Consider the following 56,677-nt stretch of genomic DNA (forward strand, 5'->3'; position numbering starts at 1 on the left):
GCCCTTGCAACGCTCGAGTGCCCAGCTGCCTGCCGAGGCGCAACCGCTGCACCTTGGCCAGTCCCGTGACATCCTGCTGGTGGAGGATAACGAGATCAACCGGTTGGTGGCGCACGGCATGCTGACCCGCCTCGGCCATCGCGTCACCCTGGCGGAGGATGGCCGCAGCGCGCTGGCGCTGGTGACCGAGCGCCCCTTCGAGTTGGCGCTGCTCGATATCAATCTGCCCGATATGGACGGCATGACCCTGCGCGAGGATCTGGCCGCCATCAGTGAAGAGATGCATGAGCGGCCGCTGCCCGCCATCGCCATCTCGGCCCAGATGTATCCGGAGGATATCCGCCATTGCCTTGCCGCCGGGTTTGTCGATTTTGTCGGCAAGCCGGTGCGGCTGGCGGTGCTGGCGAACGCCATCGATCAGCTGTTTCGGCAAGAGGGCGCCGCTATCGAGCCGCGGGTGCAATTGTCTGCAGCCGCGCCCCCAACTAGCCAGCCCGAGTGGGCCAATCCGGTGCTGGACGCCGATCTGCCCCTGCTCGGTATGGCGCGGATCCGCCAGCTGGTCGCGCTGTTTGAGTCGCAAGGGCGGGTGTTGGTGGATAAGTTGACTCAGGGGGAGGGAAGTGAGCAACGTCAGCTGGCGCACAAGCTCAAGGGGAGTGCGCTGGCGCTGGGGTTGACCGAATTTGCCAGCCATTGCGCGGCCCTTGAGGCGGGGGGCGGTGAGGCTGCGGCAATCGGGGCGCAATTTGACGCGGCGGTGAGCGGGTTGCAGCAGTGGCTGGCGGCCAACAGGGATGCGCCGTTCTGATCCCTGCTGGCGATGTACGGCGTTTAGGGAGGGTGGCCAGCCCCTGCGCCGTTATTCGCTCTCGCGAAACAGCACCTGCTTGCACTTGGCACAGACCCATTCCCGGCGAAAATCGGTCAGGTGCACCATGCCTACCTCCAGCAACTCGTGGTGGCCGCAGTGATAACAGAAGACGATGTCGCCATCGACTGATTCAGGGTGGGCCGCCAGATAGTCGGCTTTGGTGGGGAGTTGATCCCACGAGGTGGTGGGGACATGCTTGCGTTGGCTGGTGTAGTAGACCCAGTAGAACAGAAAAAAGACAGCCAGGATCACGAATGTCAGCAGATGGTCCATCTTGAACTCCTCCGGTTAGGTGCAGCCCCTCGGATGCATGGCTGCAATCAGCTCCATCACCATTAAATTTGTTTCGAATGAATATGTTACAGGATGGATAAAGAGGGCGTTGTGATCCCCTTCGGGTTTTGCCCGCCCGCAGCGGGATGAAAAATGTGCCGTTTGGCGGAGCGGCCAGGGTATTGAACGGGGAGGGAATCTTGCTTTTTACAACATAAATTCAACATTTTTTTAGGTGGTTGGACTGTCGCTTTGATCCAGCTCACGTTACAATGCCCGCGCCCACTTCACCTAACGCGCAAACGATTTTCAGGAGAGAAACGGATGTTGAAACGTGACATGACCATCGCCAATTATGATCCGCAATTGTGGCAGGCCATCACAGACGAAACCCGTCGTCAGGAAGAGCATATCGAGCTGATTGCGTCTGAGAACTACACCAGCCCCCGTGTCATGGAAGCCCAGGGCTCCCAGCTGACCAACAAGTACGCTGAAGGTTACCCCTCCAAGCGTTACTACGGTGGTTGCGAGTATGTGGATGTGGTCGAAACCCTGGCTATCGAGCGCGCCAAAGAGCTGTTCGGTGCAACTTACGCCAACGTGCAGCCGCACTCCGGCTCCCAGGCCAACAGCGCCGTTTACATGGCTCTGCTGCAGCCGGGCGACACCGTACTGGGCATGAACCTGGCACACGGCGGTCACCTGACCCACGGCTCTCCGGTCAACTTCTCCGGCAAGCTTTACAACATCGTGCCTTACGGTATCGATGAGTCCGGCAAGATCGACTACGACGACATGGAACGTCAGGCTGTCGAGCACAAGCCGAAGATGATGATCGGTGGCTTCTCCGCCTACTCCGGCATCGTTGACTGGGCCCGCATGCGCGAAATCGCCGACAAGGTCGGTGCCTACCTGTTCGTCGACATGGCCCACGTGGCGGGTCTGATTGCCGCTGGCGTCTACCCGAACCCGGTTCCCCACGCTCACGTGGTCACCTCCACCACTCACAAGACCCTGGCCGGTCCGCGCGGTGGTCTGATCCTCTCCGCCGCTGACGACGAGGAGCTCTACAAAAAGCTCAACTCTGCCGTCTTCCCGGGTGGTCAGGGTGGCCCGCTGATGCACGTTATCGCCGGTAAAGCCGTTGCCTTCAAAGAGGCGCTGGAGCCTGAGTTCAAGACCTATCAGGCTCAGGTCGTGAAAAACGCCAAGGCGATGGCCGCCACCTTTATCGAGCGTGGTTACAAGATCGTCTCCGGCGGTACCGACAACCACCTGATGCTGGTTGACCTGATCGGCCGCGAGCTGACCGGTAAGGATGCTGACGCTGCGCTGGGCAAAGCCAACATCACCGTCAACAAGAACTCCGTGCCGAACGATCCGCGCTCCCCGTTCGTCACATCCGGTGTGCGGATCGGTACCCCGGCCATCACCCGTCGCGGTTTCAAGGAAGCCGAGTCCATCGAGCTGACCCACTGGATCTGCGACGTACTGGACAACCACGACAACGATGCCGTGCTGGCCACCGTACGTGAGAAGGTGCTGGATATCTGCCGCCGCTTCCCGGTTTATGGCTGATAAACCAGACCATCCGGTTTGAGACCAATGCCACCTGCGGGTGGCATTGTTTTTTCTGGCTTTTACCGGTTTTGGATGGCCGTGCTACACTGGCCGACCTAGATCCTGGCCCGCCGGGCCGGTCCCTGTTCCATTAACGCCGGAGGTCCGATGCATTGCCCATTCTGTAGTGCGGTTGATACCAAGGTGATCGATTCCCGCTTGGTGGCAGAAGGCCATCAGGTGCGCCGCCGTCGTGAGTGTCTGCTCTGTCACGAGCGTTTTACCACCTTCGAGATGGCCGAGCTGGTGATGCCCCGCGTCATCAAGTCCAACGGCTCGCGCGAGCCGTTCAACGAAGACAAGCTGCGCGCCGGCATCCTGCGGGCGCTGGAGAAGCGGCCGGTGAGCATGGAGGCCATCGAAAAGGCGGTCAACCATATCAAATCCCGCCTGCGTGCCACCGGCGAGCGTGAAGTCGCCTCCGAGCTGGTAGGCAATCTGGTGATGGATGAGCTCAAGAGTCTGGACAAGGTGGCCTATATTCGCTTTGCCTCCGTCTATCGCAGCTTCGAAGATATTCGAGAGTTCGGCGAAGAGATCGCCAAGCTGGAGAAGTAAACCGCCATTCTCACCCATGTTGCCGCGTCCGATCACGCTGCGCTAATCGAACCTACGATACTGCGTAAAGTCGAGATGTGTTGTCAAAGGAGCCCGAATGTTTAGTCAAGATGATTACCAATGGATGAGTCGGGCCCTCGAACTGGCCCGCCGCGGCCGCTACACCACGGCCCCCAACCCCTGCGTCGGCGCCGTGCTGGTCAAAGATGGCGTGGTGGTTGGTGAAGGGTGGCATCAGAAGGCGGGCGAGCCCCATGCCGAGGTCTATGCCCTGCGCGCCGCCGGTGACAACGCCCGTGGCGCCACCGCCTATGTAACCCTCGAACCCTGCTCCCACCACGGTCGTACTCCCCCCTGCGCCGAGGCGCTGATCAACGCCGGCGTGGCCCGGGTGGTAGCAGCCATGGTCGATCCCAATCCCCAGGTGGGTGGGCGTGGCCTGCGGATGCTCTCCGAAGCGGGGATCAAGACAGATTTCGGCCTGCTGGCGAGCGAAGCCGAAGCGCTCAACCTGGGCTTTTTCAAGCGGATGCGTACCGCCTTCCCGCGGGTGACCGTCAAGCTGGGGGCCAGCCTCGATGGCCGCACCGCCATGGCGAGCGGCGAGAGCCAGTGGATCACCTCCCCGGATGCGCGCCGTGACGTGCAGCGGCTGCGGGCCCGCCACGATGCGGTGCTCTCCAGCGCTGAAACCGTGCTGGCTGACGGTGCCTCCTTGACCGTGCGCTGGGACGAGCTGCCCTCCTCGGTCAAGGCGAGCTATCCCAAAGAGACCCTGCGCCAGCCGCTGCGGGTCATCGTCGATTCGCAAAACCGCCTTACCCCAGATCTGCCGCTGTTCAAGAGCGAGAGTCCAGTGCTGCTGGCCCGTCACAAGGCGTCCGGCGAGTGGCCCGAGTGGGTGCAGCAGCTGGAGCTGCCGCTGCTGGATGGCAAGCTGGATCTGGTCAGCCTCTTCATGCTGCTGGCCAAACAGAACGTCAACTCGGTACTGGTCGAGGCGGGGCCACGGCTGTGCGGCGCCCTGCTGGAGAAGGGGCTGGTGGATGAGCTGGTGCTCTATCAGGCGCCCAAACTGATGGGGGATGAGGGGCGTGGCCTGTTCCATCTGCCGGGTCTGACCCGGCTGTTCCAGGCCCCCAAGCTCGCCATCAAGGATGTGCGCATGGTGGGGCCGGATATTCGCATTACCGCCAAAATAGCCTGATTTATCAATGTTCAAGGGGGCATAATCAGCCCCCGTCATCAGCAAGGTGATCTGCATGTTTACCGGAATTATCGAAGCGGTGGGAACCCTGGCCGAGCTGCGCCGTCAGGGCGATGACATGGCCCTCACCGTCCACGCACCAGGTCTGGATTTTAGCGACGTCAAACTGGGCGACTCCATCGCCACCAATGGTGTCTGCCTCACCGTGGTGGCGCTGGGCGACAAGAGCTATACCGCTGATGTGTCGCTGGAAACCCTCTCCCGTACCGGTTTTGCCGCCGCCAGAGTGGGCGATCGGGTCAACCTCGAGAAGGCGCTGATGCCCACCTCCCGCCTCGGCGGCCATCTGGTCTCCGGCCACGTGGATGGGGTAGGGGAGGTGAAAAGCGTCTCCAGCAGCGGCCGCGCCATCGAGTACTGGATCAAGGCGCCGGGGGAACTCTCCCGCTACATCGCCGAGAAAGGCTCCATTGCGGTGGATGGCATCAGCCTCACCGTCAACGCCGTGCAGGGCGATCTGTTCCGCCTGACGATCGTGCCCCACACCGCGCAGGAGACCACTATTGCCAGCTGGAAGCCGGGTCACAAGGTCAACCTCGAGGTGGATCAGATCGCCCGTTATCTGGAGCGGCTGATGATGGGCAAGAGTCAGGAGAGCAGCGCCTCTACCCTGACTCTGGACAAGCTGGCCAAGGCCGGTTTTCTCTGATGGTCGGGGTGTTGGCCCCGACCAAAACGATTTTCTGTGATCCCGCTCCGATTGAAATGGGGCCATGCGCCCCAATCTAGAGCAGCATATCTCGCATTCCCGTTGAGCCTGCGGGCTCAATCCCCAAATAGACAGATGGAGTAGCCCATGGCGCTGAGCACAACCCAGGAAATCATTGCCGACATCAAGGCTGGCAAGATGGTGATCCTGATGGATGACGAAGACAGGGAGAACGAAGGGGACCTCATCATGGCCGCCTCCTGTGTCCGTCCGGAGGATATCAACTTCATGGCCCGCTACGGCCGTGGCCTCATCTGCCTGACCCTGACCCGGGATCGCTGCAAGCAATTGGCGCTGCCGCTGATGGTAGATCGCAACAATGCCCAGTTCTCCACCGCCTTTACCGTCTCCATCGAGGCGGCAGAAGGGGTGACCACAGGTATCTCAGCTGCTGATCGTGCGGTGACCGTGCAGGCCGCTGTGGCGCCCAATGCCAAGGCAGCCGATCTGGTGCAGCCGGGCCACATCTTCCCGCTGATGGCGCAGGATGGCGGTGTGCTGACCCGTGCCGGTCACACCGAAGCGGGCTGCGATCTGGCCCGTCTGGCCGGTTTCGAGCCTGCCGCCGTCATCGTCGAGATCCTCAACGAAGATGGCACCATGGCGCGCCGTCCTGATCTGGAGCTGTTTGCCGAGGAGCACGGCATCAAGCTCGGCACCATTGCCGACCTTATCGAGTACCGCAACCAGCACGAGACCACGGTCGAGAAGGTGGCCGAGTGCAAGCTGCCGACCGAGTTTGGCGAGTTTGACCTCATCACCTTCCGCGACACCATCGACAATCAGGTTCACTTCGCCCTGAAAAAGGGTGAGGTGCAGGCCGACCAGCCGACGCTGGTTCGCGTCCATCTGCACGACGTGTTGAGCGATCTGCTGTTGACCGACCGCCATGCAGCCCGCAGCTGGCCGCTGCCCAAGTCCATGGCCCGCATCGCCGACGAGGGCGGTGTGCTGGTGATCCTGGGGGCGGAAGCCCACGGCGCCGAGCTGCTGGCCCGGGTCAAGGGTTTTGAAGCCGCCGACAAGGGGTTGGCGCCGGAAGGAGCCAAGTGGCAGGGTACTTCGCGTCGGGTGGGCGTTGGCTCCCAGATCCTCAAGGCCCTTGGCGTAAGCAAGATGCGCCTGTTGAGCTCGCCGAAGAAGTACCATGCCCTCGGCGGTTTCGGTCTGGAAGTGGTTGAATACATAGGCGAATAAACGCTACAGCTGCGGCTTGCAGAGGGCGTTATCCGTCCTCGGCAAGGCGTGGCGTATGCCGGCGCATGACCACGCCGGCTCGTTGAATTGGCGATCATGGCCGCTCGTTGCGGCCATGGTTTTTGTCGTGGGTCTGTTGTGCTAGAATGTGCGCACTTTTGACTCCGGCCCTTTTGCTTTCACAGATACAGGATTTCCAATGAAGGTTATCGAAGGAAACATTGCCGCTCCCGAGGCGCGCGTTGCCATTGTCGTTGCCCGTTTCAACAGCTTCATCAACGACAGCCTGGTGAGTGGTGCAGTAGACGTACTGAAGCGTCAAGGTCAAGTGCAGGACAGCAATCTGACTCTGGTGAAAGTACCGGGCGCAGTTGAAATGCCGCTGGTTATCAAGAAGCTGGCCAAGAGCGGCAAATATGACGCCATCGTGGCGGTCGGTACTGTCATCCGTGGCGGCACCTACCACTTCGATCTGGTGGCAAACGAGAACAGCAAAGGCATGGCCCAGGTGATGATGGAGTATGAAATCCCCGTCGCCTTCGGTGTGCTGACCACTGAAAACATTGAACAAGCCATCGAGCGTGCAGGTACCAAGGCGGGTAACAAGGGTGCAGAGGCTGCACTGGCAGCGCTCGAAATGATCAACGTCCTGAAAGAACTGGACGTGTAACGAGGAGAAATGCATTGAAACCGTCTGAGCGCCGTAAAGCCCGCCATTGCGCCACCCAGGCCATCTACCAGTGGCAGATGACCAAGGCTAACGTGGGTGACATCGAAGAGCAGTTCAAGATCGATCAGGACACCAAGGGTGTAGACCTGAACTATTTCCGCGATCTGCTGTTCGGGGTAGCCCTCCACTGCAGCGAGCTGGACAAGGTGTTTGCACCTTTCCTCTCCCGTCCGCTGGAAGAAGTGGACATGGTGGACAAGGCGATCCTGCGTCTGGCGACCTACGAGCTGACCCGTCGTGATGATGTGCCGCCGCGCGTGGTCATCAACGAAGCGATCGAGCTGGCCAAAGCTTTTGCTGCCGATGACAGCCACAAGTTTGTCAACGGTGTACTGGACAAGGTAATCAAGTCGCTGGACAAGCGCTGATAGCTGCGTTCATCAGCATCTAATAGAGGAGCCAGCTTATCGCTGGCTTTTTACTGTATGGGTGAATTCGAGCTGATTGATAAGTACTTCAAGGTCCCCCACGCCCGCAAGGACGTGGTGATGGGCCCTGGAGACGATTGCGCCCTGCTGACCCTGCCCCCCGACACCCAGCTGGCGGTGAGCACGGATACCCTGGTCAGCGGCGTGCACTTCTTCCCCGACATGGATCCGGTCGATCTCGGCTACAAGGCGCTGGCGGTCAATCTCTCCGATCTTGCCGCCATGGGGGCCGAGCCGCGCTGGGTCTCGCTGGCGCTGACGCTGCCGGCCATTAACGAGAGCTGGGTTGCCGGCTTTGCCGAAGGATTCCTGGAGCTCGCCGAGTACTACAACGTGGCGCTGGTGGGCGGGGACATGACCCGCGGGCCGCTCTCCATCACGGTGTCGGTCAAGGGATCGGTGCCTGCCGGTCGCGCCCTGATGCGCAGCGGTGCCAAAGCCGGTGACGGCATCTATGTGACCGGCACTCTGGGGGATGCCGCCCTGGCGCTCTCCCACCTGCTGGGCAAACGCACCCTCAACGAGAACCAGCTGGCGGCCGTGCTGCCGCGCCTCGACCACCCCCATCCCCGCATTCTGGCCGGACAGGCGCTGCGCGGACTGGCGGGCAGTGCGCTGGATCTCTCCGACGGTCTGGCATCAGATCTCGGCCACATCCTCAAGGCGTCCGGCGTGCGGGCCCAGATTGATCTCGATCTGCTGCCGCTCTCGCCGGTGCTGCAGGATGCGGTGAGCGAGCAGGATGCGTGGCAGCTGGCGCTGGCCGGTGGCGATGACTACGAGCTCTGCTTTACCGTACCGGAGGAGCACCGCGGCGCGCTCGATACGGCGCTGGCCCACAGCGGGGTCAAGTTCAGCCGCATCGGCCGCATCGTGGCGGGCGAGCCGGGCATCGACTACCTGCGTGGCGACCAAGCGGTCGAGTTGCAACTGAAAGGGTGGGATCACTTCGCATGAGTTTGTTCAGGATAAAGCCCGAGCTGACACGACTGGATCTGAAAAATCCGCTTCATTTTTTGGCGGTGGGGTTTGGTTCCGGTCTCAGCCCCAAAGCGCCGGGCACCATGGGCACCCTGGCGGCCATTCCGCTCTATCTGCTGGTGAGCGGGCTGCCGACCCACTGGTTTATCGCCTTGCTGGCGGTGGGGTTTGTTGTGGGGATCCGTATCTGCCAGAGCGCCACCGATGCCATCGGCATGCCGGATCACGGCGCCATCGTCTGGGACGAGGTGATCGGTTTTGGTGTCACCATGATCGCCGCGCCAGCCGGTTGGGAGTGGGTGGTGGCGGGCTTCGCGCTGTTCCGGTTGTTTGACGTGCTCAAGCCCTGGCCCATCTCCTGGTTTGATCGCCGGATCCACGGTGGCCTGGGCATCATGCTGGACGATCTGATCGCTGGCCTGTTCGCCCTGTTTTGTATGCAATTACTGGCATTCTGGCTCGGTTGAGTGCCCCCTTCCGGGGGATGACCGTTCTGGCATCCCCCGATTTATATCTGCTTAATTTTCATTCATCGGCATATGCTGCCGTTTATCATCCATTTCACATAAATATTCACTACTCATTCGGGGCTGGCGATTGTTTTGGAAATAGTGATAAATGCTGCTTGTTGCGTTGTTGTTGAAATTAAAGTAATGATACCAATAGATGTACGGACGCACCGGCCATTTGTGTGATGAAAATCATCATTTATCTCTGCCGAGTTGGTGGTTATCTGCACAAAACATTGCGGAATTGTATAACTCAATCATTTACACCCGTGGTCAAACCGTCTAAGTTACTCGCGGGTTATTCCAAAAAAATGCAAAAAACCCGCCCGGATCGCTGGTTTCGCTGCCTCATGGATTGAGCAAATATTGCCCAAGGTAACAACCGGCATCTGCGGCTGATTTACGGACGAATTATTTGGGACGGATGTCCCCCGCAGAGGTAAACATGTCCTTGCTCGAAGTAAAGAACTTGCGGATCGAGTACCCCTCCCGTTACGGGGTGCTGGCCGCGGTGAAGGATCTCTCTTTCTCTATCGAAAAGGGTGAGATTGTCGGGGTGGTCGGTGAATCCGGCGCCGGCAAGTCCACCATCGGCAACGCCGTTATCGATCTCCTGAGCCCGCCGGGTCGCATCGCCCGCGGTGATATCTATCTCAATGGCGAGCTCATCTCCGGCAAGAGCCAGAACGAGATGCGGGCCATCCGTGGCTCCCGTATCGGGTTCATATTCCAGGACCCCATGACCTCCCTCAACCCGCTGTTCACCGTTGAGCATCAGCTGGTGGAGACCATTCTGGCCAATACCGACCTCTCTCGCGAAGCCGCTTTTGCCAAGGCATTGGAGCTGATGGGGGCGGTGGGTATTCCGCAGCCGGAGCTGCGCATCAAGCAGTATCCACACCAATTTTCCGGTGGCATGCGTCAGCGGGTGGTTATCGCCATTGCGCTCTCCTGCGATCCGGAGCTGATCATCGCCGATGAGCCGACCACGGCGCTCGACGTCTCCATTCAGGATCAGATCCTCCAGCTTATCCGCGCCCTCTGCAAAGAGCGTCAGGTGGGCTGCATGCTGGTGACCCACGACATGGGCGTGGTCTCCAACGTTACCGACAAGGTGGCGGTGATGTATCGCGGCGATCTGGTGGAGTTCGGCCTGACCGAACAGGTGTTGGGCAACCCCAATCACCCCTATACCCGCAGCCTCATCTCGGCGGTCCCCCGTTCCGATGTGAAGCTGGTGCGCTTCCCGCTGGTCTCCTATATCGAGGATGCCAGTGCGCCGGATACCAATATTGACCTCAAGACCCACTGGCTCGGCCAGAGTCAGGACGAGCGTGCCTATGAAGGGGCGCTGCTGCGGGTGGAGAACGTCGATCTGAAGTTCGTCACCAAGGACTCCATCTTCCCGAGCCGTCGCCAGTATGTGCGCGCCTGCAACAACATCAGCTTCGAGATCTTCGAAGGGGAGACCTTCGGTCTGGTGGGGGAATCGGGCTCCGGCAAATCGACTATTGCCCGCGCCATCACCGGTCTCTATCCGCCTGATACCGGCAAAATCTTCTTTGAGGGGATCGATCTGACAGCTCTCAAGAGCGAGCGCGAGCGTCGCCCGCTGCGTCGCCAGATGCAGATGGTGTTCCAGAACCCCTATTCGTCGATGAACCCGCGGATGAAGGTACGCGACATCATTGCCGAGCCGATCCGCTTCCATCAGCTGGCGAGCAGCGAGAGCCAGATTGAGGGGATTGTCGGCGATCTGCTGGATCACGTGGGTCTCGGTCGTGGTGCCGGGGTCAAGTATCCCCACGAGTTCTCCGGCGGTCAGCGCCAGCGTATCTCCATTGCCCGCGCCCTGGCCACTCGCCCGCGCTTCCTTATCTGCGATGAGCCGACCTCGGCGCTGGATGTGTCGGTGCAGGCCCAGATCCTCAACCTGCTCAAGGATCTGCAGCAGGAGCTCAAGCTCACCATGCTGTTTATCAGCCACGATCTGCCGGTGATCCGCCAGATGTGCGACCGCATCGGGGTGATGCAGCACGGTCATCTGGTGGAAGTGGCCGAGACCGAGAAACTCTTTACCAATGCCGAGCATGAGTACAGCCGCAAGCTGATCTCCCTCATGCCGGAGTTCAAGGGAATGTCCCGCGAGGGGCTGGAAATCGCAAGCTAGGAGAGCGCCGGTGCGCCGGTCTGCTTGTCAAAAAAAGTGTCATAAGAAAGCCAAAAGCATGGAGAACAAGATGAAGAAAGGATTGTCCAAGATTGCCCTGGCGCTGTTTGCCGCCGGTTTCGCCTTCAGTGTCTCAGCCGCTGATATCAAGGTGGGTGTCGCTTCTGACGCCACTTCGCTGGATCCGCAGGAGCAGCTCTCCGGTCAGACCCTGGAGATGTCGCACCTGGTATTCGATCCCCTGATGCGTTACACCCAGGACCTGCAGTTCGAGCCCCGTCTGGCCGAGAAGTTCGAACGTGTCGATGACAAGACCGTCCGCTTCCATCTGCGCAAAGGGGTCAAGTTCCACTCCGGTAACGACTTCACCGCTGACGACGTGGTGTGGACCGTTAACCGCCTGAAATCCTCCGTCGACTTCAAGGCGATCTTCGATCCCATCAGCGAAGTGAAGAAGGTCGATGACTACACCGTCGATCTCGTCACCGCCAAGCCGTTCCCGCTGGTGCTGCAGACCGTCACCTACATCTTCCCGATGGACTCCAAGTTCTATACCGGCAAGACCGAAGCGGGCAAAGACAAGGCCGAGATCGTCAAAAACGGCGACTCCTATGCCTCTACCCACGTTTCCGGTACTGGCCCGTTCACCGTCAAGTTCCGCGAGCAGGGTGTGAAGCTGGATTATGCCCGCAACGCCAACTACTGGGACAAAGCCTCCAAGGGTAACGTCGAGAACCTGACCGTGGTGCCGATCAAGGAAGATGCGACCCGTGTTGCAGCCCTGCTGGGTGGCGACGTGGACATGATCTATCCGGTTGCGCCCAACGATCTGGAGCGCGTGAAGAATGGCAAGGACTCCCAGCTGGTCACCCTGTCCGGTACCCGCGCCATCATCATCGAGCTGAACCAGAACACCAACCCGGCACTGAAAGACAAGCGTGTACGTCAGGCGATCAACTACGCCATCAACCAGGTGGGCATCGTTGAGAAGATCAACAAGGGCTTCGGTACCCCTGCTGGCCAGCTGAGTCCGAAAGGCTATGCCGGTCACAACGAGGCGCTGGTGCCCCAGTATGATCTGGCCAAGGCCAAGGAGCTGATGAAAGAGGCCGGTTACGAGAAAGGCTTCAAGATGACCTTCATCTCCCCGGCTGCCCGCTACGTCAACGACGTCAAGATTGCCCAGGCTGTCTCCGCCATGCTGGCCAAGATCAACATCAAGGTGGATCTGAAGACCATGCCGGTGGCCCAGTACTGGCCAGAGTTTGACAAGTGCGCCGCAGACATGCAGCTGATCGGCTGGCACTCCGACACTGAAGATACCGCGAACTTCTTCGAGTTCCTGACCTTCACCAAGGACGCCAAGACTGGTATGGGTCAGTACAACTGCGCCGGTTACGCCAACGCCGAAGCTGACAAGCTGGTGATGGATGCCAACGCCGAGACCGATCCGGCCAAGCGTGCCGAGATGCTCAAGAAGGTCGAAGCCATGCTGATCGAAGATGCTGCCTACGTGCCGTTGCACTGGGAAGATCTGGCCTATGGCGCCAAGAAGAACGTCGACATCAAGCCGGTGGTCAACGTGATGAACTTCCCTTACCTGGGTGACCTGGTGGTCAGCAAGTAAGAGAACGTCGCAAGGAAGGACGGGGCGGGGTGGTCAGCTGGCCACTCCGCCCACTAACAGAAGCCTGTGCCACGACACAGGCCACGTAGAAGGACAAGCATGTTTACATTCCTGCTGAAACGGTTCTATCAGGCCGTGATAGTGATGTTCGTCATCAGCCTGGTCGCCTTCTCCATCCAGGATAATCTGGGTGACCCGTTGCGCGAGCTGGTGGGACAATCCGTCTCCGAAGCCCAGCGTCACGAGTTGCGCGAGAAGATGGGCCTTAACGATCCCTTCCTCATCAAATACAGCCGCTTTCTGAAAAATGCGGTGCATGGGGATTTGGGCACCTCCTATTTCTTCAAGCGACCTGCTCTCGAGGTGATCCTCGACAAGCTGGTGGCTACCCTTGAGCTGGTGTTTGCTGCCGCGCTTATCATCGTGGTGGTCTCCATTCCACTCGGTGTCTATTCGGCGATCCGCCCGCGCAGCATTCCCACCAAGATCATCATGGCGGGGAGCAGTATCGGTATCTCGATCCCGGTATTTTTGACCGCCATCATGCTGATGTACCTCTTCTCCATCCAGCTGGGCTGGCTGCCGGCCTATGGGCGCGGCGAGACCCGTAACCTGCTGGGCTGGGAGTCGGGCTTCTTTACCTGGGATGGCATCCTGCACCTGATCCTGCCCGCGGTGTCCCTCTCTTCCATCATGCTGCCGCTGTTTATCCGGCTGGTGCGCTCCGAGATGCTGGAGCAGCTCTCCTCCGAGTACGTCAAATTCGCCCGCGCCAAAGGGCTGGATAACAACAAGGTCTACTATCAGCACGCTCTGAAGAACACCATGCTGCCGGTCATTACCGTCGGCGGGGTGCAGATCGGCACCATGGTGGCCTACACCATCCTGACCGAGAGCGTGTTCCAGTGGCCGGGCACCGGCTTCCTGTTCCTTGAGGCGATCCACCGGGTCGATACCCCGCTGATCACCGCCTACGTCATCTTCGTGGGACTGATCTTCGTGGTGACCAATACCCTGGTCGACCTGCTCTACGGGTTGATTAACCCGACTGTTAACCTGACTGCCAAGGGGTAAGCATGAGTAACGCTGTAACTGCAAGCCCAAGCCGTTGGGCACGATTCAAGAACTCAGACATCGTCTACTACTTCCTGCGGGACAAGGTAGCCATGTTCAGCTTTGCGGTGTTCGTGGTATTTGTGCTGGCGGCGCTGTTGGCCCCCTGGCTCGCCCCGCACAACGTCTATGACCAGACCAGTTTTGATCTGATGGATGCCGAGTTGCCCCCCTCCTGGCTCGAAGGCGGCGAGGAGCGTTTCTGGCTCGGTACCGACAACCAGGGGCGGGATATCTGGAGTACCATTCTCTATGGCGCCCGTATCTCCCTCACCATCGGTCTGTTTGCGGTGGCGCTGCAGCTGGTGCTCGGTATCGTCATCGGTCTGATTGCCGGTTACTTCGGTGGCCGCATCGACAACTTGCTGATGCGCTTTGCCGATGTGCAGCTGTCGTTCTCCACCATGATGGTGGCGATCATCATCTCCGCCATCTTTCAGGCAACCTTTGGCTCCGAATTCTACTCGAAGTTCGCCATCATGATGCTGGTGGTGATCATCGGTATTGCCGAGTGGCCGCAGTACGCCCGTACTGTGCGCGCCTCTGTGCTGGCGGAGAAGAAGAAGGAGTATGTGGAGGCGGCCAAGGTGATGGGGTTCCGCGCCCCGCGCATCATGTTCCGCCACATTCTGCCCAACTGTTTGTCGCCCATTCTGGTTATCTCCACAGTGCAGGTGGCCAACGCCATCATGAGCGAGGCGGCGCTCTCCTTCCTTGGTTTGGGGATGCCGGTTGATCAGCCCTCGCTCGGTTCGCTGATTAGCGTCGGCTTCAACTACATCTTCTCCGGCTCCTGGTGGATCACCGCCTTCCCGGGCATCTGTCTGGTGGTGCTGGTGCTGGTCATCAACCTGCTGGGCGACTGGCTGCGGGATGTATTTAACCCCAAGATCTACAAAGGGTAATCCAAGTAAGAAACGCAAAATAAGAAGGGCGCCAGTGAGGCGCCCTTCTTTTGTTTGATAGCTTTAACACGTTATCAGGCTTGCAGCCAGCTTTCGATACTGCGCTGGATGCCTGCATCGTCCAGACCGAGCAGGGCATAGATCTCCTGCTGGGTACCCTGTTCCACGAAGCGATCCGGCAAGCCAAGGTTGAGCACCGGCTTGCACTGCTTGCTGCGCATCAGCAGTTCGTTCACCGCCGAACCGGCGCCGCCCATGATGGCGTTGTCTTCCAGAGTGACGAACTGATCGTGGCTGGCCGCCAGCGACAGCACCAGTGCCTCATCCATCGGTTTGACAAAGCGCATATCCACCAAGGTGGCATCCAGCACTTCGGCGGCCGCTTTGGCGTGGTGCAGCAGAGTACCAAAGGCCAGAATGGCAGTGCCCTTGCCCTCTCGCAGGATACATCCCTTGCCGAGCTCCAGTGCCTGCATCTCTGACGAGATGGGGGCGTCGCTCAGGCTGCTGCCGCGCGGATAGCGCACTGCTGCAGGGCCCTGATGGATATAGCCGGTATAGAGCATCTGGCGGCACTCGTTCTCGTCAGATGGCGTCATCACCACCATGTTGGGCACGGTGCGCAGGAAGCTGATATCGAACGCCCCCTGATGGGTCGGACCATCGGCGCCCACCAGACCGGCCCGGTCGATGGCGAACAGCACCGACAGATCTTGCAGCGCTACGTCGTGGATCACCTGATCGTAGGCGCGCTGCAGGAAGCTCGAATAGATGGCGACCACCGGCTTCTTGTCGGCGATGGCAAGACCGGCAGCAAAAGTGACCGCGTGCTGCTCGGCAATAGCCACATCGAAGTAGCGATCCGGATACTGCTGGCTGAATTTCACCAGCCCGGAGCCTTCGCGCATGGCGGGGGTGATGCCGACCAGCTTCTCGTCTTTGGCTGCCATGTCGCACAGCCACTGGCCGAAGATGGCCGAGAAGGTGGGCTTGGCACCACTCGCCTTGGGCAGGGCGCACTCGTCCGGATTGAACTTGGGCACGGCATGATAACCGATAGGGTCTTTTTCGGCGGGCTCGTAGCCCTTGCCCTTCTTGGTCTTGACGTGCAGCAGCTGCGGCCCCTTGAGATTGCGCATGTTGCGCAGGGTCTCGACAAGTGCCTCGATATCGTGACCGTCGATGGGGCCGATGTAGTTGAAGCCGAACTCCTCGAACAGGGTGCCGGGCACCACCATCCCCTTGAGGTGCTCTTCGGCCCGCTTGGCCAGCTCCTTGACCGGCGGCAGACCGGCCAGCACCTTCTTGCCGCCTTCGCGGATGGTGGTGTAGAGCTTGCCGGACATGACCCGGGCCAGATGGTTGTTGAGCGCGCCGACATTCTCGGAGATGGACATCTCGTTGTCGTTGAGGATCACCAGCATGTCTTTATGGACGTCGCCGGCGTGGTTGAGCGCTTCAAAAGCCATCCCCGCCGTGATGGCGCCATCACCGATCACCGCAGCAACCTTGCGGCCCAGCCCTTCACTCTCGGCGGCAACCGCCATACCGAGCGCGGCACCGATGGAGGTGCTGGAGTGGCCGACGGAGAGCACGTCGTACTCGCTTTCGCCACGCCAGGGGAAGGGGTGCAGACCATCCTTCTGCCGGATGGTGTGGATCTGGTCGCGGCGCCCGGTCAGGATCTTGTGGGGATAGGCCTGATGGCCCACATCCCAGATCAGCCGATCGAACGGGGTGTTGTAGACGTAGTGCAGGGCCACGGTCAGTTCGACCGTGCCGAGACCGGAGGCAAAGTGTCCGCTGGAGCGGCTGACGGAGCGCAGCAGATATTCGCGCAGCTCGTTGCACAGCACCGGTAGCCGCTCTTTGGGCAGGGAACGCAGCTCTATCGGGGTGTCCGCGAGGGCCAGGTTGGGGAAATTGCTAATATCAACGCTCATATTGTTACTGTTATCCAGCGTTTAGTGGGTTCGCTCGATGATGTAATCGGCAAACGCTTCCAGAATGTCGGTATTGTAGGGCAAGGATTGCAGGGCTGTTAAGGCTTTCCCATGCAGTTCGCGAGCCAGCTCACGGGCATTTTCGAGTCCGAGCAGGGCTGGATAGGTACTTTTCTCCAGCGCCAGGTCAGAACCTTGCGGCTTGCCCAGGGTGGCGGTATCGCCTGTGATGTCGAGGATGTCATCCTGCACCTGGAAGGCGAGGCCGATGGCGGAGGCATAGGTTTGCAGTGCAGCCAGCGTGGCGTCATCGACATCGGCTTTGCACAGGGCGCCGAGCGCCACGGCACATTCAATCAGCGCACCGGTCTTGTGGCGGTGTACCTGCTCCAGTTCGGCGAGCGAGATCTGGCGCCCTTCGGCCTGCAGATCCAGCGCCTGACCGCCACACATACCGAGATAGCCGGAGGCGCGGGCGAGGGTACTCAGCATCCGCACCCGGTTGGTCATCAAGGAGTCGGGCATGGGATGATCGGCCAGAATGGAGAACGCCAGGGTCTGCAGCGCATCACCGGCCAGAATGGCAGTTCCTTCGTCAAACGCCTTGTGAACGGTTGGCTGACCACGACGCAGGTCGTCGTTATCCATGGCGGGCAGGTCATCGTGCAGCAGGGAGTAGGCGTGGATGCACTCCACGGCAGCCGCAGGGCCATCCAGCAGTTCACTTTTGACGCCCAGCATCTCGCCGACCGCGTAGACCAGAAACGGGCGAACCCGCTTGCCGCCCAGCAGCAGGCCATAACTCATGGCATCGCGCAGACGCGGCGCCATGGCGGGCAAGGATTCAAGTTGTGCTGACAGACAGTCGTCAATACGCTGACGATGCAGACGGGAAAAATGGTCCAGCGCCACTCACTCCTCTCCTTGTTCTGGCTGGAAGGGGGCGAGCTGGTCACTGCCATCGGCTTGACTGAGCAGGATCTGGATCTTCTGTTCGGCCAGTTCCAGCTTCTGCTGACCGGCCCGAACCAGATGAACGCCCTGCTCGAACTGCTTGAGTGCCTCTTCCAGGGGTAGGGAACCTTGTTCCAGCTGATGAACGATGGTTTCCAGCTCTTCCAGAGTGGCATCAAAACTCAGACGGTCGATTTTTTTACTGGCCATGTCCATCCTCGGGGATTGAAAAAAACGGCTTATATTAACATCGACCGTCCACAGGGGGGAGGCAGAAAAGCATTGCCCCCTCAAACTCTCGCTAAACTGGCCGATAATGAGCCATCATTCTCAGTGGATGCATGCTTGCCGCTAGGGTCGCAATAGCAGAAAATTCAACAAACTATAATTAGGCATAAGAACCGGTGACAGGAGTAGGGACGTGGATCTAGGGAGCTTGTTAGGTATCGTTTTAGGATTCGGTGTCGTGATTTACGGCATGATCCTTGGTGGCTCGTTGAGCATGTTTATCGATATGCCATCGGTCTATATCACTATTCTTGGCTCAATCTTCATCGCCATGATGAAGTTCAATATCGGGCAGTTTTTTCTGGCTTTCAAGGTGGCGGGCAAAGCCTTTATGTACAAGGGCGACAAGCTCGACGATTTGATCGCCAAAGCCGTTGAACTGGCTGATGCGGCTCGCAAAGGGGGGTTTCTGGCGCTGGAGGCAGCAGAGATCCCCAATGCATTTATGAAGAAAGGGATCGACATGCTGGTGGATGGTCACGATGCCGAAGTGGTGCGTGCCGTGATGGAAAAGGATATCGACCTGACAGCCGAGCGCCATGTCATTGCCATCAAGGTCTTCCGTACCCTTGGGGATCTGGGCCCAGCCATGGGGATGATAGGTACGTTGGTGGGCCTGGTGGCTATGTTGTCAAATATGAGTGACCCCAAGTCGATCGGTCCGGCAATGGCGGTGGCCTTGCTTACCACCCTGTACGGAGCGATTGAGGCCAACATGATCGCTATTCCTATTGCTGACAAGCTGGAGCTGCGCAGCGGGGAGGAGAAGCTCAGTCGTACCCTGATCCTTGATGCCATTATGGGGATTCAGGATGGCCAGAACCCGCGGGTGATCCAGTCCATGCTGCAGAACTATCTGAGCCAGTCCAAACGCAATACCGGCGCGGAGTAAGCACCATGTCTGATTGCAAATGTCCCCCCCCCGGTCTTCCTGCCTATATGGGCACCTTTGCCGACTTGATGTCGCTGCTGATGTGCTTCTTCGTGCTGCTGCTCTCCTTTGCCGAGATGGATGTACTCAAGTTCAAGCAGATCGCGGGCTCTATGAAGAATGCTTTCGGAGTGCAGAACATCCTTGAGGTGAAAGATATTCCCAAGGGAACCTCGGTGATTGCCCAGGAGTTCCGGCCCGGTCGCCCTGAGCCCACGCCGATTGATACCGTGATGCAGCAGACCATCGATATGACTCAGACCGAACTGGAGTTTCTGCCCGGCGAGGCGGATCAGGCAGGTGGTCAGGACAAGAGTGATGGCAAGCAGACGGGGGGCGATACCGCGCAGGATGCAAAGAAGGCGCAAGAACAGTCCAATACCCTGGCCAAAGCCCTCGCCGAGCAGATGAAAGATCAGATCCAGGACGGTGCCATCGAAATTGAGGCTCTGGGCCAGCAGATCATCATCCGGATCAGGGAAAAAGCGTCGTTCCCGGCCGGTTCGGCATTTCTGCAGCCCCAGTTCTGGCCGGTTATTCGCAAGGTCGCGACCCTGCTCAAGGATGTGCCGGGTGAAATCACCATCTCCGGTCACACTGACAACGTCGCGACCGAAGATGAGCTGTTCCAGTCCAACTGGGAGTTGTCGTCGCAACGGGCGGTGGCGGTGGCGCACCAGATGCTGAAGGTCCCCGGTTTTGATCAGGGGCGACTGGTGGTGCAGGGGATGGCGGACTCCCAACCATTGGTGCCCAATACGACCCCTGAAAATCGTCGGATGAACCGGCGGGTGGAGATCGCCATCATGCAGGGCAAACCGACTGTTTCGGCCCCCATTTCCGTACCGGAAGGGAAGTAAGCGAGGGTAATATCGATGACGCAAGTGGGATCTGCATCAGGGGGCTGACGTGGATTTTGTGTTGGCTTCATATTAAGATGCCTCATCCGAACCGATTGCTGCGGCCTCCTTGCAGATGGCCGCAGTTTCTATTTTCAAGCAACCCAGGTTTCGACTATGAATCATACTCCGATGACTGTTCGCGGCGCTGAGAAGCTGCGCGAAGAGCTCGATTATCTCAAGACCGAGCTTCGTCCCCAGATTATCGAAGCGATTGCCGATGCCCGTGAGCACGGTGATCTGAAGGAAAACGCCGAATACCATGCCGCTCGCGAGCAGCAGGGGTTCTGTGAAGGCCGCATTCAGGAGATTGAAGCCAAGCTCTCCAATGCGCAGGTGATCGATGTCACCAAGATGACCAACAACGGCCGCGTTATTTTTGGCGCGACGGTGACTTTGCTCAAGAGCGAGACAGAGGAAGAGGTGGTTTACCGCATCGTGGGTGATGATGAGGCTGATATCAAACAGAACCTCATCTCTGTCAACTCCCCCATTGCCCGCGCCCTGATTGGCAAGGAAGTGGACGATGTTGCAATCGTCAAGACCCCTGCTGGCGATGTGGAATACGAAGTACTGGAAGTCGCTTATATCTAAGCGAATGCTACAGACGATGAAACAGGGGGGCTGGTGCTCCCCTGTTTGTCTTTATCTATATGATTATTGATAAAAATCAGGACAGATACGCCTCGGTAAAGGCGTCTTGATGACGCTGAAACAACCAGTGGCGCAGCCGTTCGATGTTGCTCTCGCTCATTTGAAAGCTCAGCGCCCAGGTGGCATGCTCGGCATTGGCTTTGATGCGCCTTACCAGTCGTCCCTGCAGTGGAAGAGGGGCCTCTTGCTCGATACAGAGCTCGCCGTTGATGGGAGTATCGGCCACCATATCGGTTGGCAAATTTTCCACGATGAGGCCGTTGAGGGAGAGGCTGAGTACCTGAAACAGGCCCAGCTCGCTGCATAGCTTGGCTTTTTGGGTGAGACGCCAGGCGCGCGGTTGCGCAAATCCCAGCTCCCTGATGACCGGTGCAGATAAGCGGGGCTCGACGAAGCCATCTTCCCCTTGGGTAAAGCTCAGAGGAAAACGCAGCTGATGGCCTGCGAAGCGAGCTTCGAGTACAAGGTGTTCGGCTTTTTGCAGCAAGCCAAGCATGGGGGCATCGAGGTGACCACTCAGAACATGGGTGTCCTGATTGCTCCCCAAGTCCCGCAGCATGGCCAGCTCATCGTCGGTCAGAATAGGATGGTGAGCCATAATGCGTGTCCGGAAGTATTCATCGCAGGTTAAGGGCTTTGCGACTACTTTGGCAAGCGACTCGGGAAGAAGTGGAATAAGGAAAGAGCGATGCTCTTTCCTTTTACTTGCGGGGCAGCTGGATTTTGGGTTCGTTGGCTTGACGATAAATGGTCAGCACATGACCCATGCTTTGCACCTTGATTGAACCGGTTTCACGGACGATAGCATCCATAACCAGTTGTTTCATTTCGCGATCTTCAGAGGCAACCTTAACCTTGATCAGCTCGTGATGGTTCAGTGCCAGATCGATCTCGGCCAGTACACCTTCGGTCAGACCATGCTGACCCAGCAGGACGACAGGCTTGAGGCTATGGGCAAGGCCCTTGAGGTACTGTTTCTGTTTATTGTTGAGAATCATCGCAATTTCTTCATAAGTCAGGGTTGAAAGGGGCGTATTCTACCCCCACTTAGCCCTTAATACTAATAACCCTTGTGGTTTTTTAAAGTCGATTATCATGACCCAGAAAAAACGTTCCCCCAGTTCAACTCGCTGGTTAAAAGAACATTTCGACGATCAATACGTCAAAAAAGCCCAGAAAATGGGCCTGCGTTCTCGTGCTGTTTTCAAGATTGACGAGATCCAGGGCAAGGATCGCTTGCTGAAACATGGCATGACCGTAGTGGATTTGGGAGCTGCCCCCGGTGGTTGGTCCCAGTTTGCGGTTGAACAGGTTGGTGATTCGGGTCGCGTCATCGCATGTGACATTTTGCCGATGGATCCGATTGCTGGTGTCGATTTCCTGCAAGGGGACTTTCGGGAGGAAACTGTACTCGGCGCCTTGCTGGAGCGAGTGGGTCCCGACAAGGTCGATGTCGTGATGTCTGATATGGCGCCCAACATGAGCGGTACCCAGCAGGTGGATCAGGCTCGCGCCATGTATCTGGTCGAGCTGGCACTGGACATGTGCAATCAGGTATTGCGTAGTGACGGCAGTTTCGTAGTGAAGGTGTTTCAGGGAGAGGGCTTTGATGCCTATCTCAATGAAATTCGTAAACTTTTCTCCGCTGTCAAAATTCGTAAACCAGACTCATCCCGCGCCAGATCACGGGAAGTCTACATTGTGGCTACCGGTTTTAAACTGTAGTACCCTAACCTTCATCGTTAACTGTCAGTCTGCGAGGTTACTGATTTGAGTGACATGGCGAAAAACTTAATCCTGTGGCTGGTCATCGCCGTCGTTTTGATGTCGGTGTTCAATAGCTTCAGCCCCAGCGATACCACCAGTCGCCAGCTGGACTATTCCAGCTTCGTTAAAGAGGTGACCCAAGAGCAGATCCGTGAAGTGCGGATGGACGGTAAGGTCATTAATGGCGTCAAGCGTACTGGTGAACGATTCACCACCATCATCCCGGCGCCGGATCCCCAGCTGCTCAACGACATGCTCAATCACAATGTCAAAGTGATGGGTGAGAAGCCGGAAGAGCCGTCTCTGTTGACCTCTATCTTCATCTCCTGGTTCCCGATGCTGCTGCTGATCGGTGTCTGGGTCTTCTTCATGCGTCAGATGCAGGGTGGCGGTGGCAAAGGTGCCATGTCGTTCGGCAAGAGCAAGGCTCGCCTGATGAGCGAAGATCAGATCAAGACTACCTTTGCTGACGTTGCAGGTTGCGATGAAGCCAAGGAAGAGGTGAAGGAGCTGGTCGACTATCTGCGCGACCCGAGCAAATTCCAGAAACTGGGTGGCAAGATCCCGACCGGTGTGCTGCTGGTTGGTCCTCCCGGTACCGGTAAGACCCTGCTGGCCAAGGCCATTGCGGGCGAGGCCAAGGTGCCGTTCTTCACCATCTCGGGTTCCGATTTCGTGGAGATGTTCGTCGGTGTCGGTGCCTCCCGGGTGCGTGACATGTTTGAACAGGCCAAGAAATCTTCTCCCTGCATCATCTTCATCGATGAAATTGATGCGGTCGGTCGCCAGCGTGGCGCCGGTCTGGGTGGTGGTCACGATGAACGTGAGCAGACCCTTAACCAGATGCTGGTCGAGATGGATGGTTTTGAAGGCAATGAAGGCATCATCGTCATCGCAGCCACCAACCGTCCTGACGTACTGGATCCGGCACTGCTGCGTCCGGGCCGTTTCGACCGTCAGGTTGTGGTCGGTCTGCCGGATGTCCGTGGTCGCGAGCAGATCCTGAAAGTGCACATGCGCAAAGTTCCGCTGGCGGATGACGTCAATCCGGCACTGATTGCCCGTGGTACCCCCGGTTTCTCTGGTGCGGATTTGGCCAACCTGGTCAACGAGGCAGCCCTCTTCTCTGCTCGTGAGAGCCGCCGAGTGGTCTCCATGGCCGAGTTCGAGAAGGCCAAGGATAAGATCATGATGGGTGCGGAGCGTCGCTCCATGGTGATGAAAGAGTCCGAGAAAGAGATGACTGCATATCATGAAGCTGGCCACGCCATCATTGGTCGTCTGGTTCCGGATCATGACCCGGTTTACAAGGTCTCCATCATTCCGCGCGGTCGTGCGCTGGGTGTGACCATGTATCTGCCGGAGCAGGATCGCTGGAGCCATTCCAAGCAGCATCTGGAGTCGATGATCTCCAGTCTGTATGGCGGTCGTCTGGCAGAAGAGCTGATCTATGGTGCCGAGAAGGTATCGACCGGCGCGTCCAACGATATCGAGAGGGCGACCGACATTGCACGCAAGATGGTGACCCAGTGGGGTATGTCCGAGCGTCTCGGCCCAATGCTCTACGCGGAAGAAGATGGTGAAGTGTTCCTCGGTCGCAGCATGGCTAAGGCCAAGCACATGTCCGACGATACCGCTCGTGTCATCGATGCCGAGGTCAAGCAGGTCATCGACCGCAACTACGCCCGTTCCAAGCAGATCCTGCTGGATAACATGGACGTGTTGCACAGCATGAAAGATGCACTGATGAAGTACGAGACCATCGACGCCAAACAGATCGATGATCTGATGGCGCGTCGCGAGGTACGTGCTCCGAGCAACTGGCATGACGAGCACGGTGATACCCCGCAAGGTGGTTCCACCGTCGCTGCCGAGGCCAAGCCTGCCGATGAGGCTGCACCGGTGGCGGATGTCACTATCGACAAAGCCAACGATGCTCCGGCCAAATAATTGTGACTCTCCAAACCCCGGGCTTGCCCGGGGTTTTTCTTTATCAGATGGACGTGAAAATGCAGTTAACCAGCAAGGGGCTCAGCCTCTCCCTCGATCGTCCCCATGTGATGGGGATCCTCAATGTGACGCCCGACTCCTTCTCCGATGGCGGTAATTTCAACCAGTTTGAACGGGCAATGGCCCATGCGCGCCAGATGGTCTCTGACGGTGCGACCCTCATCGACATCGGTGGCGAGTCAACCCGCCCTGGTGCGCCCGATGTGAGCGAGCAGGAGGAGCTGGACAGGGTCATTCCTGTCGTGGAACAGATGGTCCGTGAGCTGGATGTGATGATCTCCCTCGATACCTCCAAAGCGACTGTGATGCGGGAGGGTTGCAAGGCGGGAGCCCATCTGATCAACGATGTGCGGGCACTGCAAGCACCTGGAGCACTGCAGGCCGCGGCTGAGGCTGCTGTCCCTGTCTGTCTGATGCATATGCAGGGGCAGCCGAGAACCATGCAAGTCGAGCCGCACTATGACGACCTGATCGGGGAGGTACGCGCCTTCTTTGATGAGCGTATTGCGGCTTGTCTGGCGGTCGGGATCCGTCGTGAAGAGCTGTTGCTGGATCCGGGATATGGCTTTGGCAAAACCCTTGCACACAACTATCAGCTGTTGGCGGCTCAAAAGGAACTGCTTGATTATGGCTTGCCGCTATTGGTGGGGATGTCGCGAAAGTCTATGATAGGCAACCTGCTGGGCCGTCCGGTGGATGAGCGTCTGGCGGGCAGTCTGGCATGCGCCCTTATCGGCATGCAGCATGGGGCCCGTATCATCAGGGTACATGATGTACGGGAGACCATGGACGCATTGCGCGTCGGTTGGCTGGCAATGACGGGACAAGATTTTATTTCCAGATAATAAAGAGAACAGACAATGGCAAGAAAGTATTTCGGTACCGATGGTGTGCGCGGCAAGGTTGGCGAATACCCGATCACCCCTGATTTTGTAATGAAATTAGGTTGGGCTGCCGGCAAGGTGCTCTCCAAGAAGGGCACCAAAAAGGTGCTGATTGGCAAAGATACCCGCATCTCCGGTTACATGCTGGAATCCGCGCTGGAAGCGGGGCTCTCTGCGGCAGGCCTCAAGGCCATTCTGATGGGACCGATGCCCACGCCGGCGGTTGCCTACCTGACTCGCACTTTCCGTGCCGAAGCTGGCATCGTCATCAGCGCTTCCCACAATCCCTTCTACGACAACGGCATCAAGTTCTTCTCCGCCGACGGCACCAAGCTGCCCGATGATGTCGAGCTGGCTATCGAAGCCGAGCTGGATCACGAGCTCAAGTGTGTCGAGTCGGCCGAACTTGGCAAAGCGGTGCGCATTGATGATGCCGCCGGTCGCTATATCGAATTCTGCAAGAGCACCTTCCCCTCCCACATGAATCTGGATGGGGTAAAAATGGTGGTCGACTGTGGCCACGGGGCGACTTATCACATTGCGCCTTCGGTTTTCCGCGAGCTGGGTGCCGAAGTGATCACCATGGGCTGTGCCCCGGATGGTCTCAACATCAACGATGGTGTCGGCTCGACTGCGCCTGACGCACTGGTTGCCAAGGTGCTGGAGTGCAAGGCCGATCTGGGGGTTGCCTTTGATGGTGATGGTGACCGTCTGATCATGGTCGACCATACCGGCTATCTCATCGACGGTGATGAAGTGCTCTATATCATCGCGCGCGATGCCCTGCGCAATGGTCGCCTCAAAGGCGGTGTCGTCGGCACCCTGATGGCCAACATGGGTCTGGAGCTGGCGCTGCAAACCCTGGGCATCCCGTTTGCCCGTGCCAAGGTGGGTGACCGCTATGTGCTGGAGATGATGGAAGAGAAGGGCTGGCGCATCGGTGGTGAGAACTCCGGCCACATTATCTGTCTGGATCAGACCACTACGGGTGATGGCATCGTAGCCGCCTTGCAGGTGCTTACCGCCATGCGCAGTGCCGAGATGCCGCTTGCCAAGCTGCGCTCCGGCATGAGCAAGTTCCCGCAGGTGCTGGTGAATGTTCGCTTTGCCGAAGGCAAGGATCCGCTGGCCGCTGATGCTGTCATGGCTGAGGTTGCCAAGGTGGAACAGGAGCTGGCTGGTCGTGGTCGCGTACTGTTGCGTAAATCAGGTACCGAACCGCTGATCCGGGTCATGGTCGAAGGGGAGCATGAACAGCAGGTGCGTGACATGGCTCAGCGCATCGCCAAGCAGGTTGAATCGGCGTTTTAATGAACAATCAGGGCGGCTTTTTAGCCGCTCTGGTTGTATCTTGTTCAAACGATTCAAAAATTTAAAAATAGCACTTGTCAGCTGAGCATCCTCTGGATATTATCAGCCCCGCTTTCGCAAGGGAGTTGCCGATGGGACATAGCAAGCCGTTTGTAGCAGCCAATTGGAAGTTGCACGGTAGTAGGTCGCAGTTAGAGCAATTTACGAGTCGGTGCCTAAACGGCGTTGACGGAAAAGTAGATGTGGTTCTCTGTCCTTCCCATGTGCATCTCGACTTTAGCGCTTCACTGCTCAATGAGCAGAAAGTAATAAAGTTGGGGGCTCAGAATGTGAGTCAGCACGCTACTGGCGCTTACACTGGAGAAATCTCGTGTCAGATGCTGGTTGAGGCAGGGTGTCGCTACGTACTGGTAGGGCACTCCGAGCGCAGGCGTCTCTTTGGTGAGACCAGTTTTATCGTCGCAGAGAAGTTTGCGGCAGCCAGAGCGGCAGGCTTGATTCCCATCCTCTGTTTAGGTGAGTCAGGTGCGGCGAGGCAGGCGAGAAGAGCCTTCGAGGTGATCGCTGAAGAGCTGGATATCGTCATAGAGAAAAATGGCGCGATGGCTTTCGATAATGCTATCATCGCCTACGAGCCGATTTGGGCTGTAGGTACAGGTAAATGCGCCACACCCGAGCAGGCACAAGAGGTTCATTCCTTCATACGTGGTCGCTTGGCGGAGGATACTCCGGTAATAGGTGAGAAAGTTAGAATCATCTATGGTGGGAGCGTAACGCCGAGCAACGCGAGAGATTTGTTTGCACAGCCCGACATTGATGGCGGGCTGATTGGCGGAGCAAGCCTCGATAGCGATGCGTTTTTAGGAATTGTTGAAGCGGCAAAGGGTGCAAGTTAAATGTACGAAATTCTTTTAGTCGTTTATCTGCTGGTTTCACTGGCTCTGATTGGTCTGGTGATGATTCAGCAAGGTAAAGGGGCTGATATGGGCGCCTCCTTCGGCGCAGGGGCATCGAACACAGTATTCGGCTCCGGTGGTTCAGGCAGTTTCCTGACCCGAACAACAGCAATTTTGGCTACTCTGTTTTTCGTTATCAGCCTGGTGCTCGGATCTATGTCCAGCAACAAGGTCAAGCAGGGTAGTGAGTGGGAAAATCTGCAACAAACCCAACAGGTTGAGCAGACCACAGCGCCAGTAAAGAAAGATACTGACGTTCCAGAGTAAGAGTTTTGCCGTGGTGGTGGAATTGGTAGACACGCTATCTTGAGGGGGTAGTGCTCTAGGGTGTGCGGGTTCGAGTCCCGCCCACGGCACCAATTAAGCAGTGAGCTCGGGAAACCGAGTGTATTATAGCCAGTCAGTCTTGTATCGAGAGAGTGAAGTGGCTATAATCTCGCACGATTTCGGACGCGGGGTGGAGCAGCATGGTAGCTCGTCGGGCTCATAACCCGAAGGTCGTCGGTTCAAATCCGGCCCCCGCAACCAAATTTCACGCATTTCCTACGCTCAGGAAGGCGGTCGCTGCGAGGCGACAATCAGGGTAAAGCGCCAAGCCCCGATTTGACATCGGGGCTTTTTGTTATGTGCAATTTACTCTGAATCGATATCTATCTGGGCTTTATGCCCTTTTTTTGTTTTTCGGAGGGTGACTTTGGCTACGTTGGAACAACGTTTGACCGATCTGCTCGAGGCTCCGGTCGTTGCCTTGGGTTTTGAACTTTGGGGTATTGAGTTTATCCGTGCGGGTAAACACTCCACCTTGCGTGTCTATATCGACGGCGAGCAGGGGGTGACTGTCGAGAACTGTGCTGAGGTCAGCCATCAGGTTGGCGCCATCATGGACGTCGAAGATCCCATCACCGAGGAGTACTACCTCGAGGTGTCCTCCCCAGGCCTGGATCGTCCCCTGTTCAAGGTTGCCCATTTCGAAAAATACGTTGGCCAAGAGGCGGCGGTAACGCTTCGGATGGCAACAAACAACCGCCGCAAGTTCAAAGGCGTAATCAAAGCTGTGCAAGGCGACATGATCACCCTGACAGTAGATGGTAAGGACGACGTGTTGGCTTTCACCAATATCCAAAAAGCGAACATAGTGCCGAACTTTGGTTAACGAGGCTATCGGATATGAATAAAGAGATTTTGCTGGTCGTTGACGCAGTATCCAACGAGAAAGCGGTACCCCGCGAGAAGATCTTCCAGGCTCTGGAAACCGCGCTGGCGACTGCGACCAAGAAGAAATATGAAGGCGAGATTGAAGTTCGGGTCGAAATCGATCGCAAGACCGGTGACTACGACACTTATCGCCGCTGGGTAGTCATTGCGGATCAATCCGCGATGGAGAACCCCTATGCTGAAATCACCCTGGAAGCGGCACAAATTGATCAGCCGGAAATCCAGATCGGTGAGTATGTTGAAGACCAGATCGACTCTGTAACCTTCGACCGTATCACTACCCAGACCGCCAAGCAGGTTATCGTGCAAAAAGTGCGCGAAGCCGAGCGTTCACAAGTAGTTGATCAATTTAAAGATAAAGAAGGCACCATCATCAGTGGTGTGGTCAAGAAGAGCAACCGCGACAACATCATCCTGGATCTGGGCAGCAATGCTGAAGCCGTGATCTTCCGTGATGACATGCTGCCGCGTGAAACCTTCCGCCCGGGCGACCGTGTCCGTGGCCTGCTCTATGCAGTACGCCCGGAAGCCCGTGGTTCCCAGCTGTTTGTCAGCCGTTCCAGCCCGGACTTCCTGAAAGAGCTGTTCCGTATCGAAGTACCGGAGATCGGTGAAGAGATGATCGAAATCATGGGCGCTGCCCGTGATCCGGGTTCCCGCGCCAAGATCGCGGTGAAGACCAACGATCGTCGTATCGACCCGATCGGTGCCTGTATCGGTATGCGTGGTGCCCGTGTGCAAGCTGTCTCCGCCGAGCTGAGCGGTGAGCGTGCCGACATCGTGCTGTACGATGACAACCCGGCCCAGTACGTGATCAATGCCATGGCACCTGCCGATGTGGCCTCCATCATCGTTGATGAAGACAACCACACCATGGATATCGCCGTGGAAGCTGCCAACCTGGCTCAGGCCATCGGTCGCAATGGTCAGAACGTGCGTCTGGCCTCCCAGCTGACCGGTTGGGAGCTGAACGTGATGACCGTTGAGGACATGCGTGCCAAGCACCAGGCCGAAAACGACCGCATCATGAACCTGTTCACCAGCACTCTGGATATCGACGACGATTTCGCCGGTCTGCTGATGGAAGAGGGCTTCTCTACCCTGGAAGAGATCGCCTTTGTACCGGTCAACGAGCTGCTGGCTATCGACGGTCTGGATGAAGACATGGTCGAAGAGCTGCGCAAGCGCGCCAAAGATGCCCTGACTACCAAGGCACTGGCCAAAGAAGAGTCTTTCGATGGCGTTGAGCCGTCCGAAGAGCTGCTCAATCTGAACGGTCTGAGCCGCGAACTGGCTTACGCTCTGGCGGGCCGTGGCGTGGGCACCCTGGAAGATTTGGCTGAGCAAGGTATCGATGACCTTGCTGATATTGAAGGGCTGACTGCCGAGAAGGCAGGTGAGCTCATTATGGCTGCTCGCAATATCTGTTGGTTCGGAGAAGAGCAGTCCGAGTAAGATCAAACGGAGGAAAATGAATGGCAGAAGTATCAGTCAAACAACTTGCCACTGACATCGACACACCGGTTGATCGTCTTCTCCAGCAGTTTGTCGATGCCGGTATCAGCAAGAGCAAGGCCGACGACATGGTCAGCGAGTCTGAGAAACAGGCTCTGCTGGCACACCTGAAGAAACAGCATGGAGGTGACGAGGTCGCCGCTCCTGCCCGCATGACCTTGCAGCGCAAGACCAAGAGCACCATCAGTGTTCAGGGGACTGGCGGCAAGAATAAGGAAGTGCAGGTAGAAGTGCGCAAGTCTCGCACCTATGTAAGACGCTCGGCGCTGGAAGATGAACAGCGTCAGGCGGAAGCCGAGGAAACAGCGCGTTTGGAAGCAGAAGAAAAAGCTCGTCGCGAGGCCGAAGAGAAGGCTCGCCTCGAAGCTGAAGAGAAGGCTCGCCGTGAGGCTGAGCAGGCTCGTCGTGAAGCTGAGGAAAAGGCGCGGATCGAGGCACAATCAAAGGCTCGACAGGCTTCACAGCCCGCCAAAGCAGCCAGTAGCACAGCTCAGCAAGAGGCAGAAAAGATGGCCAAGCGCGAAGCAGAAGAACTGAAGCGCCAACAGGAACAAACAGCTTTGAAAAAAGCTGAAGAACTCGCCGCGAAGAAAGCCGAAGAGGCTCGTCTCATGGCGGAACAGAACGCAGCCCGCTGGGCTGAAGAAGAGGCCGCTCGCGCCAAAGAGAGCAGCGACTACCATCTGACCACCAACAAGCATGCGCAAGCCGCAGAAGACGAGTTGGATCGGAAAGAAGAGACCAGCCGCCGCACTGCTGCAGCTGCCAAGGCACCGAAGAAAGCCGGTCGTCGTGAAGATGATCGCGACTCTCGCAACCCGCGTGCCCGTAAAGGCAAGCGCGGCAAGGTCGCCATGCCGAACGCCATGAAGCACGGCTTCAACAAGCCGGCTGCCGTGGTGAACCGCGACGTCGTCATCGGCGAGACCATCACTGTGGCCGAGCTGGCCAACAAGATGGCCGTCAAGGGCGTTGAAGTCATCAAGGTGATGATGAAGATGGGTGCCATGGCCACCATCAACCAGGTGATCGACCAGGAGACCGCTCAGCTGGTCGCCGAGGAGATGGGTCACAAGGTTGTGCTGCGTCGTGAGAACGAGCTGGAAGAGGCGGTACTGTCCGATCGTGACGAGACCTCCGAAGCCAAGCCGCGCGCACCGGTCGTTACCATCATGGGTCACGTTGACCACGGTAAGACCTCGCTGCTCGACTACATTCGTAAAGCCAAGGTTGCTGCTGGCGAAGCCGGTGGTATTACCCAGCATATCGGTGCTTACCACGTCCAGACCGACAGTGGCATGATCACCTTCCTGGATACCCCGGGTCACGCGGCGTTTACCTCCATGCGTGCTCGTGGTGCCAAGGCGACCGATATCGTTGTTCTGGTTGTTGCAGCTGACGACGGCGTGATGCCGCAAACCATCGAAGCTATCCAGCACGCCAAGGCTGCCGGTGTGCCGCTGGTTGTTGCGGTCAACAAGATCGACAAGCCCGAAGCGGATCCGGATCGCGTCAAGACCGAACTGGCCCGTTACAACGTCATGTCCGAAGATTGGGGTGGAGACTGCCAGTTCGTGCACGTGTCCGCCAAGTCTGGCGAAGGCATCGACGACCTGCTGGAAGCCATCCTGATCCAGGCCGAAGTACTGGAGCTGAAAGCGGTGGTTGATGGCATGGCCAACGGCGTCGTGATCGAATCCTTCCTGGATAAAGGTCGTGGTCCGGTTGCTACCGTACTGGTACAAGAAGGTACTCTGCGTCAGGGCGACATCGTTCTGTGTGGTCTCGAGTACGGCCGTGTTCGCGCCATGCGTGACGAACTGGGTCGCGAGATCAAGGAAGCGGGTCCGTCCCTGCCGGTGGAAATCCTGGGTCTGTCCGGCGTTCCCTCTGCCGGTGACGAAGCCACCGTTGTCCGTGACGAGAAGAAAGCCCGTGAAGTGGCGCTCTATCGTCAGGGCAAGTTCCGCGAAGTCAAGCTGGCTCGCCAGCAGAAGGCCAAGCTGGAAAACATGTTCGCCAACATGACCGAGGGCGAAGTGTCCGAAGTGAACGTGGTGATCAAGGCCGACGTACAAGGTTCTGTGGAAGCGATCTGCGATGCGCTGGTCAAACTCTCCACCGACGAAGTGAAGGTGAAGATCGTGGGTTCCGGCGTAGGTGGTATCACCGAAACCGACGCGACCCTGGCTGCTGCTTCCAGCGCCATCCTGGTTGGTTTCAACGTCCGTGCCGACGCATCTGCGCGCAAGGTCATCGAATCCGAGAGCCTGGATCTGCGTTACTACTCCGTCATCTATGACCTGATCGACGAAGTGAAGCAGGCCATGAGCGGCAAGCTGGCCCCTGAGTATCGTCAGGAGATCATCGGTCTGGCTGAAGTGCGTAGCGTCTTCAAGTCTCCGAAGTTCGGCGCAGTTGCCGGCTGTATGGTTACCGAAGGTGTGGTCAAGCGTTCCAACCGCATCCGTGTTCTGCGTGACAACGTGGTTATCTATGAAGGCGAGCTGGAATCCCTGCGCCGCTTCAAGGATGACGTCAATGAAGTTCGCAACGGCTACGAGTGTGGTATCGCGGTCAAGAACTACAACGACGTGCGCGAAGGCGACCAGATCGAAGTTTACGAGACTGTTGAAATCCAACGGACTCTGTAAGCCGAGAGTTAGACAAAATAGGGGGCCGCGGCCCCCTTTTATCGCAGGATAGAATATGGCCAGAGAATTCAGCCGGACCCGTCGGGTCGGACAGCAGATCCAGCGTGAAATTGCGCTGATCCTGCAGCGCGAGGTGAAAGACCCGCGCATCGGCATGGTGACCGTTTCCGATGTGGAAGTGTCCCGTGACCTCAACTATGCCAAGATTTACGTCACCTTCTTGCAGCTGGAAAATGATGCTGAGCGCATCAAGGAAGGCTTGCAGGGTCTGACCGAAGCAGCCGGATATATCCGTAGTCTGCTGGGCAGTGCCATGCGTCTGCGCGTGGTGCCCGAGCTGCGTTTCTACTACGACCAGACCCTGGTCGAGGGGATGCGTCTCTCCAACCTGGTGACCAACACTGTGCGTGAAGACAAGCGTCGCATGGCCGAATCCGGCCGTGACGAAGAAGCTGAATCCGCACCGGATGACACGACTGAGGATAAAGCCTGAGATGACCCGAAGACGTCGTTTCAAGGGCCGTGATGTGCACGGCATTCTGCTGCTGGACAAGCCGACCGGCCTGACCTCCAACGATGTGTTGCAGAAGGTCAAGCGCATCTACAACGCCGCCAAGGCCGGTCACACCGGCGCACTGGATCCGCTGGCGACCGGCATGCTGCCGATCTGCCTCGGCGAGGCCACCAAGTTCTCCCAGTATCTGCTGGAAGCGGACAAACGCTATGAGGTGACCGCCAAACTGGGCGAGCGCACCAACACCAGCGACTCCGACGGTGAGGTGGTCTCCACCCGTCCGGTGAACGTGGCTGTCGGTACCCTGATCGAGGCGCTGGACCAGTTCCGCGGCCCCATCATGCAGGTGCCCTCCATGTACTCCGCGCTCAAGCACAACGGCCGTCCGCTCTACGAATATGCCCGCGAAGGCATCGAGATCGAGCGAGAAGCCCGTCCCATCACCGTATTCGAGCTCAAACTGCTGAGCTTTGAAGGTGATGAACTACGCCTTGAAGTGCACTGCAGCAAGGGCACCTACATCCGCTCTCTGGTGGATGATCTGGGTGAAGTGCTGGGCTGTGGCGCCCACGTGACCCAGTTGCGCCGTACCCAGGTGGCCAGCTATCCGTACGAGCGTATGCTGACCCTGGAGCAACTCGAGTGCATCTTCGAGCAGGCCAAGGCCGAGAGCATCCCGCCGCGCGAGCAGCTGGATCCGCTGTTGTTGCCGATGGATACCGCCGTAGCAAGCTTGCCCGAGGTGAACATGCTGGCGGTTGTGGCTGCCTATGTGAATCAGGGCCAGGCCGTGCAGGTGGCGGGTGCGCCGCAAAGCGGCCAGGTTCGCATGACGGTCGGCCCGGAGCGTGAGTTCATCGGGGTTGGCGAGATTGATGACGATGGCCGCGTCGCTCCCAAGCGACTGGTGCGTTATCACGACGAGGAGTGATCCTCAGGCGGTATCAGGGCGTCTTTCCCGTTTCGCCTCTTTATCGTTGCGAAAAGGGGCGGGGACGATTATGATACCGCCCTCATTTCACGGCTGAATTAGAGATTGGCTGTGAACCTTTAAACACTCTACTGGAGTATTACCATGTCTCTAAATGCTGAGATCAAAGCTCAAATCGTTGCTGACAACGCTCGTTGCGCCAACGACACCGGTTCCCCCGAAGTGCAAGTTGCCCTGCTGACTGCCCAGATCAACCATCTGCAAGGTCACTTCAAAGAGCACTCCAAGGACCACCACGGTCGTCGCGGTCTGCTGCGCATGGTTTCCCAGCGTCGTAAGCTGCTGGACTACCTGAAGCGTAAAGATTCCGAGCGTTATGCTGCTCTGATCGCCAAGCTGGGTCTGCGTCGTTAATCGACCATCAGATTTCGCGAAAAAGGGGAACCGTCAGGTTCCCCTTTTTTATTGCTCTTCAAGCCGTTGCCTGCCTCACAGAATTCGCGTCGCCGCTTACCTTTTGCATCGAATCAAGTATACTTGTGCGCGAATTTAAAGAGCCAAATTGTAAAAAGGAAATTCACGTGAATCCTATTGTAAAGTCATTCCAGTACGGTCAACACACCGTCACTCTGGAAACCGGTGTGATGGCCCGTCAAGCCACTGCGGCCGTTATGGTCAGCATGGACGATACCTGCGTATTTGTGACCGTAGTCGGCAAGAAAGAGGCCGATCACGGCCGTGATTTCTTCCCGCTGACCGTCAACTACCAGGAGCGTACCTATGCTGCTGGTCGTATCCCGGGTGGTTTCTTCCGTCGTGAAGGCCGTCCGAGCGAAGGCGAGACCCTCATCTCCCGTCTGATCGACCGTCCTATTCGTCCGCTGTTCCCGGAAGGCTTCCTCAATGAGGTTCAGGTCGTTGCGACCGTAATGTCCGTGAATCCGGCCGTATCCCCCGACATCGTTGCCATGATCGGTGCCTCTGCTGCACTGGCCATCTCCGGTATCCCGTTTGGCGGCCCGATCGGTGCTGCTCGCGTGGGTTACATGAACGGTCAGTATGTGCTGAACCCGACCACTACCGAACTGCCGCAGAGCGATCTGGATCTGGTGGTTGCCGGTACTGCCAATGCCGTGCTGATGGTTGAGTCCGAAGCGGCCATCCTCTCCGAAGAAGTGATGCTGGGCGCCGTGGTATACGGTCACGAGCAGATGCAGACCGTGATCAATGCGATCAACGAGTTTGCCGCTGCCGTCGGCACCAAGCCGTGGGACTGGACTCCGCCTGCCGTCAACGAAGCGCTGAAAGCCAAGGTTGCCGAGCTGGCGAGCGCCGAACTGGGTGAAGCCTACCGCATCACCGAGAAGGCAGTTCGTTACGAAACCATCGCGGCCATCAAGGGTCGTGTGGTTGAGCAAGTTATCGCTTCCGGTGTGGAAGAAGATGCCAAGAAGATCGGCGAAGAGTTCCACAGCCTGGAAAGCCGCATCGTTCGTGGTCGCGTAGTACGTGGTGAGCCGCGTATCGATGGTCGCGATCCGGAAATGATCCGCGCCCTGAGCGTAGGTACCGGTATTCTGCCCCGTGCTCACGGCTCTGCCCTGTTCACCCGTGGTGAAACTCAGGCCATCGTGGTCGCCACTCTGGGTACCGAGCGTGACGCCCAGAACATCGACGAGCTGACCGGCAACCGTGCCGATCGCTTCATGCTGCACTACAACTTCCCGCCATACTGTGTCGGTGAGACCGGCATGATGGGTAGCCCGAAGCGTCGTGAAATCGGTCACGGCCGTCTGGCCAAGCGCGGCGTTGCTGCCGTGATGCCGAGCGCCGCCGAGTTCCCGTACGTGGTGCGCGTGGTCTCTGAAATCACCGAATCCAACGGCTCCTCCTCCATGGCGTCTGTCTGTGGTTCCTCTCTGGCGCTGATGGATGCCGGTGTGCCGATCAAGGCCTCCGTTGCCGGTATCGCCATGGGTCTGGTGAAGGAAGAAGAAGGTTTCGTCGTGCTGTCCGACATTCTGGGTGACGAAGATCACCTGGGCGACATGGACTTCAAAGTAGCCGGTACCACCGAAGGTGTGACCGCGCTGCAGATGGACATCAAGATCGAAGGCATCACCAAAGAGATCATGGAGATTGCTCTGAAGCAAGCTCGTGGCGCTCGTCTGCACATCCTGAAAGTGATGGACGAAGCTATCCAGGCTCCCCGTGCCCAGATCTCCGATTTTGCACCGCGTATCCACACCATCAAGATCAATCCTGAGAAGATCAAGGACGTGATCGGTAAGGGTGGTTCCGTGATCCGTGCGCTGACCGAAGAGACCGGCACCAACATCGAGCTGGATGATGACGGTACTGTACGTATCTCCGCCGTGGCCAACGAAGCTGCCATGGAAGCGATCCGTCGCATCGAGGCCATCACCGCCGAGATCGAAGTGAACCGCATCTATGAAGGTAAAGTTGTTCGTCTGGCCGATTTCGGTGCATTCGTCAACATTCTGCCGGGCAAAGATGGTCTGGTACACATCTCCCAGATCACCGACGCTCGCGTACAGAACGTGGCTGACCACCTGACCATCGGTGACGTGGTCAAGGTGAAGGTACTGGAAGTGGATCGTCAGGGCCGCGTACGTCTCTCCATCAAGGAAGCGAACGCCCCGACCGAAGCAGCTGCACCTGCTGCTGACGCCGCTCCGGCCGCAGAAGAAGCGCCTGCTGCAGAGTAATCTGCTCGCCTGATACCGGATAGGTTCCGGTTGATGTAAAAAATCCGGCTCCCCAATGGGAGCCGGATTTTTTTATGGTCAAAACGCGCAATAAGGGATTACTTGCCGAGGATGGCGTACTGCATCTCTTGCAAGGGAAGTACATGGCGGGCTGCTCCCAGCTTGATCGCCTCCTTGGGCATGCCGAAGACCACGCAGGAGGCCTCATCCTGGGCATAGGTGTTGGCACCCGCATCCAGCATCTCGCGCAATCCCCGGGCTCCGTCATCCCCCATGCCGGTCATGATGATGCCGGTGGCATTCTTGCCGGCATATTTGGCGACGGAGCGAAACAGCACATCCACCGAGGGGCGATGGCGGTTGATAAGCGGCCCGTCGACTACCTCGACGTGATAGTAGGCACCGCTGCGTTTGAGCAGCATATGCTTGCCGCCGGGGGCAATCAGCGCCAGCCCCGGGATCACCCGGTCATTGTTTCTCGCCTCCCGCACTTCTATCTGGCAGACCCCGTTCAACCGCTCGGCAAACATGGCGGTAAATTTCTCTGGCATGTGCTGCACGATGACAATGCCGGGGCTGACCCGGGGCAAGGCAGTCAGCACGGCTTCCAGTGCCTGGGTGCCGCCGGTCGAGGTGCCGATGGCGATGAGCCGCTCTGTGGTTTGTGCCATGGCGTGCTGGTTGGGCGCCAGCATAGCATCCGCGTTGAGTTTGGTGCTGACTGGTACAGAGGAGGGCTTGCCCACGCGCTTGAGGTTGGCCTGGGCCGCGGCACGTACCGCCATGGCCAGGTCGTGGGCAGATTCTTGCAGAAAGCTTTTTATCCCCATGGTCGGTTTGGTGATGATGTCCACCGCGCCGGCAGCCATTGCCTGCAAGGTTGTCTCGGCACCTTTTTCGGTGAGGGAGGAGCAGATCACCACCGGGGTTGGATGCTCTGCCATGATCTTGGTGAGAAAAGTGATGCCATCCATACGGGGCATCTCCACATCGAGCACGATGACGTCAGGCCACTCTTTCTTCAGTTTTTCCTGGGCAAACAGGGGATCTGATGCTGTGGCGATCACCCGGATATCGGGCTCTTGCTCCAGCACCGCTTGCAATACCTGTCTGACCACGGCGGAATCATCCACCAGCATGACCCGGATCTGCTTCATTCTCGCGACTCCCGTTGATGTGGCAGACGATGATGGCGGAGCCAGACACTGCCGTTGCTGAGCTCAAAGAGCAAGCTTCGGTGGCCGCTATGGCCAAGATGATGAGCCTTGATATCAAGGCCAAGGTGTCGGGTCAGCTGCCAGGCTGCCTGAATATTTTTGGCGGCGACATTGTTGTCGCTCTGTGCGTATTGAGGCTCGGTAAACATGTTGCCACCCCCGAACAACTTGGCCTCATATTCATGGATGGGGGCGGGATAGTGACTGGCCGCTTGCAGCAGCAAGGCGAGGGCCTCATCGGCATAGCGCCCATCCAGCTTGGCAGAGGGATTGCGCCGACTTGGCAGCATGTAGTGACACATTCCTCCCTGTTTCTGCTCCGGATGCCACAAGGTGATGGCAATACAGGAGCCCAGTACGGTTCTGACCACCACATCTTCCTTGCCAAAAAAGAGTTCTCCCGGTTGCAGGATCACCTCCCGAGTCATGACTTATCTCTTCTGATAGATGGAAGGCGAGACAAGCTGCAGGCCGTGGTGCAGGCCATGCAGGCTCTCGGCGTGGCTCACCAGCAGGTAGCCACCGGGTTTGAGTCTGGGTACCAGCCGCTGCAAAACTTGCCCTTTGGTCTCCTTGTTGAAGTAGATCATCACGTTTCTGATGAAGATGACGTCAAACATGCCGATGTCCGGTAGATCCTGATTGAGGTTGATCTGCATGAACTGCACCTTGTCCCGCAACTTGCGATCGATGATGAAGATGCCCTCCTGCAGGCCCACACCCTTGAGGCAATATTTCATCAAAAAGGGCAGTGGAATATTTTGCGCCCGCTCGATGGGGTAGCGACCGCTCATCGCCTGTTCCAGCACCCTGGACGAGATATCGGAGGCCAGGATCTCCCAGTTGAAGGTGCTGCGTTTTTCCGCGAGGGTCATGGCCAGACTGTAGGGCTCCTCGCCAGATGAACTGGCGGCACTCCAGACTCGCAGTGATTGCTCTGGCGGGAGGGTTGAGACTATCTCCCGCGTCAGAAACTCGAAGTGTTTGGGCTCCCTGAAAAAGTAGGTTTCGTTGGTGGTAAGGAGATCGAGCGCCAGCTGCAGTTCGCTGCTGCGATCGTTCATGATGAGCTGGAAGTAGTCGTCATAACTATCCAGCTCATAGTGGCAGAGTCGCTTAGCCAGGCGGCTGGCTACCAGCGCCTTTTTGGCTGGAGACAGCTCTATCCCCGCCGTTTGATGAAGCCAGCGCTGGAAACGGGAGAACTCATCATCATGCAGCTGGGTTTGATACAAAAAACTGTCCCTCTACCTGTGTTGTCGGAGATGGGAGAGGCAACGCCTCTCCCGTGACTAGAACCGGACAAAATCGCCATCGCCGATGGGGCGTTGGGCTGTGGCGGCTCGTTCCCGACTGTTGGCAGTGCTCTCGTTCATAAAGCGACCTCGGGTATTGGGGTGAAGATGCGAGGTGGCTGCTTTACCTTCTTTGGCGTGAGCCTCCAAGGTAAAGAACTCCATGGCCAGCTGCAGCTGTTCAGCCTGGCTGCTCATCTCTTCTGCTGTGGCAGCCAGCTCTTCGCTGCAAGAAGCGTTCTGCTGGGTAACCTGACTCAGCTGGTTCATGGCCTGGTTGATCTGGCTGACACCGGTGGATTGTTCAACCGAAGCGGCACTGATCTCCTGCACCAGATCCGAGGTCTTGTTGATTGAAGGAACCATCTGATCCAGCAAACGACCTGCTTTTTCCGCCATCTCGACACTGCTGGAGGCTAGCTCACCAATCTCCTGTGCTGCCACCTGGCTGCGTTCGGCCAGTTTGCGCACCTCCGCCGCCACTACGGCAAAGCCCTTACCGTGATCGCCAGCCCGCGCAGCTTCGATAGCTGCGTTGAGTGCCAGCAGATTGGTCTGGTAGGCGATGTCATCGATGATGCCAATCCGTCTGGCGATCTGCTTCATGGCATCCACAGTCAGTTTGACCGCTTCTCCTCCCTCTACGGCCTCTTTGGCTGCCTTGCTGGCCATGCCATCGGTGACCTGGGCATTGTCGGTATTCTGGTTGATGCTGGCGCTCATCTGCTCGATGGAGGCGCTGGTCTCCTCCATGCTGGAGGCCTGTTCACTGCTGGATTGGCTGATCGACTGGGCGGTCGCGCTTACCTGCTCGGCGGCACTGGAGAGGTTGTCAGAGGCGCCGCGCACTTCGGTGACGATGTTGGTGAGCGAAGCGATAGTTTTGTTGAGCGCATCCTTGGTGGTGCCAAACACGCCAGGGTAGTCCGCCTCAATCTGTTGGGTCAGGTCACCTTTTGCCAGACATTGCACGACCCGGATGACGTCGTTGAGGGTGCTGTCGATCACTTCGGCAATCTGGTTGATCCCTTCTCCCATCGCCTGAAAGAAGCCGCTCTTGCCAGTAAGTTCCATCCTGCGGTGCAGCTCGCCATTGATCACGGCCTGCACAATTTCGGACATCTCTTTCTCTATCATCACCTCCTTGGTTCTGTCGGCCCATTCGACCACGGATCCCAACCGTTCACCGGTATCGTTGAAGACCGGATTGGCGATCAGGGAGAAGGTGCGCCCCCCCAGCTGGATCTGGGTACGGTAGGTGCTGTTGAGTTTGGCCAGCATGGCGCGCTGATGGCCGGGATTTTTATGAAAGCTGTCGATGTTGGCGCCCATCAGCTGATTGGCGTTGAAGCTGTATAGCTCTTTCTTGATGTCGGTCTCGGCCTGATTGAGCATGCCGGTCACTGCCTCGTTCATATAGATAATGTCGAGGTTGGTATCGGCAATCATCACGTTGGTGCTGGCGCAGTCGAGGGCTTTGCGAACCAGCTGGTTCTCATGGAGCAACACCTGGTTCTTTTTAATGTCGTTGCGGCTCTGTTCCAGCTTGTCACTGAGCAAGGTGACCACCTCGTTGATGGCATGTCCTACTTCACGCAAGGGGCTATCCATACCGGAAAGATCGAGTGGTGCTGGAACCTGCTCTGCCAGGACTGCGTGTTGCAGTTGGCCGATTGCGTCGAGTAACAGGGTCCGCTGCCTCACTTCGGTGGCATTGTCTCCGAAGAGTTTTCCTAAGAGTGATTGGGTCATGAGCGTTTCCTTATGCTGCATGTCGTGGAGTATGGAGGCCTGTTCAGGAGGGTTGCAGGTTGCCTTGTGGCAACCTTGCCTGTGGCTGGGCCAGTTCGTTGAGTTGAGCCATCTCATCGAGTGACAACACTTTTCCGGTATCGATGAGGATGACGAATTTGCCGTTGACCTTGCCCATGCCACTGATGAAATCGGCCCGGATGCGGGCACCAAAACTGGGTGGGGGCTCGATATCTGCTTGTGGGATACCCAGTACTTCCGATACGGAATCCACCACAACGCCAATATCCTGACCTACAGGTTCATCGCCCTGCGGGGCCACCCCCTCAATAATGACGATGCAACTGCGGCGAGTGATGACCGAAGGTGCATTGCCAAAGCGGGCATTCAAGTCTACGACCGACACTACCGCTCCTCTGAGGTTGATTACGCCGCGAATAAAACCCGGCATCATCGGAACCGGAGTGATATTGCCGTATTCGATGATCTCTTTGACCCCCAGAATATTGATGGCGAACATCTCGTTGTTGATCAGAAATGTCAGGTACTGGGCATCGCCACTGCTCTCGTCAGCGGCCGCTGATGGCACCGTGATGTCGGTGGATGTATGCATGGTCGCCTCCGGTTAAAAGCGGACAAAATCCGCGTCATCAATGGAATGGGATGATGGTTGATTGGGCTGGCTGGCCCGTTGTGGGGGGGCGATGAAACTGCCTCTGGGAGGCATGCCCTTGTGGCCGGTTTCATGGGGCCTGGTGTTGAGCTGTGCACTTTGTTCCAGAGCAAAAAAGGCCATGGTTTGCTGCAGTTCGCTGGCTTGTGAACTCATCTCTTCGGCCGTGGCCGCCAGCTCCTCGCTGCTGGCCGCATTCTGCTGTGTCACCTGATTAAGCTGGTTCATGGCCAGACTGATCTGGTTGGCTGCGCTGGCCTGTTCACCTGAGGCGGCATTGATCTCTTGTACCAGGTCAGAGGTCTTGCGAATGGAGGGGACGATCCTCTCCAGCAGGTTGCCAGCCCGCTCTGCCTTGCTGACGCTGTCGGAGGAGAGCTCACCAATCTCCTGCGCAGCGATCTGGCTGCGTTCTGCCAGTTTTCTCACCTCGGCAGCAACCACCGCGAAGCCTTTGCCATGCTCTCCGGCGCGAGCCGCCTCAATGGCGGCGTTGAGGGCAAGCAGGTTGGTCTGGTAGGCAATGTCGTCGATGATGCTGACTTTCTTGGCGATTTGCTGCATGGCGGTCACCGTTTGTTGAACGGATTGGCCCCCTTCTGTGGCCTCCAGCACCGAGTTGCTGGCCATGCTGTCGGTGATCTTGGCGTTCTCGGTGTTCTGATTGATGCTGGCGCTCATCTGCTCGATAGAGGCGCTGGTCTCTTCAACGCTGGCTGCTTGCTCGCTGGTGGCCTGGCTCAATGCCTGCGCCGTATTGCTCACCTGATTGGAGGCATTGGTCAGGTTGTCGGCGGCGTTGCGTACCTCTTCGATGATATTGGTCAGAGCAGTGATGGTCCGGTTTAGGCCGTCTTTGGTCTGGCCAAAAATTCCTGGATAGGGCTCATCGATCCGTTGGGTCAGGTCACCCTTGGAGAGCGCGGTGGCAATGCGCATCACATCTTCCAGGCTGGTATCTGTCACATGGGAGAGGCGATTCAGCAGCTCGGATACCCGCTTGATATATCCTTGACGATCATCCAGCGCAATCTTGTGGCTGAAGTCGCCCTGTTCGACAGCGGCGGTGACCAAGGTCTCGATATCCGTGATCAAGGCCCCCAGTTTCTTGACCATGTTATCCATCGCCATCAAGAGCTGACCCGCTTCATCGTTGGAGTCTATCTGGATCGATACATCCAGATTGCCATCGGCCAGACTATTGGCCACGCGCAGAGCCTGTTCGATGGGGGTGATGATGCTTTTGATCAGCAGGGTGCCAAACCAGGCTGCGAGTGCAATGCCGACCGCGATAACCACCGCCATGGTTATCAGCATCACGTCATACCAGGATTGCGCTGCGGTATATTCCGACTTGGCCACATTGAGCTGCAGGTTGACCAGCTCGGTGATTTTGTTGCCTATCGGGTCGATGGAGCCATAGAGGGCACCGTCAAAAGTGTTCAGCATGCCAGTAATCATGCCGTGCTGGGTGGCGAGGTATTTCTCCAGCTTGCCAATATCAGTATCGGCCGCGTTGAACAGGGTTGTCGCCTCGGCTGACAAACGCTGTTCATCTGGTGTGAGAGTGGTGGACTGGTAGTGATGCCACTCGTTTTTGATTGTCTGCTGGGCCTGTTGTATCTGCTTCAAAGCCTCTTCTGCCGGGATCAGCCCCGCATTGGCCTTGTTTAGGTTGTCGATGATCGAGACGGCATAGCTATCGGAGATAGTCTTCAGCTGCTTGAGGGGAACCACCCTGTCGTTGTAAACGCGCTGCAACCCGGTATTGCTGCTCTGCATGTTGTATAACCCGAGGCTGCCAACGGCCAGCAGCAGCAGGCAGAGCATGCAGAGCAGTACAATAAGACGCAATTTGATGGTGGAATTTTTTAACATGATGGTCCCCTCAGTTGATGCTGGATTGAGGCAGGTTGCGCGACACTGTCAATCTGTTGAGCTGACAGGATTCCTGAGTGATTGCGTGCTGGATCAGCGAAGGAATGTCGAGGATCAGGGCGACCTCTCCCCCCCCCAGAATGGTTGAACCACTAATGCCCTGCAGGCGCTGGAACAATTTCCCCAACGGTTTGATGACGGTCTGGAATTCTCCCAGCAGTTCATCCACTACCAGTCCGGATTTTTTGCCTGCATGGCTGACCACGACAATGTTCTCGCGCCGCCCCTTGCTGCCATTGGTATCGAAGTAGTGTTGCAGACGGATAAAGGGCAGCACCTCGCCACGCAAATTGATGTAATTGCGACCCTGGGTATCGGCCAGTGCACTCTGGGTCAATTCAACGCACTCGATCACCATATCGAGGGGAATGACGTAGTGGGTGTCGCAGACTCGCACCAGGAAGCCGTCGATGATGGCAAGGGTAAGCGGCAGGCGGATCTGCACACGGGTTCCTTTTCCGGGGATGCTGTCCAGATCGACCGTGCCGCGCAGGGCAGTGATGTTGCGTTTGACGACATCCATACCCACCCCGCGACCGGAGAGGTTGGTTATCGCCTCGGCGGTAGAGAACCCCGGCTCGAAGATCAGGTTGTATATCTCCTGATCCGTCAGCGTGGTGGTTGAGCTGATCAGACCGCGCTCGATGGCTTTTTGCTGGATCCTGGCTTTGTTGAGACCTGCACCGTCATCCCTAATTTCGATGACGATACTGTTGGAGTCGTGATAGGCATTGAGATTCAGGGTGCCACGGGGGGGTTTGCCTGCCAGCAGCCGTTGCTCTGCCGATTCGATGCCATGATCCATCGAGTTTCTGACCAGATGCATCAGCGGGTCGCCGATCTTCTCTACCACCGACTTGTCCAGTTCAGTCTCGGCTCCGGAGATTACCAGAGTGATATCCTTGTTCAGTTCCTGACTGACATCGCGCACCACCCGCTGGAAGCGGTTGAAGGTATCGCCGATAGGCACCATTCGCAGGCGCAGTGCACTGTCGCGGATCTCTTCCACCAGCATGGCAATGACCGAGGTGGCTTCCTGCAGCTGGCTTTCGCGGGTGCGTTGGGCCAGCAGATTGGCTCCTGAACTGGCGACTACCAGCTCCCCGACCAGATTGATCAGATCGTCCAGCTTGTCGGCATGCACCCTGACGTAACGGCCCTCTTTGCTCTTGCTCTCTTTGGTCTGATTCTGTTTTTTCAGGGCTGCATCGACGACGGCTTCGTTGACGGCACCCTGCGCAATCAGGATTTCTCCGAGTTTGGGCGCTTGTTCTGCCGAGGTCGCTTGTTGTGTCTGTAGACCGCTGGCTAACTCCTCTGCGGTTAGGGCGCCGGTGTTGACCAACAACTGCCCCAGCATGGCGCTATCTTCCGGCAGCGACTCGATCAGGTTGATGAACTCGGCGATCTTGCTGTGGGGTGTCAAGATGGTGATCTGGCAGTCATCTCTGACAAATTCAAAGACATCGCTGATGGCCGCCTTGTCTGCCTGCGAGTCGAAGTCTATCTCGTAGCCGAGGTAGCAATTCTCCGGATCGAACTGTTCCCAATCCGGTAGCGCCTGATGGATGGTCTCCACCGAGCATATGGTTCCTAGTGTGCCTAGATAGCGCAGAAATGCGGCCGGATCCATGCCATTGCGCAGCACATCGGGACCAAAACGCAGGGATATATGCCACAGGGAGGCGGAGCTGGTAATCCCTCCCTCTTTTTCGATCTTGGGTTCCGGCGTATGTACAGTATCTGGCAGCGTGGCATGGGGGACGCACTGATGACGGGTGAGGGTGAGCCTCAGCCGTTCATCCTGGTTGGCATCGCCATCGCTTAAGGTGCTGCCCTGTTCTGCAACGACACTGATGAGCGTCTGGATGTGGTCACAGCTCTCCAGCAGATCCTTGATCAGAAGAGAGGTGACGGTGAGCTGCTGATTGCGGATCTGGTCTAATAGATCCTCGACGATATGGGTAAACCCGACGATTGGTTGCAGACCAAACAGGCCAGCCGACCCCTTGATGGTATGAGCAGCACGGAAGATGGCTCCAATCAGCTCGCTATTGTCAGGGTCAGATTCCAGTGATAGAAGGGCTGACTCCATCTCTTCAAGCAACTCGCGTGCCTCGGCGATATAGGTTTGTAAAGCCTGATCAAGATCGATGCTCACGGTGACTCCTTGTCATGGTGGCTCAGGGCCGTTCGCCATGGGTGATGAGGGTGGGGTCGCCAAAAAAGGCCGAGAGTTGGCAGAGCTCCAGCAGTTCAAGCACAACATGGCTGTGCCAGACCAGCGCCAGGGAGGTGCCCTGCTGCAGAGCGGTCTTCTTCGCTGCCAGCAGTAGTTGCAGCCCGGCGCTGTCTATCTCGGATACCGCCGCCAGATTCAGCTCCAGTTCGTTCCCCTGATGCAATAAGGGCGAGAGAGCATCTTTCAGCTCGCTGACTGTATAAATGGTGATCTCGTCCGGCATGGTCACCACTATCTTGTTGTCGAGTAGCTCACTCTGTAGTTGCATGATGCGCTCCGGATCACGGCATGATGAGCTTGGCGACTGCGGCCAGCATCTGTTCGGGCTGGAAGGGTTTGACCACCCAGGCTTTGGCTCCCGCGGCTTGCCCCTCCTGCTTCTTGCTGTCCTGAGACTCGGTGGTCAGCATGATGACAGGGGTAAATTTGTAGTTGGCCAGCTTTTTGGCCTCTTTGACGAAGGTGATGCCATCCATGTTCGGCATATTGACGTCACTGATGATCAGGTTGATCTTCTTGCCATCTAGTTTGTTGAGCGCATCTTTGCCGTCAGAGGCTTCCATGACCTCATAACCGGCGCCCTTGAGGGTCATGCCCACGACTTGGCGAATAGTTGCCGAGTCATCCACGATCAGGATCGTTTTGCCCATATCTCTCTCCTAGAAAAATGTGATGTCGGCGCTGCTTGGTTGCGCGTTGACAGAACGGGTGGTGCGACCATGGTGAATATTGCGCTGTTCGTCGGTGGCGTATGAGAGCTCCATCTCTGCCAGCCAGCGATTGGCATCGATCTGGATTGGCCCTGTCGCATTGCTGCTCTGCTCCGAAGCAACCAGATGGCTGGAGAGGCTCTCCATGTTTTGTCTGACGTGGCTGAGGATCTGGCTGACCCTGTCTTGAAATTGCAGCGAGACAATGACGCTGGAGATTTCTCGATGGATATCGGTGCTCTCGTTTTGCAGCAGGGAGGCGGATTCCGCCAGGCTATCGGTGGCATGGCGAAAACGGGCCAGCACCTGTTCGATAGTCTGCTCCGAGTTGAGCGCCGAGGCGTGATCCCGTGCGGCAGCATTTTCGGCAATCTGGAAGGCGCGGCCGATAGCAGTATTGATGGTGTCTACCTTGTCGGTCATCTTCTGGGCGGTTTCGCTGGAGAGGCGGGAGAGGTTGCGCACTTCATCAGCGACCACAGCAAAGCCACGGCCTGCTTCCCCTGCACGAGCCGCTTCAATGGCGGCGTTGAGGGCCAGCAGGTTGGTCTGGGAGGCGATTTTGGCCACATCCATGGCCATGGTGTTGAGCTCTATGGTGTAGGTGGTCAGGCTTTTTATCTCACCCAGCATGGCGTCCCGATTGGCCTGGGCGGAGTGCAGGATGGCAACCACTTCATTGAGCTGCTGCTGGCTCTCGCTCAAGACTCCAGCCATGCCACGGGAATTGGCATCACCAAGTTCTCCCGCTGCCAGATGAGAAGCATTGACTGCTTCCTCCAGCTTGTTGGCCAAGCCGCTGAAGCGTTGGGTCAGGTCAATCATCGCGGCTTCGGTTTGTTGACGAGAGCTTTCAATTTGCTGGGACCAGATAGGTAGAGCCTTCTCGCACACCTGTTCGAGCCCGATGATGGAGTGGGCGAGAGGATCGGTTGCGACGGTTTGTTCCTCTCCGGCACGATGTCGGTGTGTGTGCTGGTGGAAGTGACTGGATGTCCAGAGGGCGGCTGCAATGGCAACCAGCACATTGAGCAGCAGATAGAGAGGTGACAGCGCATCGGCAAGCTGCAGCAACAGGCAGCTCAGCAGAGCAAGACCGATGCAGCAAATCCAGCAAACCGGTTCCCAAAGCGGTGTGTTCACGCCACTTTTGTGTTGTGCCATACGTAGCTTATCCCTGTGCAATTATTTGGTAAGAGGTAAAGGCGTAGGACCGAAACAGTCATGGTGCCCCTTGACGCTCTTTTCTTTATTTATAGTTGGCACAATAAGGTTAGCGGAAAAAAATTAATTGGCTGCAAATCGGAGTTGTTTGTATCAGCGATTGCCGTATCAAGTGGCTTGCGAAGTGGGGGGAAGAGCCAGGTGGGGATGAAAAGGAGAGAAGGAGCCTGAGGATTCAGGCTCCTTATGAGGATCAAACCTCGTTGGCGTGAGCCTTCTGGCAACCTTCCACGGCATGGGCGATGAGCTCCAGCGCGCTCTGGTCGCAGGGGGGCAGCTCGGCATCGCACACCTTGATGGGGGTGACGCGATCACCCCACTTGATGATGGCGGCCCCCCAGGTCAGGCCGGCACCGAAAGCGGCGGTCAGCAGATAGGAGTTCGGCTTGACGCGGCCCTGCTCCAGCGCTTCGCAAAGGGCGATGGGCACTGTAGCTGCGGAGGTGTTGCCGTAGTTTTCGATGTTGACCATCACCTTCTCCATCGGCGCATTCATCCGCTTGGCGAGGGTCTCGATGATGCGGATATTGGCCTGGTGCGGCACGATCAGGTCGACCTGCTCCGGCGCAATACCGGCCTGTGCCAGCACAGTGCTGGTGGCTTCACCCATGCCGCGCACGGCGCGTTTGAAGATCTCCGGCCCTTCGAAGTTGAAGGTGAACAGTCCATCGATATCGGCAAAACGCACCCGATCGGTACCGAAGTTCGGTACGTGCAGGATCTCCCGCGCTTCGCTGTCGCAGCCCAGCTTGTTGGCGATCAGGCCACACTCCTGCTCGCTTGCCTCGATCACTACGGCCCCGGCACCATCGCCAAATAGCACGGCGGTATCGCGGCGCGCCCAGTCCAGCAGGTAGGTGAGGCGCTCGGCGCCAATCACCAGCACCTTCTTCATCATGCCGGTCTGCACCAGCGAGGTGGCGACGGAGAGGGAGTAGACGAAACCGGTGCAGGCAGCATTGAGGTCAAACACGGCGGCGTTGACGGCCCCGAGCTTCTTCTGCACCGCAGAGGCGGCGCTTGGCAGCAGGTTGTCCGGGGTGGCGGTCGCCAGGATGATGCCATCGAGATCGCTGGCTTCCAGACCGGCGCAGGCCAGTGCGCGGCGACCGGCTAAGGTGGCGAGATCCGAGGTACTGACATGGGAGATCCGGCGGGCCTTGATGCCGGTGCGCGGATAGATCCACTCGTCTGACGTATCCATGATGGTGCTGAGGTCATCGTTGGTCAGCACGGAGGGAGGCAGGCATTTGCCCCAGCCGGTGATATTGGCGTATTTCATCTTGTTACCGCTTCTCAAAGTGGATCGCCCGCGGGCGGAAAATCGTGCAATTATGCCGTACGAGACAACCACTGTCATCTTGTGGTCATGGTTATGTGCCGGGCAAGTGGCTGCGCCATCTGGCCGCAAAGGGTCGCAACGTGCTGAGCGTGGCTGGAAATTTTGCTTAAAACGCGGGACTCCTCTGCCCTAAGATAGGCATTTCACCACCGATGAGGGTATCTCCTTGCTCAGAGCCAATCTCAACTTGTTGCCGACCCTCAAGGTACTGCTGGAAACCCGCAATATCAGCCGCGCCGCCGAGCTGTTGCACCTGAGTCAGCCCTCCATCAGCAAGCAGCTTGCCCAGTTGCGCAGCGAGTTTGACGACGAGTTGCTGGTGCGGGAGGGGCAACGCTGGCTGCTGACGCCAAGGGCCGAAGCGCTGGCCGCCCAGCTGGCGGATTCTCTCGGTGCGCTGGAGCGGCTCTACGAGGCCCCCGGATTTGACCCGAGCCGCTGCGAGCGGGTATTTCGGCTCGCCTCCTCCGATTATGTGGCCCAGCATATCCTGCCCGATATCTGTGCCGCGCTCGCCAAAGAGGCGCCGTTGGCGGCGCTGGAGTACAGCCTGTGGGACAAGCGTCAGCTGCCGCAACTGTGGCAGTCCGAGCTGGATCTGGTCTCCACCATCACCGAGCAGGTACCGGATCAGATCCGTGGTCTGCATCAGGGGGAAGATCGACTGGCGGTGCTGATGGGACGTCACCACCCGCTGGCAGGCAAGGCGCTGAGTCTCGATGACTATCTCGCCTGGCCTCACCTGCAGGTGAGTGGCGGTGGTGACAAGGACAGCCCGGTTGAACAGGTGCTGGCGCCGCAGGGACTGAGTCGGCGCTGGTTTGCCAGAGTTCCCTTCTTTCAGGCGGCGGTGGAGGTGTTGCTGCGCACCGATTGTCTGATGACCACCCCGGCTCATATTGCCTGGCAGCTCTCCTGCGGCCATGGGCTCACCTTTGTCGATCTGCCGTTTGCTACCCGCGACCAGCAGTATCATCTGCTGTGGCACCAGCGTCACCATCAGGATCCAGCTCACCGCTGGTTTCGCGAGCTGGCCTACCCATTCCTGCGGGATCACCTGCAACGCACCGTTGGCGAGAGTCGCAAGCTGCTCGATCTCGGCGGTTAGCCGCAGTCAGTTGTGTGGTGCCATAGCCATTGGTTATGGAATCTATTCATAACTTTCACTACTGGCATAATGGCTCAGCTCGTACCCTGAATGCAGGCATCATATCGAGCACAAAAGAGGAAAAGCATGGAACTGACGAGTTGGCTGGCACTGGCCGCAATCTGCGTGATGGGCGCCATTAGCCCGGGGCCGAGTCTGGCGCTGATCATCCGCAACACGGTGCAGGGAGGACAGGGGCACGGCGTCACCACCGCGCTCGGACACGGCCTCGGGGTTGGTATCTATGCGCTGGTCACGGCGCTCGGCCTCTCCATTCTGATCACCCAGACCCCGATCCTGTTTGATCTGATCCGCTACGGCGGTGCCGCGTTTCTTGCCTGGCTTGGGATGAAAGCTCTGCTGGCAAAACCAGCCAGTGGTGAAGCGAGTGAAGAGGTGCATCAGTTGCGCGGTCGGCAAGGTGCCTTTGAAGGTTTTATGGTGGCCTTCCTCAATCCCCAGCTGGCGGTCTTCTTCATCGCCCTGTTCAGCCAGTTTGTGCGGGCCGATACCGGCTGGAGCGAAGGGGGCATCATGATGCTCACCGCGGGCGGGATCGATGCCGCCTGGTACGTGCTGGTGGCGCTGGTGCTCTCTCGTGGGCCTGTACTGGCGTGGCTTAAAGCCAAATCCTTTGTGATCGATAAGGTGAGCGGCTTGGTGCTGCTGGGACTGGCACTCAAGGTGGTTATCTAATCCTGCATTTTGCGGATACCTTAAGCAGGATCAAGGCATGCGGGTGGTGAATGGGCTAGAGTAGCGCCCATTTGCTGTCCGCCCTGATCCCGAGACCATGCACCAGAACAAGCCCCCGTTAAGCCACAACAACCGGTTGGAGCTGCTGGCTCCGGCCAAGAACCTCGCCTACGGCATCGAAGCCATCAACCATGGTGCCGATGCCGTTTACATGGGCGGTCCTGCCTTTGGCGCCCGCAGTGCGGCGGGCAACTCCATCGAGGATATCGAAGCGCTGGCACGTCACGCCCACCGTTTCGGCGCCCAGGTCTTTGTCGCCTTCAACACCCTGCTGCACGATCATGAGCTGGAGCAGGCCCGGCGCCTGACCCACCAAATTTACGAAGCCGGTGCCGATGCGCTCATCGTCCAGGATATGGGGCTGCTGGCGCTCGATCTGCCACCCATCGCGCTCCATGCCAGTACCCAGACCGACAACCGCACGCCGGAGAAGGTGAAGTTTCTGCAGGATGTGGGCTTCTCTCAGGTGGTGCTGGCGCGCGAACTGTCCCTTGCGCAGATCCGCGAGATCAGCGTGGCGACCAATGTGCAGCTGGAGTTCTTTATCCACGGCGCGCTCTGTGTCTCCTACAGCGGCCAGTGCAATATCAGCCATGCCCGTACCGGCCGCAGCGCCAACCGTGGCGAGTGTGCCCAGCTTTGTCGCCTGCCCTGCTCACTGCAAAAGCCGGACGGTGAAGTGCTGGTGGCCGACAGCCACCTGCTGTCACTCAAGGATATGGATCAGACCGACAACCTAGAGGCGTTGATCGAGGCGGGGATCCGCTCCTTCAAAATTGAAGGGCGTCTCAAGGGGCTCGACTACGTCAAAAACGTCACCGCCTGGTATCGCCAGAAGCTGGACGCCATTCTGGATAGCCGCAGCGATCTGGTGGCTGCCTCTGCGGGTCGTTGCAGCTACGGCTTCACGCCTGACCCCAAAAAGAGCTTCAACCGCGGCAGCACCGATTACTTCCTCCATGGCCGCCAGCAGGGGATCGACTCCACCAAAAGCCCGAAGTATGTTGGCGAGCCGCTGGGGCGTGTTACCAAGGTGACCCGTGACGGCATCGAGATCGACGGCAAACAGGTCACCCTCAACAACGGCGACGGTCTGGGCTTCTTCAAGCCGAATAACGAGCTGGTGGGGATGCGCCTCAACAAGGTCGAAGGTAAGCAGTTACTCCTGTCAGAACGCATGCCGGGGCTAAAGGTGGGGACAGAAATCTACCGCAACCACGATCAGGCGTTCAGCAAGATGCTCGAGAAGGCGAGCGCGGATCGCCGCATCCGGGTCGATATGGTGCTGGCAGAGTGCGATGAGGGCGTGAGCCTCACGCTCACCGACGAGCAGGGCATCAGTGCCGCAGTGACCCTGCCTTGTGACAAACAGCCTGCCGACAACCCGGAGCGGGCGCTGCAACAGGCGCGTGACCAGCTCGGCAAACTCGGCAATACCCTGTTTGTGGCGCGCAAGATTGAGTTGGCATTTACTCACCCGCTATTTATCGCCGCATCACAGCTCAACGGTTTGCGCCGGGAGGGCATCGCCGCGCTGGAGGCGGCGCGGGTGGCGAGCTACCAGCGCCCCGAGCGACGTATCGCGCTGCGGGATATCCACTATCCCCAGCACCGTCTCTCCTACCTTGGCAACGTGCTGAATAGCGCGGCCGAACAGTTCTTCCGCGAGCACGGGGTGGAGCGCATCGCGCCCGCTTATGAGGCGAACAAGGAGGAGCGGGAAGTGGTGCTGATGATCACCAAGCATTGCATCCGTTATAGCCAGAACCTCTGCCCGAACGAGGTGCCCGGTCTCAAGGCCGAGCCGCTGGAACTCAAGATGGGTAAAGACACCTTCCGCCTGCGTTTTGACTGTAACCGCTGCGAAATGCATGTGATGGGCAGCCTGAAACGCTGATCAAACAGCCCCTTTCTCCATCAGGGAAGGGGCAATTTTTTATCGCAGGCGCTCTCCTCAGACTCCTTTAATTGCCCCTCTCCAGCGCCAGCAGCGCTTTTTTAATCTCCAATCCTCCCGCATAGCCGGTCAGGCTGCCGTTTTGGCCGATCACCCGATGGCAGGGAACGATGATCGAGAGCGGATTGCGGCCGTTTGCTGTGCCTACTGCCCGCACCGCATCGGGTTTACCGATGGTGCGAGCAATATCGCTGTAGCTGCGGGTCTCGCCGTAGGGGATGTCGCACAGCGCTTGCCACACCGCCTGCTGAAAGGCGGTGCCACGGGCGGCAAGGGGCAGGGAGAAGCGCTGCAAGCGACCGGCAAAATAGGCGTCAAACTCGGCGAGGAAGGGGGCCAGAGTCTCGTGATCTTGCTGCCAGCCACTCATATCGGGCAGTGCTCGCAGGCCCGCCACAAAGTCTACGTGTACCAGACCAGATTCATTGAGGGCAACCAGCAGCTCGCCGCAGCGGGTTGGCAGGATATCGTAGCGGATCATGGTGTTATCTCCTGTTGTTGGGTATCTGGCTGTTGTTCGTTGCCAGTGGCACGGAGCAGCAAATCGGGCGCTTCGCTCATGGCGTGCCACAGCCAGCTGGCCGCATAGCTGCGCCATGGCTGCCATGCTGCGCTTTGCGTCAACACCTCCTTCACCGGCAGCTTGGTGCCGCCTCCGAGTGCCTTTTGCAGCACCAGATCGGAAGCGGGGAAGGCATCGGTATCTATCCCGCAGCGCAGCCGCCAGTAAGAGACCGTCCAGGGGCCTATGCCCGGTAGTGCCAGCAACTGCTCATCACTGGCTGTCGTGAGGGTCAGCTCGCCGCTGGCCAGCACCTGCGCCACGCCACGCAGGGTACGAATGCGGCTGCCGGGCATGCCGATGCCGTCGAGATCGAGTTCGCACAACTTGGCGGGGGTCGGTAGTTGCGCCACCCCGAATTGCGCCTCGGTACGGGCTACCAGCCGCCCGAGTATGGTGATGGCCCCCTTGACCGAGACCTGTTGGCCGACGATGGCGCGCAGCATTACTTCGTACTCATCCCAACCACCAGGCAGCCGTACGCCGGGCCAGCGCGCTTGCAAGCGGGCGAGCAGCGGATCCTGACCGAGCAGATCACCGATCCGCTGCATATCGGCATCGAGATCCCACATCCGGCGCACTCGATAGAGCAGATCGGGCAGCGCCGCGAGCGGCAGATCATGGACGGTAAGCTGCAGGCTATGCCCCTTGCCCTGCGCGATGCGCACCAGCGCGACCCGATCGCCGACCCGGTAGCGCCGCTCATACACCTCGCCATCTACCCGCTCCAGCCCCGGGATTGCCCGCATCCGGTAGAACGCCAGCATGGCCGCTACGTCATACGGGGGGCGATAGGGCAGTTGCAGGGTCAGGGGGGCGCCGCGCGGCTCCGCACTTATGTGTTCTGGCGCGTCAGCGTGCTGCTCCTGCTGGCGCAGGGTGCGTGGGGCCAGTCCGTATGCGTTGAGCCAGGCGTCATTGAAGCGGCGGATGCTGGCAAATCCGGCGGCAAACGCGATGTCGGTAATGGGCAGCCCGGTTTCAGTCAGCAGCCGTTTCGCGAGCAGCAGGCGGCGTGTTTGCTCCACCTGTTTTGGCGAGGCGCCGAGGTGCTGCTCGAACTGGCGGCGCAGCGTGCGTTCGCTGATCCCAGCCTCAGCGGCGAGTTCAGCGAGCGTGCCATCAGCCAGCTCGCCGCGATCGATGCGCGCCAGCAGACGTGTCAGTTCAACCGGCAGATCGCCACGGGTGGCGGGGGCCAGCTCAGGGCGGCAGCGCAGGCAGGGTCGCAGCCCATACTGCTCGGCGGCCGCGGCGCTTTGGAAGTAGCGCACATTGTGCTCGTGGGGTGGCCGTGCCGGGCAGACAGGCCGGCAGTAGATACCGGTCGAGAGCACGCCGGTAAAGAAGCGGCCATCGAAGCGAGCGTCGCGAGCGAGCCGTGCGGCGTGACACTGCTCGCGGCTGAGGGTGTTGATCACCTCATCCGGTGACGACTCTGGGCTTGGCTTTGCATTCATGGTGTTGGCGGCTTTGCTGGAGTAGATGGCAAGAGAGTAAGGGGGCTCGGGGGCCGTGACTAGCCAGAAACGGACAGGGATAGCAAAAATTGGCCGAAGTTTTTTTAACTCTTTCATTGCACGGCCGGGTTTCACTCTTCGTCACGTTGTTATTCATATGTCTCGGCTCGACAGAAGGGGGCATAACGGACGGGTCGTAGGCACGATTGGCCTAGCTTTATTTGCTTAGCGAGATTAGTGGCGGCGAAAACTGCTTAAAAATTAATAACAGATCACATAACTATCTTTTTTACGTTGAGTGTGGCGATTTTGTGTTGTTCAATCGAGTCAGTTAATTTTTGATGATTATTAAGTCATCACATCTGCGGCCTTAGGCCGACCAATAACAACAACACTTGCCAAGGATGATAAGTGAACGACTGTAAGGCATGGCGCCATTGCCGGGGCTTTAGTCTGATCGAGTTGTTGATCGCCATGACGGTTGTCAGCATTCTTGCGGCCATCGCGTTGCCAGCGTATCAGGGTTATCTGCAACAGGGACGCCGTTACGAAGCACAGCAACAATTGCTGGAGCAGGCGCTCGCCCTTGAACGTATCTATACCCAACAGGGCCGTTACCCAGACACGTTCGCTACCCCTTCCAACACGGATTTCTACCAGTTCAGCTACAGCCAGCAAGATGCTGGCGACTACCTGCTCAAAGCCATTCCAACGACGCGACAACAGGATGAGTGCGGCACTCTGACCCTCGATCAGACCGGTTATCGCGCGGCCAATCGCCATGACTGCTGGGGATCATAGGATGAATGTGCGCGGATTTACTCTGATTGAGTTGATGATCACGGTCGGCATAGCCGCCATCTTGCTATTGGTCGGGTTGCCCTCCATGAGTCAGCGCCTCGCGGCCGAACGGCTCGATCGCAGTGCGACCGAACTCGCGTCAGCCTACCGCTTTGCCCGCAGCGAAGCGGTCAAGCTGACCCTGCCGGTGGTACTGCAGGGCACCGAGAACGGTGGCTGGGAGGTGATGGCTGACAGCAAGTTGCTGCGTCAGGCGGCAGCACCTGCTGGCGGAGTGGTGATCAAGCCGTTTGACCCCATCCAGATCGCGCCAACCGGCAGCAGCAGCCACGCCGAGATCATTCTGGCCAATCGCCTCGGTGAGCAGCGGGTCCTTTGCGTGGCCCCGAGCGGCCAGCTGCTGCAAGGGAGCTGCTCATGAGACACGCCGCACTTGCCCGCCAGCAGGGCTTCAATCTGGTGGAGATCATGGTCTCCATGGTGTT

55 protein-coding genes and 2 tRNA genes (2 of these 57 running past the window's edge) are annotated in these 56,677 nt (G+C 58.1%); 38 read left to right on the forward strand and 19 right to left on the reverse strand.

Annotation, left to right across the window (positions count from 1 at the left end; translation table 11 throughout):
* Positions 1–811 carry the 3' portion of a TMAO reductase system sensor histidine kinase/response regulator TorS gene (torS, locus tag AB5Z09_RS01005; protein WP_368194448.1) on the forward strand. 2,015 nt of this gene lie to the left of the window's left edge, so the window shows 811 of its 2,826 coding nt (coding positions 2,016–2,826); its start codon lies beyond the left edge, outside the window; the stop codon is at positions 809–811.
* A 51-nt stretch (positions 812–862) separates the two neighbouring features.
* Here torS and AB5Z09_RS01010 read toward each other — a convergent pair whose 3' ends face one another.
* Positions 863–1,147, reverse strand: a complete 285-nt coding sequence (locus AB5Z09_RS01010; RefSeq protein WP_127006328.1) for a hypothetical protein — start codon at positions 1,145–1,147, stop codon at positions 863–865.
* Between the two features lie 324 nt (positions 1,148–1,471).
* Between AB5Z09_RS01010 and glyA the strand changes: the two genes are divergently transcribed.
* The 13 genes from glyA to AB5Z09_RS01075 all read left to right on the forward strand — a co-directional run bounded on the left by glyA (position 1,472) and on the right by AB5Z09_RS01075 (position 14,961).
* Complete coding sequence (gene glyA / locus AB5Z09_RS01015) at positions 1,472–2,725, forward strand: serine hydroxymethyltransferase (protein WP_005338884.1); 1,254 nt, start codon at positions 1,472–1,474, stop codon at positions 2,723–2,725.
* A gap of 150 nt (positions 2,726–2,875) precedes the next feature.
* Positions 2,876–3,325 carry a transcriptional regulator NrdR gene (gene nrdR, locus AB5Z09_RS01020; RefSeq protein WP_005338880.1) on the forward strand — a complete coding sequence of 150 codons (450 nt, stop codon included), beginning with the start codon at positions 2,876–2,878 and terminating at the stop codon, positions 3,323–3,325.
* Between the two features lie 97 nt (positions 3,326–3,422).
* Entirely contained in the window at positions 3,423–4,532 is a 1,110-nt protein-coding gene (gene ribD, locus AB5Z09_RS01025) for a bifunctional diaminohydroxyphosphoribosylaminopyrimidine deaminase/5-amino-6-(5-phosphoribosylamino)uracil reductase RibD (protein ID WP_368194449.1), read from the forward strand.
* Positions 4,533–4,587: 55 nt separating this feature from the next.
* Positions 4,588–5,241, forward strand: a complete 654-nt coding sequence (locus tag AB5Z09_RS01030; RefSeq protein ID WP_005358459.1) for a riboflavin synthase — start codon at positions 4,588–4,590, stop codon at positions 5,239–5,241.
* A 147-nt stretch (positions 5,242–5,388) separates the two neighbouring features.
* Entirely contained in the window at positions 5,389–6,498 is a 1,110-nt protein-coding gene (gene ribBA, locus AB5Z09_RS01035) for a bifunctional 3,4-dihydroxy-2-butanone-4-phosphate synthase/GTP cyclohydrolase II (protein ID WP_033114138.1), read from the forward strand.
* Between the two features lie 199 nt (positions 6,499–6,697).
* Positions 6,698–7,168 (forward strand): 6,7-dimethyl-8-ribityllumazine synthase, encoded by a 471-nt coding sequence (gene ribE, locus AB5Z09_RS01040; RefSeq protein WP_033114139.1) that lies wholly within the window; start codon positions 6,698–6,700, stop codon positions 7,166–7,168.
* 14 nt (positions 7,169–7,182) lie between these two features.
* A complete protein-coding gene (nusB, locus tag AB5Z09_RS01045) occupies positions 7,183–7,596 on the forward strand; it encodes a transcription antitermination factor NusB (RefSeq protein ID WP_158110278.1) in 414 nt (137 codons plus the stop codon).
* Positions 7,597–7,653: 57 nt separating this feature from the next.
* The gene (thiL, locus tag AB5Z09_RS01050; protein ID WP_368194450.1) at positions 7,654–8,613 is read left to right on the forward strand and encodes a thiamine-phosphate kinase; all 960 of its coding nucleotides are present in this window, start codon (positions 7,654–7,656) and stop codon (positions 8,611–8,613) included.
* Positions 8,610–9,104, forward strand: a complete 495-nt coding sequence (locus AB5Z09_RS01055) for a phosphatidylglycerophosphatase A (RefSeq protein WP_005349509.1) — start codon at positions 8,610–8,612, stop codon at positions 9,102–9,104. Before thiL ends, AB5Z09_RS01055 begins: the two co-directional genes overlap by 4 nt.
* Before the next feature lie 487 nt (positions 9,105–9,591).
* Positions 9,592–11,316 (forward strand): dipeptide ABC transporter ATP-binding protein, encoded by a 1,725-nt coding sequence (locus tag AB5Z09_RS01060; protein WP_368194451.1) that lies wholly within the window; start codon positions 9,592–9,594, stop codon positions 11,314–11,316.
* A 70-nt stretch (positions 11,317–11,386) separates the two neighbouring features.
* Complete coding sequence (locus tag AB5Z09_RS01065; RefSeq protein WP_021230378.1) at positions 11,387–12,943, forward strand: ABC transporter substrate-binding protein; 1,557 nt, start codon at positions 11,387–11,389, stop codon at positions 12,941–12,943.
* Positions 12,944–13,042: 99 nt separating this feature from the next.
* Entirely contained in the window at positions 13,043–14,017 is a 975-nt protein-coding gene (locus tag AB5Z09_RS01070) for an ABC transporter permease (protein ID WP_005349514.1), read from the forward strand.
* Positions 14,018–14,019: 2 nt separating this feature from the next.
* Positions 14,020–14,961, forward strand: coding sequence for an ABC transporter permease (locus AB5Z09_RS01075; protein WP_040068611.1), 942 nt, complete (start codon positions 14,020–14,022; stop codon positions 14,959–14,961).
* A gap of 74 nt (positions 14,962–15,035) precedes the next feature.
* On the opposite strand, the gene dxs is transcribed toward AB5Z09_RS01075, so the two are convergent.
* From dxs to xseB, 3 genes are read right to left on the reverse strand one after another with little or no spacing between them, the layout of a single operon-like run.
* Positions 15,036–16,904 (reverse strand): 1-deoxy-D-xylulose-5-phosphate synthase, encoded by a 1,869-nt coding sequence (gene dxs, locus AB5Z09_RS01080; protein ID WP_368194452.1) that lies wholly within the window; start codon positions 16,902–16,904, stop codon positions 15,036–15,038.
* A 21-nt stretch (positions 16,905–16,925) separates the two neighbouring features.
* Entirely contained in the window at positions 16,926–17,816 is an 891-nt protein-coding gene (gene ispA, locus AB5Z09_RS01085) for a (2E,6E)-farnesyl diphosphate synthase (RefSeq protein ID WP_368194453.1), read from the reverse strand.
* Positions 17,817–18,068: an exodeoxyribonuclease VII small subunit gene (gene xseB / locus AB5Z09_RS01090; RefSeq protein ID WP_005338838.1), complete on the reverse strand. Its 252-nt coding sequence runs from the start codon at positions 18,066–18,068 to the stop codon at positions 17,817–17,819.
* A gap of 211 nt (positions 18,069–18,279) precedes the next feature.
* Here xseB and pomA point away from each other — a divergent pair, with 211 nt between their 5' ends.
* The 3 genes from pomA (at position 18,280) to greA (ending at position 20,570) form a co-directional block, all read left to right on the forward strand.
* Positions 18,280–19,038 carry a flagellar motor protein PomA gene (gene pomA / locus AB5Z09_RS01095; protein WP_005338837.1) on the forward strand — a complete coding sequence of 253 codons (759 nt, stop codon included), beginning with the start codon at positions 18,280–18,282 and terminating at the stop codon, positions 19,036–19,038.
* A 5-nt stretch (positions 19,039–19,043) separates the two neighbouring features.
* On the forward strand, positions 19,044–19,937 hold the full coding sequence (locus AB5Z09_RS01100; RefSeq protein WP_031227624.1) for a flagellar motor protein MotB: 894 nt from the start codon (positions 19,044–19,046) through the stop codon (positions 19,935–19,937).
* 156 nt (positions 19,938–20,093) lie between these two features.
* Positions 20,094–20,570 carry a transcription elongation factor GreA gene (gene greA / locus AB5Z09_RS01105; protein ID WP_005343528.1) on the forward strand — a complete coding sequence of 159 codons (477 nt, stop codon included), beginning with the start codon at positions 20,094–20,096 and terminating at the stop codon, positions 20,568–20,570.
* Between the two features lie 76 nt (positions 20,571–20,646).
* On the opposite strand, the gene AB5Z09_RS01110 is transcribed toward greA, so the two are convergent.
* Positions 20,647–21,228, reverse strand: a complete 582-nt coding sequence (locus tag AB5Z09_RS01110; protein ID WP_368194454.1) for a PilZ domain-containing protein — start codon at positions 21,226–21,228, stop codon at positions 20,647–20,649.
* A 103-nt stretch (positions 21,229–21,331) separates the two neighbouring features.
* A complete protein-coding gene (yhbY, locus tag AB5Z09_RS01115; RefSeq protein WP_005338829.1) occupies positions 21,332–21,628 on the reverse strand; it encodes a ribosome assembly RNA-binding protein YhbY in 297 nt (98 codons plus the stop codon).
* A gap of 97 nt (positions 21,629–21,725) precedes the next feature.
* Here yhbY and rlmE point away from each other — a divergent pair, with 97 nt between their 5' ends.
* From rlmE to pnp, 15 genes are all read left to right on the forward strand, one after another.
* A complete protein-coding gene (rlmE, locus tag AB5Z09_RS01120) occupies positions 21,726–22,355 on the forward strand; it encodes a 23S rRNA (uridine(2552)-2'-O)-methyltransferase RlmE (RefSeq protein ID WP_005338828.1) in 630 nt (209 codons plus the stop codon).
* 45 nt (positions 22,356–22,400) lie between these two features.
* Positions 22,401–24,347, forward strand: a complete 1,947-nt coding sequence (gene ftsH / locus AB5Z09_RS01125; protein ID WP_005343537.1) for an ATP-dependent zinc metalloprotease FtsH — start codon at positions 22,401–22,403, stop codon at positions 24,345–24,347.
* Between the two features lie 59 nt (positions 24,348–24,406).
* Positions 24,407–25,252, forward strand: a complete 846-nt coding sequence (gene folP, locus AB5Z09_RS01130; RefSeq protein ID WP_224968602.1) for a dihydropteroate synthase — start codon at positions 24,407–24,409, stop codon at positions 25,250–25,252.
* A gap of 15 nt (positions 25,253–25,267) precedes the next feature.
* A complete protein-coding gene (gene glmM, locus AB5Z09_RS01135) occupies positions 25,268–26,602 on the forward strand; it encodes a phosphoglucosamine mutase (RefSeq protein ID WP_005338823.1) in 1,335 nt (444 codons plus the stop codon).
* Between the two features lie 131 nt (positions 26,603–26,733).
* The gene (tpiA, locus tag AB5Z09_RS01140) at positions 26,734–27,498 is read left to right on the forward strand and encodes a triose-phosphate isomerase (protein WP_368194455.1); all 765 of its coding nucleotides are present in this window, start codon (positions 26,734–26,736) and stop codon (positions 27,496–27,498) included.
* Entirely contained in the window at positions 27,499–27,825 is a 327-nt protein-coding gene (gene secG, locus AB5Z09_RS01145) for a preprotein translocase subunit SecG (RefSeq protein ID WP_368194456.1), read from the forward strand.
* A gap of 7 nt (positions 27,826–27,832) precedes the next feature.
* Positions 27,833–27,917: transfer RNA gene (locus AB5Z09_RS01150), tRNA-Leu, on the forward strand.
* Between the two features lie 92 nt (positions 27,918–28,009).
* Positions 28,010–28,086, forward strand: a tRNA-Met gene (locus AB5Z09_RS01155).
* A 166-nt stretch (positions 28,087–28,252) separates the two neighbouring features.
* The gene (gene rimP, locus AB5Z09_RS01160) at positions 28,253–28,711 is read left to right on the forward strand and encodes a ribosome maturation factor RimP (protein WP_005338809.1); all 459 of its coding nucleotides are present in this window, start codon (positions 28,253–28,255) and stop codon (positions 28,709–28,711) included.
* A gap of 14 nt (positions 28,712–28,725) precedes the next feature.
* A complete protein-coding gene (nusA, locus tag AB5Z09_RS01165) occupies positions 28,726–30,228 on the forward strand; it encodes a transcription termination factor NusA (protein ID WP_245132891.1) in 1,503 nt (500 codons plus the stop codon).
* 20 nt (positions 30,229–30,248) lie between these two features.
* Positions 30,249–32,942, forward strand: a complete 2,694-nt coding sequence (gene infB / locus AB5Z09_RS01170; RefSeq protein WP_005338806.1) for a translation initiation factor IF-2 — start codon at positions 30,249–30,251, stop codon at positions 32,940–32,942.
* A gap of 55 nt (positions 32,943–32,997) precedes the next feature.
* A complete protein-coding gene (gene rbfA, locus AB5Z09_RS01175; protein WP_005338799.1) occupies positions 32,998–33,435 on the forward strand; it encodes a 30S ribosome-binding factor RbfA in 438 nt (145 codons plus the stop codon).
* Between the two features lies 1 nt (position 33,436).
* Positions 33,437–34,387, forward strand: coding sequence for a tRNA pseudouridine(55) synthase TruB (truB, locus tag AB5Z09_RS01180; protein WP_368194457.1), 951 nt, complete (start codon positions 33,437–33,439; stop codon positions 34,385–34,387).
* Between the two features lie 144 nt (positions 34,388–34,531).
* Positions 34,532–34,801, forward strand: a complete 270-nt coding sequence (rpsO, locus tag AB5Z09_RS01185) for a 30S ribosomal protein S15 (RefSeq protein ID WP_005338797.1) — start codon at positions 34,532–34,534, stop codon at positions 34,799–34,801.
* 167 nt (positions 34,802–34,968) lie between these two features.
* Positions 34,969–37,116 (forward strand): polyribonucleotide nucleotidyltransferase, encoded by a 2,148-nt coding sequence (gene pnp, locus AB5Z09_RS01190; RefSeq protein WP_005338796.1) that lies wholly within the window; start codon positions 34,969–34,971, stop codon positions 37,114–37,116.
* Positions 37,117–37,214: 98 nt separating this feature from the next.
* Here pnp and AB5Z09_RS01195 read toward each other — a convergent pair whose 3' ends face one another.
* From AB5Z09_RS01195 to AB5Z09_RS01245, 11 genes are all read right to left on the reverse strand, one after another.
* Complete coding sequence (locus AB5Z09_RS01195) at positions 37,215–38,273, reverse strand: chemotaxis response regulator protein-glutamate methylesterase (RefSeq protein WP_005338795.1); 1,059 nt, start codon at positions 38,271–38,273, stop codon at positions 37,215–37,217.
* A complete protein-coding gene (gene cheD / locus AB5Z09_RS01200) occupies positions 38,270–38,761 on the reverse strand; it encodes a chemoreceptor glutamine deamidase CheD (protein ID WP_005338793.1) in 492 nt (163 codons plus the stop codon). The genes AB5Z09_RS01195 and cheD overlap by 4 nt, the downstream gene beginning before the upstream one ends.
* Before the next feature lie 3 nt (positions 38,762–38,764).
* Positions 38,765–39,568, reverse strand: coding sequence for a protein-glutamate O-methyltransferase CheR (locus AB5Z09_RS01205; RefSeq protein ID WP_064338649.1), 804 nt, complete (start codon positions 39,566–39,568; stop codon positions 38,765–38,767).
* A gap of 57 nt (positions 39,569–39,625) precedes the next feature.
* The gene (locus AB5Z09_RS01210) at positions 39,626–41,380 is read right to left on the reverse strand and encodes a methyl-accepting chemotaxis protein (protein ID WP_216948098.1); all 1,755 of its coding nucleotides are present in this window, start codon (positions 41,378–41,380) and stop codon (positions 39,626–39,628) included.
* Positions 41,381–41,423: 43 nt separating this feature from the next.
* Positions 41,424–41,993 (reverse strand): chemotaxis protein CheW, encoded by a 570-nt coding sequence (locus AB5Z09_RS01215; protein ID WP_042080654.1) that lies wholly within the window; start codon positions 41,991–41,993, stop codon positions 41,424–41,426.
* Positions 41,994–42,005: 12 nt separating this feature from the next.
* Positions 42,006–43,931 (reverse strand): methyl-accepting chemotaxis protein, encoded by a 1,926-nt coding sequence (locus AB5Z09_RS01220; protein WP_058057307.1) that lies wholly within the window; start codon positions 43,929–43,931, stop codon positions 42,006–42,008.
* A 10-nt stretch (positions 43,932–43,941) separates the two neighbouring features.
* Complete coding sequence (locus AB5Z09_RS01225; RefSeq protein ID WP_368194458.1) at positions 43,942–46,152, reverse strand: chemotaxis protein CheA; 2,211 nt, start codon at positions 46,150–46,152, stop codon at positions 43,942–43,944.
* A 22-nt stretch (positions 46,153–46,174) separates the two neighbouring features.
* Complete coding sequence (locus tag AB5Z09_RS01230) at positions 46,175–46,501, reverse strand: STAS domain-containing protein (RefSeq protein WP_245094876.1); 327 nt, start codon at positions 46,499–46,501, stop codon at positions 46,175–46,177.
* A 13-nt stretch (positions 46,502–46,514) separates the two neighbouring features.
* Entirely contained in the window at positions 46,515–46,883 is a 369-nt protein-coding gene (locus tag AB5Z09_RS01235; RefSeq protein WP_005338778.1) for a response regulator, read from the reverse strand.
* Positions 46,884–46,892: 9 nt separating this feature from the next.
* Positions 46,893–48,107 (reverse strand): methyl-accepting chemotaxis protein, encoded by a 1,215-nt coding sequence (locus tag AB5Z09_RS01240; RefSeq protein WP_159143105.1) that lies wholly within the window; start codon positions 48,105–48,107, stop codon positions 46,893–46,895.
* Between the two features lie 253 nt (positions 48,108–48,360).
* Entirely contained in the window at positions 48,361–49,449 is a 1,089-nt protein-coding gene (locus AB5Z09_RS01245; RefSeq protein ID WP_107682533.1) for a ketoacyl-ACP synthase III, read from the reverse strand.
* A 226-nt stretch (positions 49,450–49,675) separates the two neighbouring features.
* Here AB5Z09_RS01245 and AB5Z09_RS01250 point away from each other — a divergent pair, with 226 nt between their 5' ends.
* The 3 genes from AB5Z09_RS01250 (at position 49,676) to AB5Z09_RS01260 (ending at position 53,309) form a co-directional block, all read left to right on the forward strand.
* Positions 49,676–50,617 carry a LysR family transcriptional regulator gene (locus AB5Z09_RS01250; RefSeq protein WP_368194459.1) on the forward strand — a complete coding sequence of 314 codons (942 nt, stop codon included), beginning with the start codon at positions 49,676–49,678 and terminating at the stop codon, positions 50,615–50,617.
* A 126-nt stretch (positions 50,618–50,743) separates the two neighbouring features.
* Positions 50,744–51,352, forward strand: a complete 609-nt coding sequence (locus AB5Z09_RS01255) for a LysE family translocator (protein ID WP_150995882.1) — start codon at positions 50,744–50,746, stop codon at positions 51,350–51,352.
* A 97-nt stretch (positions 51,353–51,449) separates the two neighbouring features.
* Complete coding sequence (locus AB5Z09_RS01260; RefSeq protein ID WP_368194460.1) at positions 51,450–53,309, forward strand: U32 family peptidase; 1,860 nt, start codon at positions 51,450–51,452, stop codon at positions 53,307–53,309.
* Positions 53,310–53,376: 67 nt separating this feature from the next.
* Here the strand turns inward: AB5Z09_RS01260 and AB5Z09_RS01265 are convergent, their stop codons facing one another.
* Together AB5Z09_RS01265 and AB5Z09_RS01270 are read right to left on the reverse strand one after the other, a co-directional pair.
* Positions 53,377–53,850: a methylated-DNA--[protein]-cysteine S-methyltransferase gene (locus tag AB5Z09_RS01265; RefSeq protein WP_064337181.1), complete on the reverse strand. Its 474-nt coding sequence runs from the start codon at positions 53,848–53,850 to the stop codon at positions 53,377–53,379.
* Entirely contained in the window at positions 53,847–55,391 is a 1,545-nt protein-coding gene (locus AB5Z09_RS01270) for an AlkA N-terminal domain-containing protein (RefSeq protein ID WP_368194461.1), read from the reverse strand. The genes AB5Z09_RS01265 and AB5Z09_RS01270 overlap by 4 nt, the downstream gene beginning before the upstream one ends.
* A gap of 411 nt (positions 55,392–55,802) precedes the next feature.
* On the opposite strand from AB5Z09_RS01270, the gene AB5Z09_RS01275 reads away from it, so the two are divergent.
* The 3 genes in view from AB5Z09_RS01275 to AB5Z09_RS01285 are tightly spaced (at most 1 nt apart) and all read left to right on the forward strand, a layout consistent with a single transcriptional unit that may run on beyond the window.
* Positions 55,803–56,192, forward strand: a complete 390-nt coding sequence (locus tag AB5Z09_RS01275; RefSeq protein ID WP_042054203.1) for a type IV pilin protein — start codon at positions 55,803–55,805, stop codon at positions 56,190–56,192.
* 1 nt (position 56,193) lies between these two features.
* Positions 56,194–56,613: a GspH/FimT family pseudopilin gene (locus tag AB5Z09_RS01280; protein ID WP_005338751.1), complete on the forward strand. Its 420-nt coding sequence runs from the start codon at positions 56,194–56,196 to the stop codon at positions 56,611–56,613.
* On the forward strand, positions 56,610–56,677 hold the 5' portion of the coding sequence (locus tag AB5Z09_RS01285; RefSeq protein ID WP_368194462.1) for a prepilin-type N-terminal cleavage/methylation domain-containing protein. It continues 325 nt past the right edge of the window; only the first 68 of its 393 coding nucleotides appear in the window; it begins with the start codon at positions 56,610–56,612; the stop codon falls past the right edge of the window. Before AB5Z09_RS01280 ends, AB5Z09_RS01285 begins: the two co-directional genes overlap by 4 nt.

This window comes from Aeromonas sp. R2-2, from assembly GCF_040908355.1.
GTDB lineage: Bacteria > Pseudomonadota > Gammaproteobacteria > Enterobacterales > Aeromonadaceae > Aeromonas > Aeromonas veronii.

Excerpts from the sequence above, each read along its gene's own strand:
- AB5Z09_RS01010 (WP_127006328.1), bottom strand. The coding sequence starts at position 1,147 with ATGGACCATCTGCTGACATTCGTGATCCTGGCTGTCTTTTTTCTGTTC.
- glyA (WP_005338884.1), top strand. The coding sequence starts at position 1,472 with ATGTTGAAACGTGACATGACCATCGCCAATTATGATCCGCAATTGTGG.
- nrdR (WP_005338880.1), top strand. The coding sequence starts at position 2,876 with ATGCATTGCCCATTCTGTAGTGCGGTTGATACCAAGGTGATCGATTCC.
- ribD (WP_368194449.1), top strand. The coding sequence starts at position 3,423 with ATGTTTAGTCAAGATGATTACCAATGGATGAGTCGGGCCCTCGAACTG.
- AB5Z09_RS01030 (WP_005358459.1), top strand. The coding sequence starts at position 4,588 with ATGTTTACCGGAATTATCGAAGCGGTGGGAACCCTGGCCGAGCTGCGC.
- ribBA (WP_033114138.1), top strand. The coding sequence starts at position 5,389 with ATGGCGCTGAGCACAACCCAGGAAATCATTGCCGACATCAAGGCTGGC.
- ribE (WP_033114139.1), top strand. The coding sequence starts at position 6,698 with ATGAAGGTTATCGAAGGAAACATTGCCGCTCCCGAGGCGCGCGTTGCC.
- thiL (WP_368194450.1), top strand. The coding sequence starts at position 7,654 with ATGGGTGAATTCGAGCTGATTGATAAGTACTTCAAGGTCCCCCACGCC.
- AB5Z09_RS01055 (WP_005349509.1), top strand. The coding sequence starts at position 8,610 with ATGAGTTTGTTCAGGATAAAGCCCGAGCTGACACGACTGGATCTGAAA.
- AB5Z09_RS01060 (WP_368194451.1), top strand. The coding sequence starts at position 9,592 with ATGTCCTTGCTCGAAGTAAAGAACTTGCGGATCGAGTACCCCTCCCGT.
- AB5Z09_RS01065 (WP_021230378.1), top strand. The coding sequence starts at position 11,387 with ATGAAGAAAGGATTGTCCAAGATTGCCCTGGCGCTGTTTGCCGCCGGT.
- AB5Z09_RS01070 (WP_005349514.1), top strand. The coding sequence starts at position 13,043 with ATGTTTACATTCCTGCTGAAACGGTTCTATCAGGCCGTGATAGTGATG.
- AB5Z09_RS01075 (WP_040068611.1), top strand. The coding sequence starts at position 14,020 with ATGAGTAACGCTGTAACTGCAAGCCCAAGCCGTTGGGCACGATTCAAG.
- dxs (WP_368194452.1), bottom strand. The coding sequence starts at position 16,904 with ATGAGCGTTGATATTAGCAATTTCCCCAACCTGGCCCTCGCGGACACC.
- xseB (WP_005338838.1), bottom strand. The coding sequence starts at position 18,068 with ATGGCCAGTAAAAAAATCGACCGTCTGAGTTTTGATGCCACTCTGGAA.
- AB5Z09_RS01100 (WP_031227624.1), top strand. The coding sequence starts at position 19,044 with ATGTCTGATTGCAAATGTCCCCCCCCCGGTCTTCCTGCCTATATGGGC.
- greA (WP_005343528.1), top strand. The coding sequence starts at position 20,094 with ATGAATCATACTCCGATGACTGTTCGCGGCGCTGAGAAGCTGCGCGAA.
- AB5Z09_RS01110 (WP_368194454.1), bottom strand. The coding sequence starts at position 21,228 with ATGGCTCACCATCCTATTCTGACCGACGATGAGCTGGCCATGCTGCGG.
- yhbY (WP_005338829.1), bottom strand. The coding sequence starts at position 21,628 with ATGATTCTCAACAATAAACAGAAACAGTACCTCAAGGGCCTTGCCCAT.
- rlmE (WP_005338828.1), top strand. The coding sequence starts at position 21,726 with ATGACCCAGAAAAAACGTTCCCCCAGTTCAACTCGCTGGTTAAAAGAA.
- folP (WP_224968602.1), top strand. The coding sequence starts at position 24,407 with ATGCAGTTAACCAGCAAGGGGCTCAGCCTCTCCCTCGATCGTCCCCAT.
- glmM (WP_005338823.1), top strand. The coding sequence starts at position 25,268 with ATGGCAAGAAAGTATTTCGGTACCGATGGTGTGCGCGGCAAGGTTGGC.
- tpiA (WP_368194455.1), top strand. The coding sequence starts at position 26,734 with ATGGGACATAGCAAGCCGTTTGTAGCAGCCAATTGGAAGTTGCACGGT.
- secG (WP_368194456.1), top strand. The coding sequence starts at position 27,499 with ATGTACGAAATTCTTTTAGTCGTTTATCTGCTGGTTTCACTGGCTCTG.
- nusA (WP_245132891.1), top strand. The coding sequence starts at position 28,726 with ATGAATAAAGAGATTTTGCTGGTCGTTGACGCAGTATCCAACGAGAAA.
- infB (WP_005338806.1), top strand. The coding sequence starts at position 30,249 with ATGGCAGAAGTATCAGTCAAACAACTTGCCACTGACATCGACACACCG.
- rbfA (WP_005338799.1), top strand. The coding sequence starts at position 32,998 with ATGGCCAGAGAATTCAGCCGGACCCGTCGGGTCGGACAGCAGATCCAG.
- truB (WP_368194457.1), top strand. The coding sequence starts at position 33,437 with ATGACCCGAAGACGTCGTTTCAAGGGCCGTGATGTGCACGGCATTCTG.
- rpsO (WP_005338797.1), top strand. The coding sequence starts at position 34,532 with ATGTCTCTAAATGCTGAGATCAAAGCTCAAATCGTTGCTGACAACGCT.
- AB5Z09_RS01195 (WP_005338795.1), bottom strand. The coding sequence starts at position 38,273 with ATGAAGCAGATCCGGGTCATGCTGGTGGATGATTCCGCCGTGGTCAGA.
- cheD (WP_005338793.1), bottom strand. The coding sequence starts at position 38,761 with ATGACTCGGGAGGTGATCCTGCAACCGGGAGAACTCTTTTTTGGCAAG.
- AB5Z09_RS01210 (WP_216948098.1), bottom strand. The coding sequence starts at position 41,380 with ATGACCCAATCACTCTTAGGAAAACTCTTCGGAGACAATGCCACCGAA.
- AB5Z09_RS01215 (WP_042080654.1), bottom strand. The coding sequence starts at position 41,993 with ATGCATACATCCACCGACATCACGGTGCCATCAGCGGCCGCTGACGAG.
- AB5Z09_RS01220 (WP_058057307.1), bottom strand. The coding sequence starts at position 43,931 with ATGTTAAAAAATTCCACCATCAAATTGCGTCTTATTGTACTGCTCTGC.
- AB5Z09_RS01230 (WP_245094876.1), bottom strand. The coding sequence starts at position 46,501 with ATGCAACTACAGAGTGAGCTACTCGACAACAAGATAGTGGTGACCATG.
- AB5Z09_RS01235 (WP_005338778.1), bottom strand. The coding sequence starts at position 46,883 with ATGGGCAAAACGATCCTGATCGTGGATGACTCGGCAACTATTCGCCAA.
- AB5Z09_RS01240 (WP_159143105.1), bottom strand. The coding sequence starts at position 48,107 with ATGGCACAACACAAAAGTGGCGTGAACACACCGCTTTGGGAACCGGTT.
- AB5Z09_RS01245 (WP_107682533.1), bottom strand. The coding sequence starts at position 49,449 with ATGAAATACGCCAATATCACCGGCTGGGGCAAATGCCTGCCTCCCTCC.
- AB5Z09_RS01255 (WP_150995882.1), top strand. The coding sequence starts at position 50,744 with ATGGAACTGACGAGTTGGCTGGCACTGGCCGCAATCTGCGTGATGGGC.
- AB5Z09_RS01260 (WP_368194460.1), top strand. The coding sequence starts at position 51,450 with ATGCACCAGAACAAGCCCCCGTTAAGCCACAACAACCGGTTGGAGCTG.
- AB5Z09_RS01265 (WP_064337181.1), bottom strand. The coding sequence starts at position 53,850 with ATGATCCGCTACGATATCCTGCCAACCCGCTGCGGCGAGCTGCTGGTT.
- AB5Z09_RS01270 (WP_368194461.1), bottom strand. The coding sequence starts at position 55,391 with ATGAATGCAAAGCCAAGCCCAGAGTCGTCACCGGATGAGGTGATCAAC.
- AB5Z09_RS01280 (WP_005338751.1), top strand. The coding sequence starts at position 56,194 with ATGAATGTGCGCGGATTTACTCTGATTGAGTTGATGATCACGGTCGGC.